This is a genomic window from Mycobacterium sp. SMC-21, assembly GCF_045310825.1.
In the GTDB taxonomy this organism is placed as follows: domain Bacteria; phylum Actinomycetota; class Actinomycetes; order Mycobacteriales; family Mycobacteriaceae; genus Mycobacterium.
Genome location: NZ_JBJIAO010000003.1, coordinates 282,294 through 339,964, shown reverse-complemented (window position 1 = coordinate 339,964; position 57,671 = coordinate 282,294). Strand labels below are relative to the sequence as shown.

Genomic DNA, 57,671 nt, shown 5'->3' with positions numbered 1-57,671 from the left:
CGACCGTGCCGACGAGCCACCGCTGGATCCCCAAAGCCATGAACGTGCGGTACCTGGCCAAGGCCACGACCTCTCTGCGGGCGCACGCGCGGGTCGACGTCCCCGACTTCGAGACGCTGACGAGAGGCACCGATGTCGTCGTATCGGTCTCGGTGGTCGACGCCCGGGGCGAAGAGGTCGTGCACGCCGACATCACGACGTGGGTGACGCCCGCCTAATCGAGATAGGTGCCGTGACCCTCGCGCACCAGGTCACCGTCGAAGATCAGCACCTCGTTGACCAACTGACCGCGGTGGTTGCGGTAATTGATGACGAGCGCCTGCGTCCCGATATAACTGGCCACGATCTCGAAGTGCAGCTCCGGCACCGCAGCCAGCGCGGTGGTCCAGTACCGCCGCAGCGCGTCCTTGCCCCGCACCACTCCCCCGGATTCGGGCACCACGCGCGCCGCGACGGGTGAGGTGAAGACGACGTCGTCGTGAAAATGCGCCAGGACGGCCTCGACGTCGTGGGCGTTCCAGGCCGCACACCACTCACGGGCGAATCGGTCCGCATCGGGAAGCGTCATGCCGCCCTATCGAAGTGGACGCACACCTCGGCGGGCAAGGCATTTTCCGTGCGTCGAGCGTGCGACCCGCCGAGACGCCACGCCGCTGACGGCACCAGAATCCCCCACGTTCGACGTAGTAGTCAGTGCTGCAGAGTCGCCCAGAACGCGCACTGGTGTACCTGGTCGTAGTCCGTGACCAATCGACTGCCATCGGGGCGCAGCGACATGCGGCTGTCATGCTCTTCGCCGGCCAGCTGCGGCCATTCCGGCGCGCCGTCGGCACTCGGCCGGCCATCACGGACGAACGAGCTCCAGTAGTCGATCATCTGATCCGACAGGGCGACCTGCGGCGGCGTCGGCGGCGGCGCGCCACCCATGTTGAAGATGTAGCGCAGGTCCAGAGAGTGGCTGGCACCGACAGGGAAAGGCAAGTGGCGCAACGGATCCGGCGTCGGTGGCGCCGGGTCGGCGAACTCGTAGCCATAGACCGGCGCATCGCCCACCAGCGCGTCGCCGATGCGGTCGGCCACGCACGCGAACGCGGCGTCGGTGACTGCCGTCGAATAAGCGACCGCGGCGCTGCCCCCGTAGCGGTCCAGCGGGTAGTGCGTCGCCACCGCGCCGGCGTCGGCGCCGAACGTCGACTCCAGGAGGCGCGGGTAGGCGTCGGCATGGAACCGCTTGCCCGCGCGGAGATACTGCAGCGCGACGAAGAGGGTGAATTCGTCGCGGGTGGTACCGATCATCACCGGCACCCGGGCCGCAGCGCCGTCGCTGATGGCCCGCATCGGGTCGACCGGCAGCAGCGTTGTCCCGGAGACGGGCCCGCTGAGCATGTTCTCGCCGATTCCGTAGTACCACACCGGTTTTCGCAGTTTGTCGACCGGCAGACGGCGCAGACAATCGGCGGCGTCCGCCACATCCCCGCACCCCGCCGCCTGCGCATAGGTCAGGCTCGCCCGCGTGGCCTCCGGTAGTGCGCCCTGCGCCTGGCACGGCCCACTCGCGATGATGGCGCCGCGGAAGAGACCGGCCGAGTCGGGGGCGACGAGATGGTCGCACACCGACATCCCGCCGGCGGATTCACCGGCGATGGTCACCTTGTCGGGATCGCCGCCGAACGCGGCGATGTTGTCGCGCACCCAGCGCAGCGCCGCCTGCTGATCGGCCAGCCCGTAGTTGCCGACGTCGGGACCGCTACCCAGTGCGGGGTGGGCCAGGAAACCCAGCGCACCGAGGCGGTAGTTGACGGTCACCACCACGACGTCGCCGCGTGTGGTCAGCCGAGTCGAGTTGTAGATGCTGCTGGAGCCGTTGATGAATCCGCCGCCGTGCAGCCACACCAGCACGGGTCGACGTTCACCGGAGGCCCGCACCGGCGGCGTCCAGACATTGAGCGTCAGGCAATCCTCGCTGGTGTTACGGCCCATCTCGAGGTCGCCCTTGGGATCCTGGATGCAGCGCGCGCCCGGCTTGCTGCCGTCGAGCGCGCCGTCCCACGCGAGCGCGGGCGCCGGCGGCCGGAAGCGCAATGGTCCCAATGGTGGTGCGGCATAAGGAATTCCACCGAAGAACCGTAGGTCCGGATTGACCGTCCCGCGGACGGTCCCCGATGCGGTGTGCACCAGCGCCGGATCGGCGGTCACCGCGTCGGGCGCGACGACCGTCGCACCTTCACTGTGCGAGTCCAGGCCACAGCCGGCCACCAGCAGCACCGCGGCAGCCACTGCCGCAGCGCGCTGCAGCAGTCTGGGCGAATGGGCGGACGACACGACCACCCAGCGTACTGAACGCCCACCGAATGCAGCTCAGAAATATTTCGCGCGACCCCCTCCCCAACGGACATCGAACGACCTACACTCCACTTGACAGCTGTCAAGTTTGCGTCTGCGTGAGGAGTTCAATGACTGCACCCACCACCGACGAGGCCGCGAAGGTCCTCGCCGACCCCTCCGCCTACGCCGACGACGATCGGTTGCATACCGCCCTGACCCGCCTCCGCGCCACCAATCCCGTTGCCTGGGTAGACAATCCGCCGTACCGGCCGTTCTGGGCGATCACCAAGCACGCCGACATCATGGCCATCGAGCGCGACAACAACCTCTTCATCAGCGAGCCCCGCCCGCTGCTCATGAAGGCCGACGCCGAAGATCTGCTGAAGGCACAGGCCGAGGCGGGGATCGGGCTGCGCACGCTCATCCACATGGACGACCCGCACCACCGGAAGATCCGCGCCATCGGCGCCGACTGGTTCCGCCCCAAGGCCATGCGCGACCTGAAGGTCCGGGTGGACGAGCTCGCGAAGCGGTACGTCGACCGGATGCGCGACATCGGCCCCGAGTGCGACTTCGTCGAGGAGATCGCGATCCAGTTCCCGCTCTACGTGATCATGTCGCTGCTCGGCCTCCCCGAGGAGGACTACGACCGCATGCACACCCTCACGCAGGAGATGTTCGGCGGCGACGACGAGGAGTACTCACGCGGCCAGACACCGGAAGAGCTGTTCGCCGTGCTGCTCGACTTCTTCCAGTACTTTGCCGCGCTGACCGCATCCCGGCGGGCCAACCCGACCGATGACCTGGCGTCGGCGATCGCGAACGGCCGCATCGACGGCGAACCGCTCAGCGACATGGACACCGCGTCCTACTACGTGATCGTGGCCAGCGCCGGTCACGACACCACCAAGGACGCCATCTCGGGTGGGCTGCACGCGCTGATCCAGAATCCCGGCGAGCTGGCCCGCCTGAAGGCGAATCCCGAGCTGATGTCCACGGCCGTCGAGGAGATGATCCGGTGGAGCACGCCGGTGAAGGAATTCATGCGCACCGCGACCGCCGACACCGTCGTGCGCGGGGTGCCGATCGCCGCAGGCGAATCCGTCTATCTCGCTTACGTTTCCGGTAACCGCGACGAAGAGGTGTTCACCGATCCGTTCCGGTTCGACGTCGGGCGCGAGCCGAACAAGCACCTGGCGTTCGGCTACGGCGTGCACTTCTGTCTGGGTGCCGCACTGGCGCGCATGGAGATGAACAGCCTGTTCTCCGAACTGCTGCCCCGGCTGGACTCGATCGAATTGGCCGGTACCCCGGAGCTTTCCGCGACGACGTTCGTCGGCGGCTTCAAGCACCTGCCGATCCGGTACTCGCTGCGCTGATGCGATGAGTCGCGAGGAAGCCGTCGACGGCGGCGACGGCGATCTCGCGATAGTCGAAGTCGGGCAGGGTGCTGAGCTTGCCGAGCACGATCGGGCCGAGTAACAACGCCGCGGCGCGGACCCGGTCGACGTCGCCCAACTCGGCGACGGCCTCGGGACTGGACAGCACTGCCTCGAACGGGGCGGCGTACTGCTCGGCCACGCGTTCCCGCAAGTTACGGACCTCGATGCTCTCGGTCCCCGCCGTGCCCCACGGCAGGTGTTCGAGGTTGCCACCGAGCGTCAGCCACGACATGGCCGCCAGGCTGACCGGCGCCTCGGCGATCAGTTCCGCCTGCGCGTGCACGAGCGCGATCAACCGCTCGCGCAGGTTCCCGTCGGCGAGCGGCACGGGAGCCGGCGGGATGAGCGCGTGAAATGCCGCTGCCAGCAAGTCATTTCCGCTGGCATAGTGCCGATAGAGGGTCGCCCTGGCCACGTTGGACGCCCGGACCACCGCATCGATGGTGACGGCGCTGGGACCGCCGGCGCGCAGGAGGGCGGTCGCCGCCTCGAGGAGCCGCGCCCGTGACCGGGCCGGCCGGGGGTCGCCGTATTCGCTGGACAACGCAGTTCACCTTCCGGACGACAAACAAGACTGTTAGTCTTGTTTGAAGATCATCAGTCTTGAAACTACCGGAAGGTGGCCGCATGGCCGACAAGGCGAGCGTGGTGAGCCCCCGGGCCGGTACCACGCCGCCGACGGCCGCCGCGCCCATCGCGCGGAACCGCACCTGGACACTGCTGGTGGCGTGTTCCGGTGTGCTGGTGGTGATTTCGTCGATGGTCGCGCTCAACACCGCGCTCGGTGACATCGCCATGGCAACGTCGGCGAACCAGACCCAGCTGACCTGGATCATCGACAGTTACACACTGACACTGGCCTGCCTGCTGCTGCCCGCCGGCGCCCTCGGCGACCGCTACGGCCGGCGCGGTGCCCTGCTGTTCGGTCTGGCCATCTTCGCGGCGGCCTCGATCGTCCCGGCGGTCAGCACCGATCCCTTGCACATCATCGGCGCCCGCGCGGTCGCCGGAGTGGGCGCCGCCTTCATCATGCCGGCGACGCTGTCCCTGATCACCGCGTCGTACCCGGCCGACCAGCGCACCAAGGCGGTGGGCATCTGGGTCGGGATGGCCGGCTGTGGCGGCGTGTTCGGCATGCTGGGATCCGGTGTGCTGCTGCACTTCTGGCCCTGGCAGTCGATCTTCTGGGCCTTCGCCGGCGCCGGACTGGTCCTGATGGTCATGAGCACGACCATCACGACGTCGCGCGATGCGGAGGCCCGCACCTTGGACGTCGCCGGCGCGATCGTCATCGCCGCCGCGGTCGCCGCGCTGGTGTACGGCATCCTCGCGGCACCCGATCGGGGCTGGACACATCCGGTGGTGCTGGGTGGTATCGCCGGCGGCCTGATCCTGGCCGGGGCGTTCACGATCATCGAGCTCCGGGCCCGGTACCCGCTGCTGGATGTCCGGCTGTTTCTCGATCGCCAGTTCGGCACCGGAGCCGCGGCCATCACGGTGCTGTTCCTGGTGATGTTCGGTTTCTTCTACCTGGCGATGCAATTCATGCAACTGGTCATGGGCTACAGCCCGCTGGGAACCGCACTGGCACTGTCCCCGCTGGCGGTGCCGATGCTCATCCTGTCCCCGCTGTCGTCGTGGTACCTGCCGAAGCTGGGATTGCGCCTCGTGGTGCTCATCGGCCTGGGGCTGCTGTCCGCCGGCCTGCTGTCACTATGTCTGGTGCGCATCGACTCGTCGTACTGGGCCCTGGCGTGGCCGCTGCTGGTGGTGAGCACCGGAGTCGGAATATTCACCGCGCCAACGACTTCAGCGATCATGACATCGGTACCGGACGGCAAACAGGGGGTGGCGTCGGCGGTCAACGACACCACCCGGGAGGTGGGTGCCGCCCTCGGCATCGCGCTGACCGGCTCCCTCCTGGCAGCCGGATACACCAAACAGATCGGGCCCGCCGTGGCCGGTTTTCCGGCTCCGGTACAAGACGCCGCACGCGGCTCGCTGGCCGGTGCGGTGGCCGCGGCGCCCCATCTGGGCCCGGTCGGTGGTCAGCTCCTGGCCGTGGCCCGCGTGGCGTTCCTGCACGGCATGCAGACAACACTCGTGGTGCTGGCGTCGATCACCGCGGTCGCGGGCGTACTGATCGCATTCTGGGCGCCCGGCCGCGACCGCACACCGCCCAACAACTAGTCACCACAGGCATTTTCATGCGACGTCTCCGCCGCGCGGCGGTCACGCCGCGATGAACCCGGCGGCCCGGTGCGCCAGCATGACGATGGTCGCGTGCGGGCCCCGGCCGGTGATGCCCGGCAGCGCGGCGCCGTCGGCCACCCACAACCCGTCGACGCCGCGCACCCGGCACTGCGGATCGAGGACGGCACGCTCGTCGCCGTCGGCCCCCATCGGCGCCGTGGCCGCCAGATGCTGCGCCGTGGACCAGGCGGGCTCGCCACCGGCGACGGCGTCACCGAACAGGTCGCGGCACAGTTCGTGACCGGCGTGCAGCGCGGCGGCATCGGCCGGGTCGGCGTCATAGCGATGTTCGATGATGGGACGGACGTCGGGATCGTCCGACACCAGCAGGACCCGGCCCAGCGCGCGCGGCCGCATCAGGGAGATGCCGAGGTGCACCGGGTCCGCACCGGCGGCGACCCCGCCGGTCATGGCCGCGAAACCCCACGTGTACGGCCGGATCTCCAATTCCTCAGTGGTGAGCAGCAATTCGAGCGGCGGGCGCCCGGGCTCGGCGGGCCAGGTGGTCGGCACCACCCATTCCGGATGATCGGCGCACGCGGCCCCCACCGGCAGGTCCGCCACCACCGGCACGCCGACGCCCCGCAACTGCGCGGCCGGGCCGATCCCGGACAGCAGCAACAGATGGGCAGATTCAATTGCCCCGGCGCACAACACGATCCGGTCGGCATACCGGTCCGCCACCCCCTCGGGACCGAGACACCTGACCCCCACCGCACGGTCACCGTCGAACAACACCCGCAGACCGCGGGTACCGGCGAGCACCGTCAGGTTGTCCCGGCCCCGCGCGGCCGTCAGGTAGACCTCGCCCGGACCGTGCCGGTGGCCGGTGTCATCGATGTTGAGTGGCACCGCACCCAGGCCGGGCCGGACCCCGGCCGCGGCGTTGAGATCGTCGATCCAGGGGTACCGGCCGCCCGCCGCATCACGGAAAGCCTGTGAGGACGCTGCGAATTCGCTGAGACGGCGCACCGGGACCGGGCCGGCCGCGCCGTGCTCGGCACCGTCGCCGAAGTCGTGGTCCGTCTCGATGGCGCGATAGTGCGGCAGGACGTCGGGCCACGACCAGCCCGGCACCGCCCAGGCCGCGAAGTCCGCCGGCCAAGCCCGGCAGAAGTAGCCGCCGTTGATCGCCCCGGACCCGCCCAGCACCCGCCCGCGCACGATGTCCGCGGACCGCACCGGATTCTGCGTCAGCGTCGTGCGGTGCTGTCGCGCCACCGTGCTGTCGACGCCGATGGGCAGCACCCAGCCCGGTTCCGGGCGGATCGTGCCGCCGGTCTCCAGCAGCGTCACCCGGCAGCCGGGGTCGGCCGAAAGACGCTCGGCCAGAACGCAGCCGGCGCTGCCGGCCCCGACGATCAGGACGTCATCGCGACGTGGGCTCAAGTCCGGATCTGCGGCTTGAGCGCACCCAGATGCCGCTCGCGCACCACGCCGCCCCACAGCCCGAGACCGTAGGCGATGTCGTCGAGGCGCTTCAGCAGCAGGTAGGCCAGCAGGCCCACGCGCTGGGTGTTGTCGTCGACCGTGTGGTGGCGGCGGGCCCAGTCGACGACGCCGTCCACGATCGCGGCGATCAGCACCACTTGACGCCAGCGCCGGAAACAGACCGCCAGCACGAGAGCCACCGGCCAGTAGTGCCGGCACAGCGCCGCGGCGAGTTGCAGGGCCGCGGCCCACAGTCCCTGCGCGGCGACGGCGGCGACCTCACGCGGCTCGGTGTCGACCGACCGCAGCGAGTTGGCGATGCGCCGGCCGGTGATCGCGGCGGCGATGGTCGACGCCAGGTAGCCCACGCCCGACCCCATGGCCAGCAGCACCCAGACCACCAGCGTCCAGCCGGAAATGACCAGCGGCGCCGTCTTGCCCGGGTGCCGCACCGACAGCGGTGCGGCCGAGGAGCCGTAAAAGGCCTTGCGGGTGAACCACTCTCGCAGTGCGGTGCGGTGATCGTGGCCGACGAGCGCGATCGGTTCGTACCGCAGCCGGGCCCCGGCCTCGATGAACCGCCAGCACAGGTCCACGTCCTCGCCGGACTGCAGCGACTCGTCGAAACCGCCCACCTGGTCCAGCGCCGCCCGCCGGCAGATGATGGCCGCGCTCGGCACGTAGGCCACCATGCCGTACGGCACCACCGGGGCTTCCCGCATGCCGAGGTCGAGCGACGACCGCACCGCCTCGTAGCGCGCGATCAGATTGTCGGGCTCGTGCAGGCCGACGATGCGCGGCGCGACCAACGCGACGGCCGGGTCGCAAAAGTGCCCCAGCAGCGCTTCCAGCCACCCGCGACGGGGCACCACGTCCGAGTCCAGGAACGCGACGAAGTCGGTCTCGCAGGCGGCCAGCCCGGTGTTGCGGGCCGCGGCCGGGCCCCGGCTGACGTCGTGCCGGAGCACCCGGACGTCGCAGTGGCCGGCCAGGTCGCAGAAGTCCGCGGCCTGCAGTGGCACCACCGAGCCGTCGTCGACGACGACGACGCGCATGCCGCGCAGGGACCGCACCAGCCGGGCGACACCAACGGCGTTGTCACGTACCGGAATCACGACGGTCACGTCGAGGTGCGACGGCCCGGTCGCCGGCCGTGGGTGCGCCACCGTGGCGTCGAGCAGCGTGCGGGCCAGCTGCGCGCTCTGGGCGTCGTGCACCTCCAGGCGGCCACGGTCGAGCATCGTCTGCGCCGCCGGAGCCAGCTTCAGCAGTCGCGTCGGTGAGCCACCGAGCAGCGCGGCGCCCTCACCCAGCACCTTGACTCGGCGATCCACTTGGACGGCAAAGCCGTCAGGCAGCCGCGGCCCAGTCACTGTCCCACCCCCGTCACGCGAGCATCCCCCCAGAGCTCGGCTGCCATGCGCTGATCCGGCGCACGGAGCCGTCGACCATTTCTGCAAAGATACGGGACCCTTCGACGGCGGTGGCAGTCGTCGGATCGCCCAGCACCCCGACCGGGCTGACCGCCGCCACCCCGCCGCGACGCAATGCCGGCAGCAGCTCCGGCAACGGTGCGGTGTTGCCGACGACACTTTCGTCGACCCAGACGTCGGCCGGTGAAAGGTGCAGCAGTACAGACGTTTCGGTATGGCCCGCGTGGGCGTCCGCGCCGGCGGCCGCACACGGGCACCAGGCCACGTCGCGCCCCTCGGCCCGCAGCAGCGTGGTCGCCGCCGTCAGCGCCGCGACGTTGCCACCGTGGCCGTTGACGAACACGATCCGGCCGGCCCAGTTGCAGGCCGACCGCCCGAACTCGACCAGCAAATGTTCCAGCGCCGCCAGGCCGATCGAGATGGTGCCGGGAAAGCTCTCGTGCTCACCGCTTGCCCCGTAGCTGATGGCCGGCGCGACCAACCACGCCGACTGAGCGACGCCGTCAGCCTGGTCAGATTCCGCAGCCTCACACAACCGCGCGGCCACGGACCGCGACACCGCCTCAGCGATCCGGGTATCGGTATCCAGCGGCAGGTGCGGCCCATGCTGCTCGGTGGAACCAATCGGGACGATCAACGAAGGCCGCAGGGATTCCAACTGCCTCGACGTCGAGTTCCCGAGCTCGATGGGAAAAGGCACCCGCCGATGGTAAGCCGAATTTGCCCGCTGTGCGCCAATTGTTGCCGTATACGCAACAATTCGTAGCGAATGGTCAAATCACCGCGGTTGTCAAGACCCCGGCGACCATCACGTCAGCCACGTCAGCACCGCGCGTATCAGCGGACCCGTCGAATCCCGCCGGACCGCCCGGCGGCTCAGCCGCCCAGCCGCCGGGTGAAGCCTTCCGGCACCAGGATGTCGTCCGGCCCGAGGTCGTGAATCGACCCCTTGCCCAGACCACGCAGTGCCGAGTCGATACCGCCGTGCATGATGTCCAGCACGTTCTCGACGCCGGCCTGCCCCTCGGCCGCCAGCCCCCACAGGTAGGCCCGGCCGAGCATGACCGCCCGGGCACCCAGCGCCAGCGCCTTGACCACGTCGCTGCCGCGACGGATACCGCCGTCCAGCAAAACCTCGACCTGGTCGCCCACGGCCTCGGCGATGGCGGGCAGCGCCCGGATCGACGCGGGGGTGCTGTCGAGGTTGTTGCCACCATGGTTGGACACCGAGATGGCCGAAACACCGGCATCCACAGCACGTTTGGCGTCGTCGATGCGCATGACGCCCTTGAGCATGAACGGGCCGCCCCACAGCTCGCGCAGCCAGGCGATGTCCTCCCAGGTCGGCGCCGGTGTACCCATCCATTCGCCGTAGGCGTGGAAGAACGGCGGCGCGGGCTGACCGTTGATGGCCTGGTTCGGCACGCACAACTCCGGCGGACGCAGGGTCTTGCCCCAGGTCCACATGTAGCGCGGCTTGGTGATGACCTCAGGGCTCATCTTGATGATGGTCTTGATGTCCATCTTTTCCGGGATCTTGGGGCTGCCCCAGTCCCGGCCGTGGCTGAAGCTCCAGTCGGTGGTGACGATCAGCCCCTTCGCGCCGGCCGCGCGGGCCCGCTCCGCCCGGGCCGCGATGTCGTCGCGGCTGCCGAGCCAGTAGATCTGGAAGAACGTCTTGGGGTTGGCCGCGATGACCTCTTCCATCGGCTTGCTCGCGAATGACGACAGCCCCATGGCGGTGCCGCGGGCCGCGGCGGCGCGCGCGACGGCGACCTCACCGTCGGGGTGGATCGCCTGCACACCGGTCGGAGAAATAATCACGGGCAGTGAAATCTCTTGACCCATAACCGTTGTGGACATCTCACGCTTGTCCAGCGCGCCGATGACGTGCGGCGCGAAACCGAGCTCACCGAACGCCGCGACGTTGTCGGCGACCGTCAGGCCCTTCTCGCTCGCCGAGATCAGCGACGAATAGGCCGACTTGGGGAGCCGCTTCTTCGCGCGCTCCTGCGCGATCGCGACGGTTTCGAACCAGGTATCACGGGCCATGATCTAAACAGGACTTTCGTTACAGAATTTCTGGGGAGCCTTGGCCGGCATGGCCAACAGCTTGAGCGGGATCGGCCCCTTGCGGCCGCCGCTGCGGGAGTGGTCGAGATGCGACTTGGGCTTGTCGCGATCGAGCGCCAGGGCGGGCTCGCCGTAGCCCTGCACGCACTCGGGGTCCGGGCCGTCCATGGGCAGACCGGTGAAGAACTTGGCTGCCATGCAGCCGCCGCGGCAGCTGTCGTAGTGGTTGCAGCTGCTGCAGGCGCCGGCCGACTGCGGTTCCCGAAGCTCGCGGAACAGCGGGGCGTTCTGCCAGACGTCCTGGAACCCGTTGTCGCTGAGGATGTTTCCGGCCAGGAAGCGCTCATGGATGGCGAACGGGCAGGCGTACACGTCGCCGACGGGGTCGATGAGGCACACGACGCGACCGGCGCCGCAGAGGTTCAGACCGGCCAGCGCGCCCGGCTCACCGAGACCCGACAGGTGGAAGAACGAGTCACCCGTGAGCACCCGCTCGCCCTTGGCGACCAGCCAGTTGTACAGCTGCACCTGCTGCTCGGCGGTGGGGTGCAGGTCGTCCCACACGTCGGCGCCGCGACCCGAGGGGCGCAGTCGGGTGATGCGCAGGGTGGCGCCGTAGTTGTCGGCCAGGGCCTTGAAATCGTCGAGCTGGTCGACGTTGTGCCGGGTGACGACGACCGAGATCTTGGCGTCCTTGAAACCGGCGTTCTTCAAGTTCTCCAGGGCCCGGATGGCCATGGCGAACGAGCCCGGGCCGCGCACCGCGTCGTTGATCTCCGCGGTGGCGCCGTCGAGCGAAATCTGAACGTCCACATAGTCACTCGCGGCCAGCTTGGCCGCGACCGCCTCGTCGATGCGCACCCCGTTGGTGGAGAACTTGACGCCGACGTGGTGCTCGGTGGCGTAGTCGACGAGCTCCCAGAAGTCAGACCGCACGGTCGGCTCGCCGCCGCCGATGTTCACGTAGAACACCTGCATGCGCTCGAGCTCGTCGATGATGTCCTTGCACTGCTGGGTGCTCAGCTCGCGCGGGTCGCGCTTGCCCGACGACGACAGGCAGTGCACGCAGGACAGGTTGCAGGCGTAGGTCAGTTCCCAGGTGAGGCAGATGGGCGCGTCGAGGCCGTGCTCGAACTGCTCGATCAGCCGGGGCACGGGTGCCGTTGCGGTCATGAAACGGTAGATCCTTCGGGGCTGTTCTGGTCGGCCGGGATCAGCATCTTGGACTGGACCAGCACGCCGAACGCGTGCAGATACGGCCCCTGCTGGTCATCGTCGATACCGGCGGCGCGGCAGGCGCTGCGGACGTCCGGATGGTCGGCGAGCGAGTTGACGATCTCGACGATGATGCGATTCTTCAGGAACGAAAGTTTGCGCGTACCAAAGTGATACAAGAGGGCGCCGAACGGTTCCGGGCGGACGGCGACCTGGTGGTGCAGCCGCCAGCCACGGTCCGGATCGAAGGCCGCCTCGGGCCCGGTCCGGGCCGCGGCTGGTGCAGACACGGTCAGTAGACCCCGCACATACCGTCGATCGAGACCTCTTCGACCAGAGTCTCGGTGACCAGTTCGGTATCGGAATTCGCCTGCTGATTCGAGTCCATGGATCGCCCCTTTCGCTACCGTGGCAGTTGTCGGGACTCGACAACTGTGATCCAAGTCGCAAGAATATGGCATCGAGTGCCGAAAAGGAAGGGCGGGTCTGATGAAGACCGAGACGGAGCGTCCCGCGCGCGATGCCGGGACCGCCCAGCACGGCCGGGTGGGCCGTCGCCGCTCCACCACGCGCGACCACATCACCCACGTGGCCCTCGAGCTGTTCGCGACCCGCGGCTTCGACGACGTCAGCGTCGACGACGTCGCCCATGCCGCCGGAATCTCCCGGCGCACCCTGTTCCGCTACTTCTCGTCGAAGAATGCCATCCCCTGGGCCGACTTCGACGCGAGTCTGACCGATCTGCGGGACCTGTTGAACGCCGTCCCCCACGACGTGCCGCTGGACGCCGCCCTGCGCTCGGCATTGTTGGAATTCAACAGCTTTGACGAATCCGAGACACCCCGGCACCGGCGCCGCATGCAGGTCATCCTGCAGACCGACGCGCTGCAGGCCTACTCGATGACGATGTACGCAGGCTGGCGCGGCGTGATAGCGGCGTTCGTCGCGCGCCGGCTGGACACCAAGCCGACGGCTCTGGTGCCGCAGACAGTGGCGTGGACGGTTCTCGGGGTGGCGCTGACGGCCTACGAACAGTGGCTCGCCGACGAGACCGTCTCGCTGCCCGACGCCCTGGGCGAAGCCTTCGACATCGTCCGCGAGGGCATCGGCGCCGTGTGATTTGTGCACGGTTTTCCGCGGTCAGCGCGGAAAACCGTGCACAAATCCCAAGAAGTTGCGGTTGGGGCGTCGGAAAATGCGCGGCCGGCGCGACGATAAGGGTGTGAGGGGCGAATCAGACGGTGATGCTCCGCAGACGCTGCTGGCGCTGTACGACTCGGCACTGCCCGTCGTCTACGGCTACTTCGTGCGGCGCTGCGGTGATCGGGGCACCGCGGAAGACCTGACGTCGGAGACGTTTCTGGCGGCGATGGACGCTGCCCGCCGGGATTCGCCACCGGCGATCTCGGTGCCCTGGTTGATCGGCGTGGCCCGGCACAAACTGGCCGACCACTACCGCCGCAGGCACGACCGCTTCACCGTCCCCGTACCCGAAACACCCGAGCCGGCAGAGCCTTTCGACGACTGGGACACCGAGCTGGACCGCATCGTCGCCGAGGCCGCGCTGGCCCGGTTACCCGAACAGCACCGCATGGTGCTGACGTTGCGATATCTGGATGACCGCCCCGTGCCCGAATGCGCCGAGTTGATCGGACGCACCGTGCACGCCACCGAGGCCCTGCTGGTGCGGGCCAAGCGGGCATTCAGGAGCGAATACCAGGACACCGAATACCGGGACGGAGGTGCGTCATGACCATGCACAACAGTCACGACCCGCTGACGGTCCTGGCCGGCGGTGAACACCCCGTGCAGCCGGACCCGGCCTTCGCGGCCCGACTGCGCGCGCGCCTGGAAGCCGCCGTCACCCTGCCGAAAGGAGTTGTCATGAGTGGCACCGACACTGCCATCGCCGAACTGAACACCCCCGCCACCCCCGCGGTCGAGGTGCCCCGGCCCGCGGCCCTGCCCTATCTCGCCGTGGCCGACGCGCGGACCGCCATCGACTGGTACGTCGACGCGCTGGGCGCGGTCGTCGTCGGGGAACCGATCGTCATGGACGACGGGCGCATCGGGCACGCCGAGCTGACGCTGGCCGGTGGCGTGCTGTACCTGGCCGACGAGTTCCCCGAAATCGGTCTGAAAGCACCGGCACCCCAGTCGGTTTCAGTGAGCCTGATGCTGAGTGTGCCGGACACCGACGCCGCACTCGCGCAAGCCCGGCAACATGGCGCGCAGGTGCAGCGGGAACCGTACGACGCCCACGGTTCGCGGACCGCGGTGGTGATCGACCCGTTCGGCCACCGCTGGATGCTCACCGGCCCGGTCCCCGGCGCCCTGACGCCCATCCAGCACGGCGACATCGGTTACATCTCGGTGCAGACGCCGGACGCCGAACGGGCGGCCGCCTTCTATGGCCACGTGCTCGGCTGGACGTACGACCCGGGCACGCACAAGGTGACAGGCAACCGGCTGCACACCGGCATCTTCGAGACCGCCGGCCCGCAGACGGTGTTCTGCTGCTACGCGGTGCGCGACCTCGACGCCGCCCGGCAGGCGATCCTGGACGCGGGCGGCCGGGTGGGCACGCCCGAGGAGCACGAGTGGGGCCCGACGCTCGACGCCACGGATGCGCTCGGCACCGACTTCGCGGTGTTCCAGCCGGCGCCGGGAATCGCCCGGCCCGAGCTGAACGGCGCAGGGCCAGGCGAACTTTCGTATATGACGTACTACGTCACCGACTCGGCCGCGTTCAAGGATTTCTACGGCGCGGTGCTGGGCTGGACGTTCGAGCCGGGTCGCATCGAGGACGGCTGGGCAGTGCAGGGGTGCCACCCGATGTCCGGCGCGGCCGGCGGCGCCGCACAGTCCGTCGCCGTCCCGATGTGGACCGTGACCGACATCGACGCCGCGGTGGCGCGAGTCCGCGAGGCCGGGGGCACCGTCATCGACGAACCGTCCCGGCAGCCGTACGGCATGTCGGCGGAGTGCACCGACGACCAGGGCGCCCGGTTCTACCTCGGCGCTTTCTGAGGGATTTGTGCACGATTTTCCGCGCCCCGCGCGGAAAATCGTGCACAAATCCCTAGAGGACGTCGGCGATCGGGACGGCGGCCGCGACCTTGGCGCGGTTCTTCATCACCTTGCCCGGCATGCCGCCGCCGACGACGCCGCTGACGGCGCCGTCGCGCTCGTAGAACGCCAGGAACTTGCGGCCGTCGTCCTCGACGATGTGCACGGTGTCACCGGCCTTGGGCTCGCCCAGGCACTGGATTTTGACGTCGTACTGGTCGCTCCAGAAGTAGGGCACCACCACGGCGGCGGTGGCGTCCTGGCCCAGCATCGCCGGCACGATCACCCGCGCCTGCTCGGCCACATTGCTCCAATGTTCCACGCGCACTTGGTGTCCCGCGGCGTCACGCCAGGAGGCGACATCACCGATGGCCCACACGTTCGGGGCACTGGTGCGGCCGGCGGCGTCGCACACGACGCCGTTGTCGACGGCGATGCCGCTACCTTCGAGCCAGTCGGTCGACGGGCGCGACCCGATACCGACGACGACGACGTCGGCGTCGAGTTCGGTGCCGTCCGCCAGTTGCACCTTCTCGACGTGGCCGGTGCCCGTCACCCCGGTGACCCCGACGCCGCACCGCACGTCGACACCCTCGGCGCGGTGCAGCCGGGCCACCAGTTCACCGATCTCGGTACCGAGCACCGACGCCAGCGGCGTGGGCTGCGGCTCGACGATCGTGACCTCGACACCCATCTTGCGCAGGCTCGCCGCCACCTCGCAGCCGATGAAGCCGGCGCCGATCACCACGGCGCGCTTGGCCGAACCGGCGTGCTCACGCAGCGCCAGCGACTCGTCGTAGGTGCGCAGCACCCGGATGCCGTCGAGAGCGGGCAGCGACGGGATGGTGCGGGGCACCAGGCCGGTGGCGATGACCAGCTCGTCGTACGCGACGACCTCGCCGTTGGCGCGCGTCACCGTCTGGGCCTCGGTGTCCAGCTTGACCGCGCCCGAGCCGAGCAGCAGCGTGATGTCGTTGTCGGCGTAGAACTCGGCGGGCTTGAGCGTCGTGTCGTCGACCTCGGCGCGCAGCACGTCCTTGGACAGTGGCGGCCGGTCGTACGGCAGATGGACCTCGTCGCTGATCAGCGTGATCGGCCCGGCGTACTCCGCTTTGCGCAGTTGCTCCGCCGTGCGTGCAGCGGCCAGACCGCCACCGACGATGACGATGCCTCCGTTTGTAGTCACGTCGGCTTTCTTACACGATGCGGCCGGTGCGAGGTAGGCCACCCTGTGCTTACCTGCTCAGCATTACGGCAGGGGTTCAGGCGTGGCCCCGGCCACCGACCCGGCGCTCGACGATGTTCGACAGCACCACGATGCTCTCGCTGCGTTCGATCGCCGCACTGCCCCGGATGCGCTCCAGCACCGCCTCCAGATGCCGCATGTCCCGGGTCATGAGATGCAGGATCGCGTCGGACGTGCCGGTCACCGTGGCGGCCGAGACCACCTCGGGGATGCCCTCCCAGGCCTCCCGCAGCTGCGCCGGCGTGATGGTGCCGTGGCAGTACACCTGAACGTATGCCTCTGTCCCCCAACCGATCACGTTCCGGTCGACGACCGTCGTGAAGCCCCGGATGACGCCGGTGGCCAGCAGCCGGTCGACGCGGCGTTTGACGGCGGGCGCCGACAGGCCCACCCGTTCGCCGATCTCGGCGAACGTGGCGCGCGCGTTGTCCGCCAACTCGGCCAGGATGCGCTCGTCGGTCTCGTCGACGCTTTCCACCGGCCGCACACCTCCCTCACGCAATAGATTGTCGAATCGCGAGTGATCAAACAATAGATCTGTTACATATGCGCAACAAGCATCGATTGCTTGCGCGCAATAGTGCTCCTACCATCGAATTATGACGATTACTGATGTCGTCAAGATGGCGACACCGAATTCAGGCTGGCGACCGGACCGGGTGGCCCGCCCCCGGCACTATGTGATGACCCGGCCCACGCATTTCGCCGTCGAATATGCGATCAACCCGTGGATGGACACCTCCACCCCCGTCGATACGGCGCTCGCGGTGCGGCAGTGGGAGCATCTGGTCCGGACGTACCGCAGCCTCGGGCACACCGTCGAACTGGTCGAACCGATTCCCGGACTGCCCGACATGGTCTACGCCGCGAACGGCGGGCTGGTGCTCGACGACGGGTTCGAGAAGGTGGCCATCATCGCCCGCTTCACCTACCCGCAGCGGACCGGAGAATCGGTGGCCTACGCCGGATGGCTGATGGACCACGGCTACTGCCCGCTGTACACCGAGCACACCAATGAGGGCCAGGGCGACCTGCTGATCATCGGGTCAAAGATCCTGGCCGGCTACGGATTCCGCACCGACCGACAGTCGCACGACGAGGTCGCCAAGCTGTCCGGGCTGCCGTTGGTCAGCCTGCAGTTGGTCAACCCCCGCTTCTACCACCTCGATACCGCGCTGGCCGTGCTGGACGACGAGACCATCGCGTTCTATCCCCCCGCCTTCGGTGCCACGTCGGTCGCATTGCTGCGCAAGATGTTTCCCGGCGCCATCGAGGTGTCCGATGCCGACGCCCACGTGCTCGGCCTGAACGCGGTGTCCGACGGGCTGAACGTCGTGCACCCGGCCGCGGCCACCGGGTTCGCCGCGCAGCTCGCCGACGCCGGTTTCCGGCCGGTCGGTGTCGACCTGTCCGAGTTGCTCAAGGGCGGCGGATCGGTGAAGTGCTGCACCTTGGAGGTGTACCCGGCGTCATGCTGAAAGCCGTTGCGGGGACACCGGAAAGCACGGCCGAGCTGATCGCCCTCGACGACCGCTACGCCGCGCACAACTACGCCCCGCTGCCGGTCGTCGCGGCGTCTGCCGACGGCGTGTGGATCACCGACCCGGAAGGGCGCAGCTACCTGGACTGTCTCGCGGCGTATTCGGCGGTGAACTTCGGCCACCGCAATCCCGAGATCCTGGCGACCGCACATGCCCAGCTGGACACCGTGACGCTCGTCAGCCGCGCCTTCCACTCCGACCGCCTGGGCCCGTTCTGCGCCGCTCTCGCCCAACTGTGCGGCAAGGAGCTGGTGCTGCCCATGAACAGCGGCGCCGAGGCGGTGGAGAGCGCGATCAAGGTCGCGCGCAAGTGGAGTCGAGACGTCAAGGGCAGCACCGACCCGAACATCGTCGTGGCACAGGGCAACTTCCACGGCCGCACGACGACGATCATCAGCTTCTCCGACGACGACACGGCGCGATGCGGTTTCGGCCCGTACACACCGGGCTTCCGGTTGGTGCCGTTCGGGGACGCCGACGCGCTCGCGGCGGCCGTCGACGACAACACTGCCGCGGTGCTGATCGAGCCGATCCAGGGCGAGGCCGGAATCATCGTGCCGCCCGACGACTATCTGCCCCGGGTCCGCGCGCTGTGCACCGAGCGCCACGTACTGATGATCGCCGACGAAATCCAGTCCGGTCTGGCCCGCACCGGCCGCACCTTCGCGTGCGACCACTGGGGCGTCGTGCCCGACGTCTACGTGCTGGGCAAGGCGCTCGGCGGCGGCGTCGTGCCGCTGTCCGCGGTGGTGGCCGACCGGGACGTGCTCGGCGTGCTGCACCCCGGCGAGCACGGATCGACGTTCGGCGGCAATCCGCTGGCCGCGGCCATCGGCACCACGGTGGTCGGCATGCTGCAGCGTGGCGAATTCCAAGCCCGGGCAACCGAACTCGGCCGGCACCTGCACGCTCGCCTGACGGCGATGATCGGGCACGGCGTGACGGCCGTGCGCGGACTGGGCCTGTGGGCGGGCGTCGACCTCGATCCGGCCGTGGGCACCGGCCGGGAGGTCAGCCTGCGGCTGGCCGAGCGCGGTGTGCTGACCAAGGACACCCACGGCCCGACTCTGCGGTTCGCCCCGCCCCTGGTCATCACCCGCGCCGAAATCGATTGGGCGATGGACCTATTCGCCGAGGTGCTGGCCGGGCCGACGGACGTGCGGTGGTAGACCGATAGGATGCGTTTCAATCCGCCACCCGACTGGCCGCCGTTTCCACCCGACTGGCAGCCAGGCCCGGACTGGCAGCCCGATCCTTCCTGGCCGCCACCACCGCCGGGTTGGCCGATGTGGGTGGACGACCAATACCGTTACGCCCCAACAGAACCGGCGCAGCGGTCCGGAAAACGGAAATGGTGGATCATCGGGGGTGCGGTGCTCGCCGTCGTCGCCCTGGTGGCCGGCGGCACCGTCGTCGCCACCAAACTCTCGCGCGACAACGCGGCGGCACCGAGCGCGACGCCGACGCCGTTCAACGGCCTGACCATCGTGCCGACGCACCCACCGGAGCCGACGGACTTCGACACCTGGACCCGCGTCGGCGACGTCGAGGCCACGTTCACCAACGACGGCCGGGCGGTACGCCTCGAGTCGAACGCCAACCCGACGGCCGCCTGGGCGGGTCTGCTCCAGCCCGGCGACCCGGCGTGCTCACTGCGGTTCACCGGGCGCGTCCGCACCGCGTCGGGCGGTTACACCCTCGGGCTCACCACGGAGGCCGGTCCCGCCGAAACCGATTCCGGCTCGATCCCCACACCGCCCGGCAACGACTGGCACGCGATCGATGTGACGATCACGAAGGCCGGCGAGGTCGCGGTGGATCTCGACGGCAAGTCCGCGCTGCGCCGCACGACAACGCCCGGCTGCGGCCGTCCCGCGATCAGAATCTCGGCGGGCGCAACGGAATTCGCGGACGTGCTGGTCGGTCAGGTGTCCGCGTAGGTCAGTACTTCATGACGCCGCGGTCGACGGCGATCTGGGAACCGGAGATGGTCCCCGAGCCCGGGCCGGCCAGCCAGGTCACCACGTCGGTGACCTCTTCCGGCGTCATGAACTCCTGCAGACCGGCCTTGCCGTCGTGAGAGACGGGCTTGTACGGCATCGGCGCGAAGCTGTGCAGGTAGGTCGGGTACTTGGCGAAGATCGCACCCATGGCCTCGGGCTCGATCATCGGCGTCATGATCGAGTACGGATGGATCGAGTTGACCCGGATGCCGAACTCGCCCACCTCGAGGGCCAGGGCGTTGGTCAGACCCACGAGGCCGAACTTCGAGGCCGCGTAGTGGCCGTTGCCCGGCGTCGCCTTGAGGCCCGCCGAGGAGCTGACGATGATGATCGACCCGCCGTTGCCCGCCTCGATCATCGCCGGGACGACGGCCCGGATGGTGCGCCACGTGCCCGAGAGGTTGACGTTGACGACGCTGTCCCACTGGTCTTCGTCCATCTCGAACAGCCGTCCCCAGCTCAGGACACCGGCGTTGGCGACCAGAATGTCGAGGCGGCCGAACTGCTCGACGGCGTCGGCGACGACCTGCTGCTGCGCGGCCAGGTCACGGATGTCGACCTCACGGGCGAGGACCTTGCGGCCTTCGGCCTCGACCAGGCGTGCGGTCTCGGCCAGATCCTCCGACGTCGGCATCGGGTAGGTGATGGTGTCCGAGACGGAACCACAGATGTCGATGGCGACGATGTCGGCACCCTCGCGCGCCATCCGGACGGCGTGCGCCCGGCCCTGTCCGCGGGCAGCCCCGGTAATGAACGCCACCTTGCCTTCGAGTGCTCCGCCTGCCGTCATTGCCAGTCCCTTCATCGCTTCTCGCCGGAATCAACCGCCACGCTAGCAGCCAAACTAGAACGCGTTCTAGTGGCTCCCGAAAGGCGGTCGTGTCGACTACAACTCGGCGATGATCTGGGCGCGCTTCGCGGTGTACTCGGCCTCGCTGATGGTGCCCATGGCGCGCAGCGTCTCGATCTCCTGCAGCCGCTGCGCTGTCGACGGCGCCGGTGGCGGCGGCACGACAGGCGGCGCCGCGGCGGCCGGCGCCGCCGCCGGCTCGCGCTCAGCGGCAGTGGCCCGCCGGACCACGTCCATCACCTGTTGCCGCACCGCTGGATTCGAGCGCAGGTCGGCGATTCCGCTGAGGGCCACCCCGTTCGACTTGAGGATCTGCAGGATGTCCATGATCGGACCCGACCGTCCCGTCAGGTCATAGGTGCGCCCGTCCTGCTCCGAGGTCAAGCGGACCGGCATCATGCCGGACACCAATGCGCTTCGCTCCCAGTCGATATGGAACTTGTTGGTCGCCGGGTTGACCATCACGACCAGCTTGCGGGCGGTGATCATCGGCAGCCGGCTCACCGAGGCCAGCACCTTGTCCTGCGCATCGAACGGAGCCAGCTGCGGCCCGGTGATGTGCAGATTGAGTTTCACCAGTGGCTGGTCGTTGACCCGGGTGCCGGTCTCCCCGATCCCGGTGACCTCGGCCAGCCCCAGTATCCCGCTGGCCTCGAGTTCCTCGAGCTCCGCCGACCGCATCTGGCCGAAGCCCGCCAACCCCAGCGCGACGAGTACGTCGATCGCCGTGACCAGCAGGCCCGCCCAGAACATCCACTTCAGCAATTCGTCCTGGCCGGTGTAGAAGTACACCGCCAGGAAGATGGGGCCCACCAGCCCGCCGCACAGCAGGACCATGACCTGAGCCTTGAGGTAACGCACCAGCATGTCAGCCACGCTCCTTGATCAGCCGAACCGATGCGAGAGACTTTAGTGCGGCTCAGTCGCCGAGGACGTCCAACAGGACGAACGAGAAATTGTCGGCGGCGCCATTGGCCCGGGCCGTCCCGATGATGATGGCCGAACCGTCGCCCCGGTCGTTGCACGCGGTGGCCGCCTGCAGATCGTGATGCTCCATCTGCCCGTGCACACCGTCAGAGCACATCAGGTAGCTGCCGGGCTGCAGCGGCGTCGCGGTCAGGTGCGCCGCGATGGGCACGCCCTGCCCGAGCGACTGCGTGATGATGTTGGTGGGCCGGCCCGACGCGTCGAGGACGGCGTCATCGACCGAAACCTGCGTCAGCGTCTCGCCCGCAACCGAATACACCCGGCTGTCCCCGACATTGAAGACGATCACCTCGTCGGCCGTCAGGCAGACACCGGCGATGGTGGTACCCATGCCGGCGAGTTCGGTGTCGCGGCCCATGTCGTACAGCCAGTCGCTGACATACGACAGCGACGACGTGATGTCGTCGCCACCGGTCCAGCCCGGCGACATGGTCGCGATCATGCTCAGCGCCGTCCGGCTCGCGACGTCGCCGCCGACGTGCCCGCCCATGCCGTCGCACACCGCGCAGACGAACGGGGCGCCCGGCTGCATCCGCATCTCCACCAGGACACCGTTGTGCGTCTGGCTGACCCAGCCGCCGACCATCACGGCATCTTCGTTGCGCTTGCGCCGCAATCCGGTGTCGGTGAATGCCCGTACGTTCACCCGCACGACAGGCCACCCCTCATCGTGTTCCCCTCCATCGCGAACGATCCTGCCATCCTGCCGGTAAAAGCACTGCGCCGACACCTCTTTCTCACGGCAAAACAAAGCGCCGCCCACCCTTTCGGGTGAGCGGCGCTCCGCTTGGAAAAACTAGATCACTTGATGATCTTGGTGACGCGACCCGCGCCGACGGTACGACCGCCCTCACGGATGGCGAAACGCAGACCCTCGTCCATGGCGACCGGCTGGATCAGCACGACGGAGATGTCGGTGTTGTCACCGGGCATGACCATCTCGGTGCCCTCGGGGAGGGTAACCACGCCCGTCACGTCCGTGGTACGGAAGTAGAACTGCGGGCGGTAGTTGTTGAAGAACGGCGTGTGGCGGCCACCCTCGTCCTTGGACAGGATGTAGACGCTGCCCTCGAACTCGGTGTGCGGGGTGGTGGTGCCGGGCTTCACGACGACCTGGCCACGCTCGACCTCTTCGCGCTTGATACCACGAACCAGCAGACCGACGTTGTCGCCGGCCTGGCCCTGGTCGAGCAGCTTGCGGAACATCTCGACACCGGTGACAGTGGTCTTGGTCGTGGTCGGGCGGATGCCGACGATCTCGACCTCTTCGTTGACGTTGATCACGCCACGCTCGACACGGCCGGTCACCACGGTGCCACGACCGGTGATGGTGAAGACGTCCTCAACGGGCATCAGGAACGGCTTGTCGGTCTCGCGAACCGGGTCCGGGATGGACTCGTCGACGGCCTCCATGAGCTCCTCGACGGACTTGACCCAGGTCGGGTCGCCCTCGAGCGCCTTCAGCGCCGAGACGCGGACCACGGGGGCCTCCTCGTCGAAGTCCTGAGCCGACAGCAGCTCGCGGACCTCCATCTCGACGAGCTCCAGGAGCTCCTCGTCCTCAACCATGTCGGACTTGTTCAGCGCGACGAGGATGTAGGGCACGCCGACCTGGCGGGCGAGCAGCACGTGCTCACGGGTCTGCGGCATCGGGCCGTCGGTGGCGGCGACCACGAGGATTGCGCCGTCCATCTGGGCGGCACCGGTGATCATGTTCTTGATGTAGTCAGCGTGACCGGGGGCGTCCACGTGGGCGTAGTGGCGCTTGTCGGTCTGGTACTCAACATGCGAGATGTTGATGGTGATACCGCGCTGACGCTCCTCGGGCGCGTTGTCGATCTGGTCGAATGCGCGCGATTCGTTCAAATCGGGGTACTTGTCGTGCAGAACCTTGGTGATTGCTGCAGTCAGCGTGGTCTTGCCGTGGTCAACGTGACCGATGGTCCCGATGTTGACGTGCGGCTTCGTCCGCTCGAACTTCGCCTTCGCCACTTCTGTGTCCTCCTGGACTTGTTGGTGCTTTGGTTAAGCAGTGTTGATGTGTTCAGTTGTGTGGTCTGCCGCAGCAAACGGGTCAGAGACTACTGGCCCGTCGCCTTGGCGATGATCTCCTTCGACACGTTCGCCGGAACTTCGGCGTACGAGTCGAACACCATGGAGTAGTTCGCCCGGCCCTGGGTCTTCGACCGGAGGTCGCCGACGTAGCCGAACATTTCGGACAGCGGAACCTGTGCCTTGACGACACGAGCACCACTGCGCTCCTCCATGGCCTGGATCTGGCCACGGCGGGAGTTCAGGTCGCCGATCACGTCGCCCATGTAGTCCTCGGGCGTGGTGACCTCGACGGCCATGATCGGTTCCAGGATGACCGGCTGCGCGGCAGACGCAGCCTTCTTCAGTGCCTGCGAACCGGCGACCTTGAAGGCCATTTCCGACGAGTCGACGTCGTGGTAGGCGCCGTCGAGCAGCGTCACCTTGAGGTTGACCAGCGGGTAGCCGGCCAAGATGCCGTACTGCATCGCGTCCTGCGCACCGGCATCCACCGACGGGATGTACTCACGCGGGATACGGCCACCGGTGACCTTGTTCTCGAATTCGTAGGTCGCACCGTCTTCGCCGACGAAGGGCTCGACGTTGATGATGACCTTCGCGAACTGGCCCGATCCACCGGTCTGCTTCTTGTGGGTGAACTCCACGTTCTGCACGGCCTTGCGGATGGTCTCGCGGTAGGCGACCTGCGGCTTACCGACGTTGGCCTCGACCTTGAACTCGCGACGCATGCGGTCCACCAGGATGTCCAGGTGGAGCTCGCCCATACCGCCGATGACGGTCTGGCCGGTCTCCTGGTCCAGGTGCACCTTGAAGGTCGGGTCCTCTTCGGCGAGCTTCTGGATCGCCGTGCCCAGCTTCTCCTGGTCGCTCTTGGTCTTGGGCTCGATGGCCACCTCGATAACCGGGTCCGGGAACGTCATGGACTCCAGCACGATCTGGTTGGCCGGGTCGCACAGGGTGTCACCGGTGGTGGTGTCCTTGAGGCCGATGACCGCGTAGATGTGACCAGCGGCAGCCGACTCGACCGGGTTCTCCTTGTTGGAGTGCATCTGGAACAGCTTGCCCAGACGCTCCTTCTTGCCCTTGGTCGAGTTGATGACCTGAGCACCGGAGTCGACCTTGCCCGAGTAGACGCGGACGTAGGTCAGCTTGCCGAAGAACGGGTGCGTGGCGACCTTGAACGCCAGGCCCGAGAACGGCTCGTCGGCCGACGGCTTGCGCGAGATGATCTCGTCTTCCTTGCCCGGGACGTGGCCTTCGGCGGCCGGGACGTCCAGCGGGGTCGGGAGGTAGTCGATGACCGCGTCGAGCATGGGCTGCACACCCTTGTTCTTGAACGCGGAACCACACAGCACCGGGTACGCGGCGCTGGTGACGGTGAGCTTGCGCAGACCGCCCTTGATCTCCTCGATGGTCAGCTCTTCGCCGCCCAGGTACTTCTCCAGCAGCGCCTCGTCGGTCTCGGCGACCGCCTCGATCATGGCGGTGCGGTACTCCTCGGCCTTCTCCTGCAGGTCGGCCGGGATGTCGACGACGTCGTACTTCTCGCCGAGCTTGGTCTCGCCGCGCCAGACCTTGGCCTTCATCTCGACCAGGTCGACGACGCCCTCGAAGTCACCTTCGGAGCCGATCGGCAGCTGGATCGGGATGACGTTGGCGCCCAGGCGGTCCTTCATGGTCTGGACCGAGAAGTAGAAGTCGGCGCCCAGCTTGTCCATCTTGTTGACGAAGCAGATGCGCGGCACGTCGTACTTGTCGGCCTGGCGCCACACCTGCTCGGACTGCGGCTCCACGCCTTCCTTGCCGTCGAAGACGGCAACGGCACCGTCGAGCACGCGCAGCGAACGCTCCACCTCGACGGTGAAGTCGACGTGGCCCGGGGTGTCGATGATGTTGATCTGGTTGTCGTTCCAGAAACAGGTGGTGGCAGCGGAGGTGATGGTGATACCACGCTCCTGCTCCTGCTCCATCCAGTCCATGGTGGCCGCGCCGTCATGGACCTCACCGATCTTGTACGAGATACCGGTGTAGAAGAGGATGCGCTCGGTCGTCGTCGTCTTGCCGGCGTCGATGTGCGCCATGATGCCGATGTTGCGGACCTTGTTCAGGTCGGTCAGCACGTCCTGTGCCACGGCTAGATTCCCACTCTTTCAGTTGCTTTAAGTAAATCCGCGTCGCCCGGTAGGGCGGTCAGTTGTGAATCAGATGCGCCGGCCGCCGACATTGGCGGCCGGCGATTGAGTCACCAGCGGTAGTGCGCGAAGGCCCGGTTCGCCTCGGCCATCTTGTGGGTGTCCTCGCGTCGCTTGACGGCGGCACCCAGACCGTTGCTGGCGTCCAGGATTTCGTTGGCCAGGCGCTCGACCATGGTCTTCTCGCGGCGAGCCTTCGAGAAGCTGACCAGCCAGCGCAGCGCCAGGGTGGTCGAACGGTCCGGGCGAACCTCGACCGGCACCTGGTAGGTCGCGCCACCGACACGGCGGCTGCGGACCTCGAGGGACGGCTTGACGTTGTCCATGGCGCGCTTCAGCGTCACGACGGGGTCGGTGCCGGTCTTCTCACGAGCCTGCTCAAGGGCGCCGTAGACGATGCGCTCGGCCAGCGACTTCTTGCCGTCCAGCAGCACCTTGTTGACGAGCTGGGTGACCAGCTGCGAACCGTAGACCGGGTCGTTGACCAGCGGCCGCTTCGGCGCGGGGCCCTTGCGTGGCATTAGCTCTTCTCCTTCTTGGCGCCGTAACGGCTGCGTGCCTGCTTGCGGTTCTTGACACCCTGGGTGTCCAGCGAGCCGCGGATGATCTTGTAGCGCACACCGGGGAGGTCCTTCACACGACCGCCACGCACGAGCACCATCGAGTGCTCCTGCAGGTTGTGGCCTTCACCCGGGATGTAGGCCGTGACCTCAACCTGGCTCGTCAGCTTCACACGGGCGACCTTGCGCAGCGCCGAGTTCGGCTTCTTGGGGGTGGTGGTGTACACGCGGGTGCACACACCACGACGCTGCGGGCTGCCCTTGAGCGCCGCGGTCTTGACCTTGGCGGTCTTGTCGTGGCGACCCTTGCGGCCCAGCTGGTTGATGGTTGGCATCTATCGGCTTTCTGTGTTGCGTTCGTACTGCGGTTTAAGTCTCTGTACTGCGGTTTTCGTCCGATCGCATACCCCGCGTCCGGGCGTGTCGCACGAGGCTAGGCACAGACCTTTCGGTGCACCACGGACATGCGAATTGGCCCGGCGTGCAGGCATGCCTACAAACACAATGGATGCAAGCGCCCAGTCGGCCAGGCACGAACCACCACGATACCAGTACGGACCGCCACGATCCAAACCCGCACGGGGCACTCAAACCGCAGGTCAGAACGGTGCAGCCGGGATCGTGATCAACACCTTACCGTTGGCGCGATCCCCATCGGGTCATCAGAACCACTCCGAGGATGACCGCGAAGATCACCACCACCCCGCCGCCGAGAACCGCGATTCGTTGCACCGACCAGAACGACGGCGCGATCCGACCCGTCTGCACCGACTGCACCGATATCGGCAGCTGCAGCGGCCCGCCGGCCACCACGGCGGCGAACGACTTCGCCGAATCGGCGGTGAACTGCCCGTGGATCTGGGTGCGTCCCGTCGTGATGGGTTCCAGCAGCGCCGGCGCACTGACGACCTGGGTGTCGACCGTGAAAGCGGTCCGGGCGCCGGTGTTGGCCGCGGTGAACGTCGACCAGACGTCGGCGGCCTTGTCGTCGAAGGTGACGAAGACGACGAAGTCGCCGCGCTGCCCGCCCTGGCGCGCCGAGGCGTCCTTGATCTGGTCACCGCCGATGATCAACTTGTCCAGCAGATACACCTGCTTGCCGTCGTCGGAGCAGGTGACGAGCGGCAGCTTGGGGTCGTCATGGTCGGCGAGCGCGTCCGGCTGCCCGCAGCGCGTGGCCTGGAACTGCAGCGACAACACCTGAATCTGCGGCTGGGTGCTCTGCCGCAGCGCCTTCTCATCGGCGATGCGCTGGCTGTCGGCCGCCTTCGGGGCCGACGGGGTCTGGGACGCCGGCTCGGCCTGCGCCGGAATCGTGTGGATGACGGGCCGTATATAGAGGCGGCCGACGGCGGTGATGCCGCGCAGCTGCGCCTCGGTGACGTCGGTGGCGCTGACCTTGAGCGTGTTCCCGTCCAGCCCGACGGTCACGTCGTGGCCACCGAGGTGGTTGATCCGGGATTCGACGACCTTGCGGGTCTGCGCGAGGGCATCCGGCGCCGTTCCGGGCGGCGCCTGAATCGCGACCGACGCGTGGACCACCGGACGGGGCGGGCCGGCGCGCCAGATGTCCCGGGTCACGAACACCGTCGCGCCATAACTGAGGATCAGCACTGCCAGCACCAGGGCGACCAGCCAGCGGGGCACGCCGGACGGCGCGGGCACGGGCGGCGGCCACCCGGGCGGCATCGCCGGTGGCATCCCCGGCGGCATGAAGCCCGGCGGTGGTGGCTGGGGCGGGTGCGGCGGCTGCCAGCCGCTGTGGTCGTCAGACATCACGCGCTCCCCTGATCAAGCCGAGTCGCGCTCGTTCATCCCTCGGGCCAGCCGTACCACCATGTCGGTGAACACCGCGTCGGTGTCGACACCGTCCATCACGCCCGTCATCTCCAGCAACACGAAACCGTGCAGGGCCGACCAGAACTCCAGCGCCGCGTAGAAGGCGTTCTCACCGTCGAGTCCGTACGACGCCAGAACCGCGATCACCGGCCCGGCCGCCGCGTGCGTCGCGGCGGTGTACTCGGGGTCGTCGCCACCCAGCGGCATCCGGGTGAAGGCCGAGTACCGACCCGGATGGTGATGGGCGTAGCTGCGGTAGGCACTGGCCATGGCCATCACGGCGTCGTCCCGGCTGCGGCCCTCGCCGACCGTGTTGAGCATGCCGATGATGTCGTCGATGACGCGCATCCGGACGGTGCGGCGCAGGTCATCGAGGCTCTGCACGTGGTTGTACAGCGACGGGCCCTTGGTGCCGAGCTGGTTGGCCAGTGCGTTGATGGTCAGCGCATCCCAGCCCTCGCGGTCGAGGAAGGTCAGTGCCGCGCTGACGATCGAGTCCCGGCTGAGCTTGGTGGCCCGCGCCGCCGCCCGCGGCCGCACCGGCGCAGCCGGTCGGGCATCCCCAACCGCTTGCGACTCTGGCCGAGGTGCCATCTGCCCGATCCTCCGGTGTTCTATCGTGATTCCACGGACCGCGGCGCGGTCGGTTAACTAATGACTCTAACCTCTGGACGCTGCAGATACGTTGCCATTTGGGCGAATCTTGTAACCGCGTCTCATGGCAAGTCCCACAGAACGGACGAACCCACTCCGCAGCACCTGCCTCGCAACGTAGGCTCCCAGATACCGCAACACCGTGCACATCGCCGGACCAGAACGAAGGGAACCATCGTGAGTCGCACAGCATGGGGAACCGCATTGCTTGCCGGACTGCTGACGGTCCCGTTCGCGGTCGGCGCACCCAACGCCGCCGCGGTCAACGATGACACCCACATCGTCGGCACGGGCATCACCCAGACCCTCGACTGCCACAACGGCACCCTGTTCGTCAACGGTAGCGGCAACACCATCACCGCGTTCGGTACCTGCTGGGCCGTCACCGTCCAGGGCTCGTCCAACACCGTCATCGCCGACACGATCGTCAACGACGTCACCGCCTACGGCTTCAATCAGACGGTCATATTCCACAATGGGGATCCGGCACTCATCGACGTCGGTCACCAACTGGGATTGGGCAACCGGCTCAACAAGATCCCCTGACCGGGTTCCGCTCCGGGTGCCGGTAACGCCGACAGGGAGGGACACCGCATGAACCCCAACCGAATCGCGATGGCGGCGGGCGTCGTCACCGCAGCCGCTCTGCTGCTGACCGGCTGCGGATCGCAGGACAGCAATTCCGGTAGCAGCAGTTCGAGCGCCGCCGGCACGGCAGGCACCTCCGGCGTGCCGACGACAGCGCAGGTCGAGGTGGGCAACACCATCAACTACAGCGCCGTCGGCACCACGCGGGAAATCGACTGCGGCAGCGGCAAATCGCTGACCGTGGGCGGCGCCAACAACACGCTGACCGTCAAGGGCACCTGCGCGAAGGCCAACATCGGCGGCACCGACAATAAGGTGACGTTCGACAAGGTCGACCAGGAGCTCGACGTCGTCGGCATGCACGCCACCGTCACCTACAAGGACGGCTCGCCGAAGGTCAGCAACACGGGCTCCGGCAACACCGTCACCAAGGGCTGAACCTCACGCCGGAGCGCCGTGCCGGCCCGCTCCCCCGGCGAACCGCTGCGCGCCCGCGAGCGACTCCGCGGCCACCTGCGAGAGGCTGGCGAACTCGAATTCCATTGCGGATTGCTCGGATTCGCCCCACTGCCGCAGCGCGGACATCCGGTCGGCGCGCAGACACAACTGTGGCAACGCCGCCAGCTGGTGCGCGAGCTCTTCGGCCTTCGCCCGGGCCTGCCCGGGCGGCACGACGCGGTTCGCCAGGCCGATCTGCAGCGCCTCGGCGGCATCGACGGCACGGCCGGTGAGGATCAGGTCCATGGCCCGGCTGTGCCCGATCAGCCGCGGCAACCGGACCGTGCCACCGTCGATGAGCGGGACACCCCAGCGCCGGCAGAACACGCCGAAGGTCGCGTCCTCCTCGACGACGCGCAGGTCGCACCACACCGCGAGCTCCAGCCCGCCGGCGACGGCGTAGCCGCTGACCGCGGCGATGACCGGCTTGGACAGCATCATCCGGCTCGGGCCCATCGGCCCCGGCCCCGTCCGGTGCGTCTGGTTCATCTCCGGGGTGCCGAACGCCTTGAGATCCGCTCCGGCACAGAAGGTTCCGTGGTCGCCCCACAACACCGCCACGGCGGCGGAGTCGTCGCGGTCGAACTCGTCGAACGCCTGGTACAGCGCTGCTGCCGTCGGCCCGTTGACGGCGTTGCGGGCGGCGGGCCGGTCGATGATGACCGTCGTCACCGGCCCGTTCTTCTCGACGCGCACAGGTTCGGTCATGATGCCTCCATCGGTTCGTCGCGCCGCGCCACCAGCTCGGCGGCGAAGTCTGCATAGGCCTGCCGCAACTGCTCGCCGGGCCAGTCGCCCGGGAGCAGTTCGGCAGGTAGCACGGGGTCGGCCAACAGGTGCCGGACGATCGCGGCCGCCGCCACGAACCGGCCGGGAACGTCGGCGACCGCGGCGATCTCGTCGAGCAGTCGACGGGCGGTCGCGGCCCAGGCGGGCAGATCCCACAGGACAGCGGCCAGACCCGCCGGATCGTCGTCCCGGCTGGTCAGCACCCGGGCGTTGGCCGTGATCTCCTCCGGCAGCTCGCCGGCCAGATTTGCCGGCCGCAGCCACAGGCCCTCACGCAGCTCTCCGAACCTGTTCTGCAGCAGGTCGTTTCGCAATTCGGCCCGCGTCCGGGCATCGGCGCCGACCGTGGTGATGACGACTGTCGTCCAGTCACCGTGCCACGGCCGGGTGTTCGGGTCGATGGCGGCATCCTGCCGGCGTTGCCGCGCCAGCAGGCGGTCGGCGAGCCGGTAGCCGTCGGCCGAACGCACCAGATCACCGGCGCTGACCATGCGTGTCAACGCCACCCGCAGCGTCTGCTCCTTGATGTCGAAATCCGAAGTGAGCCGGAGCAACTCGGCCGCGGATGCCCACGCCGGGTGGGCACCCAGCAGCACGCTGAGCACCACCGACCGGGCGGTCATCCGCTTCAGCTCAGCCATGGCCGTCAGACCCCGGAGGCCACCCGGCCCGCGTCACCGAACGGATCGTCACGGTGCCGCACCGCCTGCCGGAATCCGTGCTCGACGGCGTCGGCGACGAACGCGTGCCCCTCGGGTGTGTGCCGGGCGATGCCGTCGAACACCGTGCTGACCATGCGGCTGGTCGCGATCCCCTGCTGTAGCAGCGAGGTGTTGCACGCGAGCTTCGCCATGATCAGCTGGTTGACGGGCATGGCCGCGATGCGGGCGACGAGCCGCTCGGTGCGTTCATCCAAGTCCTCGGGCTCCGGGGCCTCGACCGCCAGACCCCAGTCGGCGGCCTGCGCCCCGGTGATGCAGTCCCCGGTGAACAGCAGGCGTTTCGCGCGCTGGTCGCCCAGGCGGTGCGCCCAGAGGCCGGCGGCGGGCACACCCCACACCCGCATGGGCGGGTAGCCGATCTTGGCGTCGGAGGCGGCGATCACCTGGTCGGCGTGCAGCGCGATGTCGGTGCCGCCGGCCACGCAGTAGCCGTGGATTTTCACGACGGTCGGTTTGTCGCAGTGCATCAGGCTGGAGAAGCCACGGACGAACCGGCTCATCATCTGGTAATCGATCATCGGATCCCAGGGCTGATTCGGCAGGTGGTTGACGGCCTGCGTCTTGCCGTCGAGCACCGTGCCCTGGTGCTCCGCGCCGCCGGCGGCTCCGGTGCCGTCGGCGTACGCGCTCAGATCGAAACCGGCACAGAACCCTTCACCGCGACCGGACACCAGGATCACGTGCACGCTCGGATCGAGGTCGGCCCGTTCGACGCAGGCCGCCAGCTCCAGCGGGGTGTCCGCGACGATCGAGTTGCCCTTCTCCGGACGGTTGAACGTGATCCGCGCGACGCGATCGGTGACCTCGTAGGTCATGGTCTTCAGGTTGTCGAAATCCACCAGCTCAGCCTTCCCGCGAGCAGTCGCAAAACTGTCCCAAACGGGGATATTGGGACAGTTTTGCGTTCCCCCACAAGTGGGAGGTACCCCCAGCTCGGTAGTTGAAAATCAGCCCTTGACGAGGGCGCGTTCGATGATGGGCGCGAGGTCGAGGCCCGTCGGCAGGGTGCCGAACGCGCCGCCCCACTGGCGGTCGAGGCGGCTGACGAGGAACGCCTCGGCCACCGCGGGGTGCCCGTGGCGCACCAGCAGCGCGCCCTGCAGCGCCAGCGAGATGTCCTCGGCCACTTTGCGTCCGCGGTATTCGAGGGTCGCCGGATCGGTGAGCTGCGCCTTGAGCGCGTTGACGTGGGCGTCCAGGCGCGGGTCCTGCGCCTGCGCCAACTCGTCGAACAGCACCTCGATGCACTCGGGCTTGGTCGCCATGGCGCGCAGCGTGTCGAGCGCGCTGACGTTGCCCGAGCCTTCCCAGATGCCCATCAGCGGGGCCTCGCGGTAGAGCCGCGGCATACCCGATTCCTCGGCGTAGCCGTTGCCGCCGAAGCACTCCATGGCCTCCGCGGCGTGCGGCGTCGCCCGCTTGCACACCCAGTACTTGGCCGCGGCCAGACCGATGCGGCGGAACAGGCTTTCGCGTTCGTCACCGCGGACGGCGCGGTCGGTGGCGCCGGCCATGCGCATCGCCAGCATGGTGGCGGCCTCGGCTTCGACGGCCATGTCGGCCAGCACGTTGCGCATCAGCGGCTGGTCGATCAGGTAGGCGCCGAACGCCTTGCGGTGCTGGGCGTGGTGCACGGCCTGGGTCAGGCCGGTGCGCATGCTGGTGGCGCTGCCGAGCGTGCAGTCCAGGCGGGTCAGGTTGACCATCTCGATGATGGTCGGCACGCCGCGGCCCTCCTCGCCGACGAGCCAGACGGTCGCGCCGTCGTACTCGATCTCGCTGGAGGCGTTGGCGTGGTTGCCGAGCTTGTCCTTGAGCCGCTGGATGAACATGCGGTTGCGGGTGCCGTCGGGCAGGACGCGGGGCAGGAAGAAGCACGACAGTCCGCCCGGTGCCTGCGCGAGGACGAGGAACATGTCGCCCATCGGCGCCGAGGTGAACCACTTGTGCCCGCGCAGCGAGTAGCTGCCGTCACCGTTGGGCGTGGCCTGCGTGGTGCCGGCGCGGACGTCGGAGCCGCCCTGCTTCTCGGTCATCGACATGCCGGCGGTAATACCGGCTTTGGTGGCAGGCACTTTCAGCTCGGGGTCGTAGACCCGGCTGGTCAGCAGCGGTTCGTAGACCTTGGCCAGTTCGGGGTTGAACCGCAGTGCCGGGACGACGGCGTACGTCATCGAGATCGGGCAGACGTGGCCTGGCTCGGGGGTCCAGGCCGACATCTTCGCCGCACGGACAACGTGGGCGCCGGGACGGTCGTCGGCCCACGGTGCGCCGTGCAGGCCGTGTGTCACCGCGGCGTTCATGAGGTGGTGGTAGGCGGGGTCGTATTCGACCTCGTCGACGCGGTGCCCGTACCTGTCGTGCGTGTGCAGGATCGGGACGTTGCGGTCCGCGAGCTCCCCCCAGCGCTGCGCGACCCGGCTGCCGCCGAGCGCACCGACCTCGTGGACCTCGTCGACACCCCACTCCCCGCCTTCGCGGATGAGGGCCTCGGCGAGCGCCGGGAAGGTGGCGGGGTTGTAGTTCTCCAGCGGCGGGACCTGATTGGTCACGACATGGGTATCGGCCATGTCCCCACTATTACACTTTTACGACAGTCGCACAAGAACTGTATATATGAATGGCAGACGCGGTCCGGCGATCAAGTGGAAAATCTCAATACACTCGCGGCGGAGCTGAACGATGAATGTCAGCAGACACGCAACTCCCAGGAGTCCCACCATGCCTCTGGCCCGACAGGATTGCGCTGCGCTGGTCGTCGGCGGCCCGACCACCGTGCTCGATCTCGGCGGCCTGCGCATCGTCAGCGACCCGACCTTCGACGCCCCCGGCCCGCAGGGGTACTTGACGAAAACCCGCGGCCCGGCCGTCACCGAGGAGCAGATCGGCGCCGTCGACGTCGTCCTCGTCAGCCACGACAACCACGTTGACAACTTCGACGAGCGCGGCCGCGCCTTCGCCGAGAACGCACCGGTCCTGCTCACCACGATCGGCGCAGCCAGGCGACTGGGCACGCCGGCTGTCGGGTTGCGACCGTGGAGCACCTACACCCTCACCCGGCCCGACACCGGCGAGCTCAACGTCACCGCCGTCCCTGCCGTCCACGGTCCCGAAGACGGCGACCGCGACCCCGACGGGTACGTCAACTGCGAAGTCATCGGGTTCGTGCTTTCCGGTAGCACACTGCCCACGGTCTACATCAGCGGCGACAACGCCTCTCTCCGTACTGTCGGCGAGATCGCCCGTCGCGTCGGCACCATCGACGCAGCCATCCTGCACGCCGGTGCCGCTCGAGTGCCCGGCAAATTCCGGCATCGGGCGGTCAGTCTCGACAGCATCCGAACGGCGGCCGCCGCCGCGGTCCTGGGCGCCCCGGTCAACATCCCGGTCCACTACGACGGTTGGGCACACTTCACCGAGGGCCGCGACGACATCGCCCGCGCCTTCGACGACGCCGGCATCACCTCGGCCCTGCGCGTCGCCGACCACGGCACCTGGCTGTCGTTGCGGCCATGAGCGGTGCCGACCCGCGTCGGGGAGCTGCGATTCGCTAGTGGCGCGTCACGACCTCGGTCGCGCGGTCGCCGCGGTGCACGAAGTAACCCAGCGTCACGATGACGAACCAGATGGCACCCACCAGGATCGCGGTCCGTCCGTCGTCGGTGAAGAACAGCAGCACGACGACGAGCGCCAGGAACCCGAGCGCCAGGAACGTCGTGTACGGCGCGCCCGGCAGGCGGTAGTCCGACGCCGGCAACACGCCGGCGGCCACCCGCTGGCGATAGATGAAGTGCGACACCAGGATCGAGCCCCACACGAAGATGATGCCGATGGTCGACACCGAGGTGATGTAGGCGAACGCCTTGTCCGGCGACAGGTAGTTCACCAGGACACCGACGCCCATGGTCAGGGCCGAGAAGCAGATGGCGAGCATCGGCACGTGCCGGCTGCTCAGCGCCTGCAGACCGGCGGGCGCGTCACCGCGCTGCGCGAGGCTGCGCACCATGCGGCCCGTCGAATAGATGCCCGAGTTGCACGACGACAGCGCCGCGGTGAGCAGGATGAAGTTCACGATGCCCGCGGCGGCCGGGATGTTGAGGTACTGGAAAACCGCGACGAACGGGCTGTGGCCGGCGTGGTAGTTCCGCCAGCCCTGCACCGACAGGATCACGATCAACGCGCCGACGTAGAACAGGCCGATGCGGAAGGGCAGCGTGTTGATGGCCTTGCGCAGCGTCACCTTCGGGTTCTCGGCCTCGCCCGCGGTGACACCCACGAGCTCGACACCGACGTAGGCGAACACCACGATCTGCAGGCTCAGCAACGCCGAGCTGAAGCCCGTCGGGAAGAAGCCGCCGTCGTTCCAGAGGTTGGTCACGCTCGGTCCGGTGGCCGGGCCGAAACCGGCGATCGGCAGCAGCACACCGATGCCGATGATGATCATGCCGATGATCGCGGTCACCTTGATCATCGAGAACCAGAACTCGGCCTCACCGAAAATCTTCACCGAGATCAGGTTGGCCGCGAACAGCACCAGCAGCACGACCAGCGCCGTCACCCACTGCGGGATGTCGTGCCCCCACGGCCAGTACTGCACATACTTGCCGGCCACCGTGATCTCGGCCATGCACGTCGTGGCCCACACCGCCCAGTACGTCCAGCCGTTCGCGAAACCGGCGAACCGGCCCATGAACTCCTCGGCGTATTCCGAGATGCTGCCCGACACCGGGCGGTACACCAGCAGCTCACCGAGCGCCCGCATGATGACGAACACGGCCAGGCCGGCCGCCAGGTACGCCAGGATCAGCGCGGGACCGGCCTTCTCGATGGCGCCGCCGGCGCCGTAGAAGAGGCCGGTGCCGATGGCCCCGCCGATCGCGATCATCTGCACGGTTCTGGCGGACAGACCGCGCTCGTAACCGGCGTCGGGTGTCTCTGTTACCTCAGTGTTGGCGTCTTGCACCCGACGGGTTTATCACAATTGTCGGTGCCGACTAAACGTTCTCGCGCAGGAACGCGATGTCGTCCTTCCGGCCGTCCTCGGACGTCTCGCAGATGACGGGAGCGTCGGCGGCGCGCACCACCGCTGCCAGCAACTGCGGGTCGATCTGGCCCGAACCGAAATTCGCGTGCCGGTCGGCGCCGGAACCGGCGGCGTCCCGGGAGTCGTTGCAGTGCACCAGATCGATCCGGCCGGTGATGGACTTGATGCGCTCGACCGCGTCGACCAGCGCCTCCCCCGCCGCCCAGGCATGGCAGGTGTCCAGGCAGAAACCGATGCCCTTGTCGCCGATGCGGTCCCACAGCCGGGCGATGGTGTCGAAGTGCCGCGCCATGGCGTGATCGCCGCCGGCGGTGTTCTCCAGGTACACGGGCATGTCGGTCTTGAGGGCGTCGAGCGCCTTCACCCACCGCTCGAAGCCGGCCTCCATGTCGTTGTCGTCGGCATGACCGCCGTGCACGATCACGGCCGTCGCGCCGATCTCGGACGCGGCATCGCACGTGTCCTGCAGGATCTTGCGCGACGGGATGCGCACCTTGTTGTTGGCCGACGCGACGTTGATCAGGTACGGCGCGTGGACGTACAGCGGCACCGTCGACGCCCGCAGGATCTCGGCGTCCTCGCGGGGCGCGGGCTTCTTCCAGCTCTGCGGGTTGCCCAGGAAGAACTGCACCACATCGGCGCCGTCGGCAGCGGCCGCGGCCAGAGGATCGGTGTTGTCGACGTGCGAACCAATCAGCATGTGGCCCAGCCTAGTTGCGCGGCGCGCATGAACCCATGCCGCGGGCCACGTCGACGCGTTGACCGGCGAGGGGCCTCGGGTCGGCGTTCAGAATCGCTCGGTCGGAGGTCAGGACACCCGGAAATGAAAAAGGCCCCCGCGCAGAGCGGGGGCCTTTTCCTCGACTGATTAGCGGTAGTCGCTGTAGCCGTAGTCATCCAGCGGCACGGCAGCACCAGTGGCCTGACCGAAGTCCGGGCTGTAGTACTGATCCTCGTAGGACGGGATCGTGTACGCCGCAGCGCGGGCTTCCTCGGTCGGCTGGACCTGGATGTTGCGGTACCGGTTGATGCCCGTACCAGCCGGGATCAACTTACCGATGATCACGTTCTCCTTCAGACCCTGCAGCTTGTCGCTACGGCAGTTGATCGCCGCATCGGTCAGCACGCGAGTGGTCTCCTGGAACGACGCCGCCGACAGCCACGAGTCCGTGGCCAGCGATGCCTTCGTGATACCCATCAGCACCGGACGTCCGGCCGCGGGCTCGCCACCCTCGGCCACGACGCGACGGTTCTCGGTCTCGAACTCGCTGCGCTCGGTCAGCGAACCGGGCAGGAACTCCGTCGAGCCCGAGTCGATGATCGTCACGCGACGCAGCATCTGGCGAACGATGACCTCGATGTGCTTGTCGTGGATCGACACACCCTGTGCGCGGTAGACCTCCTGGACCTCCTTGACGAGGTGAATCTGCACCTCGCGGGGGCCCTGGACGCGGAGCACCTCGTGGGGGTTCGCCGAACCCTCCATGAGCTGCTGGCCGACCTCGACGTGGTCACCATCGGCCAACAGGCGCTCGGTGCCGTCGTCGTGCTTGAAGACGCGCAGGCGACGGTTACGACGCGGCAGCTTGTCGTAGACGACTTCCTCGCCACCATCGTCGGGAACGATGGTGATCTTGTAGAACTTGTCGTCCTCTTCCAGCTGCACCCGGCCGGCCACGTCGGCGATCGGAGCGACGTTGCGGGGCACGCGGGCCTCGAACAGCTCCTGGACGCGCGGCAGACCACCGACGATGTCGGCGCCACCGGTGACGCCACCCTGGTGGAAGGTACGCATCGTCAGCTGGGTACCGGGCTCACCGATGGACTGGGCGGCGACGATACCGACGGCCTCGCCGATGTCGACCAGCTTGCCGGTGGCCATCGAGCGGCCGTAGCACTTGGCGCAGACGCCGGTGCCGGTGGCACAGGTCAGCACCGAACGCACCTTGACCGTCGAGATACCCGCGGCGAGCAGGGCCTCGATCGCCGGGTCACCGAGATCGTGGCCGCGCTCGACGACGACGTTGCCGTTCGCGTCGACCGCATCGGTGGCCAGGGTCCGCGCGTAGGCGGACGTCTCGACGTGGGCGTCGCGCACCAGCGAACCGTCGGCCTGAACCTCGGCCAGCGTGACGATGACGCCGCGCTCGGTCTCACAGTCGGTCTCGCGGACGATGACGTCCTGCGACACGTCGACCAGACGACGGGTCAGGTAACCCGAGTCGGCGGTACGCAGCGCGGTGTCGGCCAGACCCTTACGAGCACCGTGGGTGTTGATGAAGTACTCCAACACCGTCAGGCCCTCGCGGAAGGACGACTTGATGGGCCGCGGGATGAACTCACCCTTCGGGTTCGTCACCAGACCCTTCATGCCGGCCAGGGTGCGGGTCTGCGTGAGGTTACCCGTGGCGCCCGACTTCACGATCGTGATGATCGGGTTGTCCGCCGGGTAGTAGTCCTCCAGCGCCTTACCGACCTCTTCGGTGGCCTGCTGCCAGATCTTGACCAGCGACTCGTTGCGCTCGTCGTGGTTCAGACCACCGCGCTGGTACTTCTTCTCGATCGCGTCGGCCTGGCTCTCGTAGCGCTCCAGGATCTCCTGCTTCTGCGGCGGCACCAGAACGTCGGCCATCGAGACCGTCACGCCCGAGCGGGTCGCCCAGTGGAAACCGGCGTCCTTCAGCTTGTCGACGGTCTGCGCCACGACGATCATCGGGTAGCGCTCGGCGAGATCGTTGATGATCGCCGCCTGGACCTTCTTGTGCATCTGCTTGTCGACGAACGGGTAGCCCTTGGGCAGCAGCTCGTTGAAGAGCACGCGGCCCAGGGTGGTCTCCGCGGTCCACGCGTCGCCCGGCTTCCAGCCGTTCTCGAACAGCTGCGCCTCGATCTCGGCCGGCGGACGCAGGTGCGTCAGACGGACCTTGATCTTCGCGCGCACCGACAGCGCGCCACGGTCCATGGCCATGATGGCCTCGGCCGGGCTGCTGTAGACGCCCTGCTCCGCGCTGTCCTTGGTGGCCGCGACGAACTCGCCGAGGTCACCGTCGATCTGCGTGGTCAGGAAGAACAGACCGGTCACCATGTCCAGACGCGGCATGGCGAGCGGGCGGCCCGACGCCGGCGACAGGATGTTGTTCGACGACAGCATCAGGATGCGCGCCTCGGCCTGCGCCTCCGCCGACAGCGGGAGGTGCACGGCCATCTGGTCACCGTCGAAGTCGGCGTTGAACGCCTCACACACCAGCGGGTGCAGCTGGATGGCCTTGCCTTCCACCAGCTGCGGCTCGAAGGCCTGGATACCCAGGCGGTGCAGCGTAGGTGCACGGTTCAGCAACACCGGGTGCTCGGCGATGACCTCTTCGAGGACATCCCACACCTGGGGACGCTGACGCTCGACCATGCGCTTGGCGCTCTTGATGTTCTGCGCGTGGTTCAGGTCGACCAGACGCTTCATCACGAACGGCTTGAACAGCTCGAGGGCCATCAGCTTCGGCAGACCACACTGGTGCAGCTTGAGCTGCGGGCCGACGACGATGACCGAACGGCCCGAGTAGTCGACGCGCTTACCCAGCAGGTTCTGACGGAAGCGGCCCTGCTTGCCCTTGAGCAGATCGGACAGCGACTTGAGCGGACGGTTGCCCGGACCCGTGACGGGCCGGCCACGACGGCCGTTGTCGAACAGCGCGTCCACAGACTCCTGCAGCATGCGCTTCTCGTTGTTGACGATGATCTCGGGCGCACCGAGGTCGATCAGTCGCTTCAACCGGTTGTTGCGGTTGATGACGCGGCGGTACAGGTCGTTCAGGTCGGAGGTCGCGAAGCGGCCACCGTCCAGCTGAACCATCGGGCGCAGCTCCGGCGGGATCACCGGAACGGCGTCGAGCACCATGCCCATGGGCGAGTTGCCGGACTGCTGGAACGCGGCGACGACCTTCAGACGCTTGAGGGCGCGCAGCTTCTTCTGGCCCTTGCCGTTCTTGATGGTGTCGCGCAGCGACTCGGCCTCGGCGTCGATGTCGAAGGTCTCGATGAGCTTCTTGATCGACTCGGCACCCATGGCGCCGGTGAAGTACTCGCCGTAGCGGTCCTGCAGCTCGCGGTACAGCACCTCGTCGACGATGAGCTGCTTCGGGGCCAGCTTGGTGAAGGTGGTCCAGATTTCGTCGAGCCGGTCCAGCTCACGCTGGGCCCGGTCGCGGAGCTGACGCATCTCGCGCTCGCCACCGTCGCGCACCTTGCGGCGGACGTCGGACTTGGCGCCTTCCTTCTCCAGCTCGGCCAGGTCCTGCTCGAGCTTCTGCGCGCGCTCGGCCAGGTCCAGATCGCGCTGGTCCTCGACAGCCTTCTTCTCGACGACCATCTCGGCCTCGAGCGTCGACAGCTCGTTGTGCCGCATCTCGGTGTCGACCGAGGTGATGACGTAGGCCGCGAAGTAGATGATCTTTTCCAGATCCTTCGGGGCCAGGTCCAGCAGGTAGCCCAAGCGCGACGGAACGCCCTTGAAGTACCAGATGTGCGTGACCGGCGCGGCCAGCTCGATGTGGCCCATGCGCTCACGACGCACCTTGGCGCGAGTCACCTCGACGCCACAGCGCTCGCAGACGATGCCCTTGAAGCGGACGCGCTTGTACTTACCGCAGTAGCACTCCCAGTCGCGAGTCGGTCCGAAGATCTTCTCGCAGAACAGGCCGTCCTTTTCGGGCTTGAGCGTGCGGTAGTTGATGGTCTCCGGCTTCTTGACCTCGCCGTACGACCAATTACGGATGTCTTCCGCGGTGGCCAGGCCGATGCGGAGTTCATCGAAGAAGTTGACGTCTAGCACGTAACTCCCTTTCCCCTTGCGGGTGTATGAATCAGAAAAAGCTGACTACGGGCGGACGGTTTAGGCGAGGTCTTCAACAGACGCGGACTCGTTCCGCGACAGGTTGATACCGAGGTTCGCGGCGGTGCGCTCGAGGTCCTCGTCGTCGCTGTCGCGCATCTCGATCGCGGCACCGTCCGAAGACAGCACCTCGACGTTGAGGCACAGCGACTGGAGTTCCTTGAGCAGAACCTTGAACGACTCCGGGATACCCGGCTCGGGGATGTTCTCGCCCTTGACGATCGCCTCGTAGACCTTCACGCGACCGACGGTGTCGTCGGACTTGATGGTCAGCAGCTCCTGCAGCGTGTACGCCGCACCGTAGGCCTGCATGGCCCAGCACTCCATCTCACCGAACCGCTGGCCACCGAACTGCGCCTTACCACCGAGCGGCTGCTGGGTGATCATCGAGTACGGACCGGTCGAACGCGCGTGAATCTTGTCGTCCACCAGGTGGTGCAGCTTCAGGATGTACATGTAGCCGACCGTGACCGGGTACGGGAACGGCTCACCCGAACGACCGTCGAACAGCTGAGACTTGCCGTCGGCGTCGACCATGACGTCGCCGTCGCGGTTCGGCAGTGTCGCCCCGAGCAGGCCCTGCAGCTCGTTCTCACGGGCACCGTCGAACACCGGGGTGGCGACGATGCTGTCGCGCGGGGCACTCCGCATGCCTTCAGGCAGGTTCGCTGCCCACTCCGGCTCGCCCTCGATGTTCCAGCCGGCCTTGGCGACCCACCCGAGGTGGGTTTCCAGAATCTGGCCGATGTTCATACGACGCGGCACACCGTGGGTGTTCAGGATGATGTCCACCGGGGTGCCATCGGGCATGAACGGCATGTCCTCCTGCGGGAGGATCTTGCCGATGACGCCCTTGTTGCCGTGGCGGCCGGCGAGCTTGTCACCGTCGGAGATCTTGCGCTTCTGGGCCACGTAGACACGGACCAGCTCGTTGACACCGGCGGGCAGATCGTCGTCGTCCTCGCGCGAGAACACGCGGACGCCGATGACCTTGCCGGACTCACCGTGCGGCACCTTCAGCGAGGTGTCGCGGACCTCACGGGCCTTCTCACCGAAGATGGCACGCAGCAGGCGCTCTTCCGGGGTCAGCTCGGTCTCACCCTTCGGGGTGACCTTGCCGACCAGGATGTCGCCGTCGCGGACCTCGGCGCCGATGCGGACGATGCCGCGCTCGTCGAGGTCAGCCAGCACCTCGTCGGAGACGTTCGGGATGTCCCGGGTGATCTCCTCGGCGCCCAGCTTGGTGTCGCGGGCATCGATCTCGTGCTCCTCGATGTGGATCGAGGTGAGCACGTCCTGCTCCACGAGCCGCTGGCTCAGGATGATGGCGTCCTCGTAGTTGTGGCCTTCCCACGGCATGACTGCCACGAGCAGGTTCTTACCGAGGGCCATTTCACCGTTCTCGGTGCAGGGACCGTCGGCGATGACCTGGCCGGCCTCGACGCGCTGACCCGAGTCCACGATCGGGCGCTGGTTGGCGCACGTGCCGTGGTTCGAGCGGTTGAACTTGCGCATCCGGTAGGTGTGCCGCGAGCCGTCGTCGGCCATGACGGTGACGTAGTCGGCGGAGACCTCTTCGATGACACCCGACTTGTCGGCGACGACGACGTCACCGGCGTCGATGGCGGCACGCAGCTCCATGCCGGTACCGACCAGCGGCGCCTCGCTGCGCACCAGCGGAACCGCCTGACGCTGCATGTTCGCACCCATGAGGGCACGGTTGGCGTCGTCGTGCTCGAGGAACGGGATCATCGCGGTCGCGACCGACACCATCTGGCGCGGCGAGACGTCCATGTAGTCGACGTCGTTCGCCGAGACGAACTCGACCTCGCCGCCCTTACGACGGACGAGGATCTTCTCCTCGGTGAAGTGGCCGTTCGCGTCCAGCGGCGAGTTGGCCTGCGCCACGACGTGGCGGTCCTCCTCGTCGGCGGTCAGGTAGTCGATCTGATCGGTGACGATGCCGTCGACGACCTTGCGGTACGGGGTCTCGATGAAGCCGAACGGGTTGACCCGCGCGTACACCGACAGCGAGCCGATCAGACCGATGTTCGGGCCTTCAGGGGTCTCGATCGGGCACATGCGACCGTAGTGCGACGAGTGGACGTCGCGGACCTCGAGGCCGGCGCGCTCACGGGACAGACCACCGGGGCCCAGCGCCGACAGACGGCGCTTGTGGGTCAGACCCGACAGCGGGTTGTTCTGGTCCATGAACTGCGACAGCTGCGACGTACCGAAGAACTCCTTGATCGCCGCCACGACGGGACGGATGTTGATCAGGGTCTGCGGGGTGATCGCCTCGACGTCCTGCGTGGTCATGCGCTCGCGGACGACGCGCTCCATACGCGACAGGCCGACCCGGATCTGGTTCTGGATCAGCTCGCCCACGGTGCGCAGACGACGGTTGCCGAAGTGGTCGATGTCGTCGACCTCGACGGGGACCTCGACGCCGCCGGGAGCGGTCATCTTGGTGTCACCGTCGTGCAGGCGCACCAGGTACTCGATGGTGGCGACGATGTCCTCTTCGGTCAGCGTCGTCGCGGTCACCTGAGCCGGGTTGCCGTCGTGCAGGCCCAGCTTCTTGTTGACCTTGTACCGGCCCACCCGGGCCAGGTCGTAACGCTTCTCCTTGAAGAACAGGTTCTCCAGCAGGGTCTGCGCCGACTCCTTGGTCGGGGGCTCGCCCGGGCGCAGCTTCCGGTAGATGTCCAGCAGCGCCTCGTCGGGACCGGCGGTCGGGTCCTTCTCGAGGGTGCCCATCATGATCTCGGAGAAGCCGAAGCGCTCGCGGATCTGCTCGTTGGTCCAGCCGAGCGCCTTCAGCAGCACGGTGACCGGCTGACGACGCTTGCGGTCGATGCGGACACCGACGGTGTCGCGCTTGTCGACGTCGAACTCCAGCCAGGCGCCACGGCCCGGGATGACCTTGACGCTGTGCAGGGTCTTCTCGGTGGCCTTGTCGATGGACTCGTCGAAGTACACACCGGGCGAACGGACGAGCTGCGAGACGACGACGCGCTCGGTGCCGTTGATGATGAAGGTGCCCTTTTCGGTCATCATCGGGAAGTCACCCATGAAGACCGTCTGGCTCTTGATCTCGCCGGTGGTGTTGTTGATGAACTCAGCCGTGACGAACAGCGGGGCCGCGTACGTCTGGTCCTTTTCCTTGCACTCGTCGACCGGAGCCTTGACCTCGTCGAAGCGCGGGTCGGAGAAGCTCAGCGACAGGGTGCCGGCGAAGTCCTCGATCGGCGACAGCTCGGCGAGGACCTCTTCGAGGCCACCGACCGGGTTGATGTCGCCGCGATCGACTGCCTTCGAGCGCCAGCGGTCCGAGCCGATCAGCCACTCGAAGGAATCCGTCTGCACGTCGAGCAGCCCCGGAACCTCAAGTGGTTCGCGCAGCTTGGCGAACGAGACTCGGTTCGGCGCTCCTGGGACGGAGTTGTTGGAATCTACTGACTTGCTCTCGCGAGAGACTGCCAAGATGCGTCCTTCCAGCACCTGATGCGACCATTCCGGTGCCGGTCGAAACCGGTCCGAATTGCCGCTATATCTGTGTCGGTCCGGCTGGCGTTCTCACAGTCCGGGCCTTACAGGACACAGGGCACGCGTCTAGATCACTGAGCAAGACTCAGGCTAGAAGGTGTCAGGTGCGGGTGAGGTGGGCAGGATGCAGCCAGCGCAACGTCCAACATTAGCGTAGGACGGCGCATTCCTCAACCACGGCATGTTTGGAGAGAGTTCTAACGGATAACGCTGGCTGGCGTCTGAACCCATCAACACAACTCTCGAATACATGCTGCCCAACAGATTGGCCCGTTTGCGGGCGTCAGTCAAGACTTGCCACGGTGTTTGGTGTGGAGTTTTGCCGGCAGCTGGCGAACCGGGGCGCTCTCATCGTGACGCAGCGGGCGCCGAGGCGCCACCCGCACGCCGTTCCCGACGGACGCGCCGTGACCAAGATCACCGGCCGTCCGCCCTCTCGCAACGCCTCAGCCGTGCCCGCAGCGCCCGCCCGCCGACACAAATCGCGCCCGGGCTGGTTCAGCCCGGGCGCGATTTTCGGCGTTCTGCGGATCAGGCCCGCGGAATCTGAGCGGTCACCGGGTCGTCGTTGGCGCCACTCTTGTTGAGGTCCTCGAGGATGGCGGCCTGCGCGGCGGGCGGCAGGGTGTGCAGGATCGAGCGCACCCGGGCCTGACGACGGGCGACGGCCTGGCGGACCGGCATACCCGGGGTGACGGCGATCTGCGGCGGCACGCCCTCGATCTCCTCGACACCACCGTCGGAGTGACCGGCATCGATCGCGGCCTGCTCGGCAGCGGCGGTGGCGGCGTCCTTCTCCTCGGACATACCGATCGGGCCGATACGACGACCGTTGAGGAACTGCTTGACCGCGGGCTCCTCACTGGTCAGCAGCACCTCGCGGGGGCCGAACATGACCAGGTGCTTGCGGTAGAGCATGCCGATGTTGTCCGGCACCGTACGCACGATGTTGATGTTGTGGGTAACGATCAGGACCGTGGCGTCGATCTGGGCGTTGATGTCGATCAGCAGCTGCGACAGGTAGGCGGTACGGACCGGGTCCAGACCGGAGTCCGGCTCGTCGACCAGGATGATCTTGGGGTCGAGCACCAGGGCGCGGGCCAGGCCGGCACGCTTGCGCATACCACCGGAGATTTCGCCCGGGAACTTGTGACCGTCGTTGGGCATACCCACGACGTCCAGCTTCTCCATGACGATCTTGCGGATCTCGGACTCGGACTTCTTGGTGTGCTCGCGCAGCGGGAAGGCCGTGTTGTCGTAGATGTTCATCGAGCCGAACAGCGCGCCGTCCTGGAACAGCACACCGAACAGGGTGCGGATCTCGTAGAGCTCCTTGGCCGAGCACTCGATGATGTTGGTGCCGTCGATGACGATCGAGCCGCGCTCGGGGCGCAGCAGGCCGATCAGGGACTTCAGGAACACCGACTTACCGGTACCGGACGGGCCCAGCATGACGCTGACCTCACCGGCGGGAATGGTCAAGGTGACGTCTTCCCAAATCTTCGACGACCCAAAGGACTTGCTCAGTCCCGTTACGTCGATTTGAACGCCCACGTGAGATCCCTTCCGCCAGCGCTCGCGCGCCATTTGCTGCCCTGCCTGTGGCTTGAGTCACTGTAGCGCATCGATCGCGGCCTGTTGCACCTTGTTCCAACTATCGGACGGCCCGCCACAAAGTCACCCTGATGGGCGCGGAGCCAACTACTGCATCGTCCCCCGGATGGTCCGAAATGCCCCGATTTATATCCCCTGAAAAGCGAAATCCCCCGGAGTCCGCGAGGGACTCCGGGGGAAAACGTCAGTTCTGGCGAACTTACTTGACGGACACCGAAGCGCCGGCGGCCTCGAGCTTGGCCTTGGCGTCCTCGGCGGCCTCCTTCGAGACCTTCTCCAGCAGCGGCTTGGGGGCGCCGTCGACCAGGTCCTTGGCTTCCTTCAGGCCCAGGCCGGAAACGATCTCGCGGACGACCTTGATGACGCCGATCTTCTTGTCGCCGGCACCCTCGAGGATGACGTCGAACTCGGACTGCTCTTCGCCGGCCTCAGCGGCAGCGCCACCGGCGGCGGGGGCGGCGGCAACGGCGACCGGAGCGGCGGCGGTGACGTCGAAGGTCTCCTCGAACTGCTTCACGAACTCCGAGAGCTCCAGCAGGGTCATTTCCTTGAACGCGTCGAGCAGTTCTTCGGTGGACAGCTTGGCCATGTGAATGGTCCTTCCTTGTTTCTGTGTTTTGTTGGTCTAGTGCGCGGTTGGACAGCCGGCACTGAGGCTTCTAGGAAGCCTTCTTGTCCTGCAGAGCGGCCGCCAGGCGGGCGATCTGAGACGCGGGCGCGGCGAACAGCGCGGCGGTCTGAGACTGCTTTGCCTTCATGGCGCCGGCCAGCTTGGACAGCAGCACTTCGCGCGACTCGAGGTCGGCGATCTTCTCGACCTGGGCCACGGACAGCGCAGCGCCGTCCATGTAGCCGCCCTTGATGACGAGCTGCTTGTGATCCTTCGCGAACTTCTTGATTGCCTTCGCGGCATCGACCGGCTCGCCGGTGATGAACGCGATGGCGGTCGGACCTGCGAACAGGTCGTCGAGGCCCTCGACTCCGGCCTCCGAAGCGGCGCGCTTGACCAGGGTGTTCTTGGCGACCGTGTAGGTCGTCGCGGCACCGAGGGAACGACGCAGCTCGGCGAGATCGGCAACCGTCAGACCGCGGTACTCGGTCACGACAGTGGCCGTCGAGGCCTTGAACTGTTCGGCAATGTCAGCGACCGCAGTGGCTTTGTCAGCCTTGGCCATACATGCCTCCTTGTGGTGTATTCATCGGCCCACTGGAGACTGCCGGGGATTCGGCCCGGAAACGCAGAGCGCCCCGACACAGAAAGGTCGGGGCGCGCAGAATCAAAACTCTGAAAACCTCGTCCTCCTGCGTGGGCCGCCAGGCGTTGCCTGGACCTTCAACCAATTACTTGGTGACCGACGGTCTTCGGTGGAACTGCACAAGAGTAGCCGATCGCCTGCCGATCAGCCAAAACGGCGGTGCCGCGGGCTCAACGGTCTAGGGCTGCCCGCGGCGTACCGCATCCGGTGCCGGCAGCCGCCACTGCCGGCCCTGCTCGAGGTCGAAGCTCATGGGTTCGTAGCGCAGCATGCCCGAGCCCGGGTACGGGGTGTACTCGCCGAACCACACGTCGCCGTCCACGGCGTAGAGGTCGACGCGGATGAAATCCCAGTCGGCGCCGAGGACGCTCGCGATCTCCAGCATCTTGTCCAGTTCGACGGGTCGTTCCTCGGGGGCGACCGGGTGAATACGCCACCGCACGGGCAGCTGACGCCAGTCGGCGTCCAGAAAGGTGGTGGTCTGCTTCTCCGCGAACCGGCCCCGGTTCACCTGGATCAGCTCGACGCGGCCGTCGAAGACGAAGAACTTGTAGTCGACGGGCGCTTCGCCGTCCGGAGTCGGGATGCGTTCCTCGAGCAGCAACAGGGGGCGCGCTTTGCTGTAGCCCCACTCGCCGAGCTCCATGGGCGTTTCCTGGAACCAGCTCCTGGTCTGGTCCCGCAGGCGGGCCAGATCCAGCTGCGGGTCGGGGCCGAACAGCGCCTGGCCACTGCTGGCATTGGGCTTGAGCACCCAGGGCGGCAGCGACGCCAGGTCCGGTGCGTCGCGCAGATCGGTACCGGACCAGTACGTGGCGGGAATCCGGAGATCGGCGCCGGGATACGCCGCGCGCGCCATCTCCTTCATCCACATCTTGTCGCAGGCCCTGACGATCCGGTCCCGCCGATCGTGGAAGATGCGCCAGTTCACCTTCTCGTTGAAGGTCTCGGGCTCGTCGAAGTTGCCCCGCTTGCGGATCATCAAGAGATAGAGGACGTGCCGCAGGAACCGGACCGGGATCAGCGCGAGCATCCGGCGCCGGACGGACATGAGCCATGCCGGCGTCGCGATGTATGTGAGCAGCGGCGGCACGGGTTCAGGCCTCGCTGGTGAGGTAACCGCCGCGGCGGAAGAACTCCGGTCCCCCGCGCGGACGAGCCGCTCGAGATCCTCGGCCGGCCAGCTCCAGTCGATGAGGCTGTCGCGCTCGGAGCGCTTGTGGAAGTAGGTCCGCTCGGCCTTGTCCTGCGGCCGCCACTGTGCGGTGCCGGCTTCCAGCGCGGTCAGCGCCTCGTCCAGCGCGCCGGGGATCAGGTCGATGCCACGCATCACCAGTTCGGTGCCGGTGTCGTCGGGCCCGATGGACAGCGAGCGCTGGACCAGGATGTCGCCGGCGTCGAGCTCGGCGTTCATGCGGTGAATGGTCAGGCCGATGTGCGATTCACCGCTGATCAGCGACCAGATGACCGGGGAGAAACCGGTGCCCTTCGGCAGCAGGGAGTCGTGCAGGTTCAGGGTGCCGTACGGCGGCAGGTCGTAGAGCTCGTCCGTCATCCGCGTGTACCAGCTGTTGACGACGATGACGTCGGGTTCGGAGCGCTTGACCAGGTCGATGGTCTCGTGGTCGGCGCGCATGGTCAGGTGGACCGGGATGTCGTGTGCCTGGGCGAGTTCCTCGACGGAGTCCGAGAAGATCGCCTTGTACGACTCCGTGCTGGTCGGGTGCGTGACGACCATCGGCACGTCGTGTCCCAGATCGATCAGCGCCTGCAGCGTCTTGACCCCCCACGTCTGGAAACCGAAGAAGACGACGCGCATGCCAAGACCTCACTAAGTCAGATTCTGCTGGCGTGTGAAGAGTTGTTCACCCACCGTTAAACAAGATCAACTTAGCTAAGTCTTGCCTAAGTTTGTTGCCTACCCCTCCCAGGTAGTTCACAGTCTCGTCAGCGCGGAACCGTGACCAGGACAAACGCGGCCAGCAACAGCGCCACCCGCACCCAGTGCAGCCGGTCCCAGCGGTGAGCGAGTTCCCGGCTTGTCGGCGCCTCGCCAGGGCCGGTACCCGCCCACGCCGCGACACGGTTGTTGATCGGCACCAGCGTGGTGAGCGTCAGGGCCATCACCACGCCCATCACCGCGACGGCGGCGATGGGGAGTGGCGCCGGCACGAGCACGGCATCGCCGACCAGCAGCACCGCCGCGGCGATGTACCAGAACGGCATCACCGTCCCGAGGAGCCTGCTGCCCGTCGCGCGCGCCTGGCGGTACGCGTCGTCGGGCAGCCGTTCCAGGATCGGATTGGTGAACGCGGCGACGCCGAACTCCACGCCGACGAGCGTGCCGACGACGATCACGGTGAGAACTTGCGCGATGTGCTCCATGACATCGAGCCTGTTCACTACACTGACAAAAAACAAGGTACTGACAAATTAGTCAGTAGAGGCGACGACGGGAGTGCATCGTGGCGGTGTCGAAGAAGGAAGTCGGTGAGTGCCCGATCGACGCCGCCCTGTCGGTGGTCGACGGCCGCTGGAAGGGCACCATTCTGTGGCGGCTCACGGACGGGCCGATGCGCACCGCAGAGCTCCGCCGCAGCATTCCCGGCATCACCGAGCGCATGCTCATCCGGCACCTGCACGAGCTCGTAGCCGACGGCATCATCGACCGGCACGACGCCGGCACGGTGCCGCCGTGCGTGCACTACTCGATCTCGCAGTACGGCAAGACGCTGGGCCCGGTGTTGTGGGCGCTGTGCGACTGGGGCCGAAAGCACATGGAGCGCAACGCTTCTCAGGCCCGCCACAACGCCGCGGCGCCGACGAGCCCGGCATCGCCGCCGAGTTCGGCGGGCACCACCCGCAGGCCGCGCAGGAAGCTCAATCCGGCGTAGCGCGGCAGCGCCGCCCGCAACGGGCCGAACAGCACCTCCCCCGCATTCGCCACGCCGCCGCCGATCACCACCAGGTCCAGGTCGCAGACGGCGGCCGCCGACGCGATGGCGACGGCGATCGCCTCGGCACCACGCGAGAATGCCTGCACCGCAATCGGATTCCCGCGCCCGGCGGCCTCGGCGAGTGCCTTCGCATCAGCGTCCGGCGGGGCGTCCCAGCCGTGCTCGTGCGCCCACCGCGCCAGGTGCGGACCCGAGGCCACCGCCTCCACGCAGCCCTGACCGCCGCAGGCGCAGCGCGGTCCGTCGGGGTCGACGACGACGTGGCCGATGTGACCGGCATTTCCGGTGCGGCCGAGGTACGGCGCACCGCCCTGCACCAGTCCGCCGCCGATACCGGTGGACACCACCATGCCGAGCAGGAACTGCGCCCCCTGCCCGGCCCCGCGCCAGTGCTCGCCCATGGCCAGGCAGACGACGTCGCCGGCCAGCCGCACCGGCAGGCCGGTGCGCTCGGCGAGCCGCTGAATCAACGGAAACTGGCGCCAGGCAACGACATTGAGCGGGCTGACCGTGCCCGCGACCACATCGATGGGGCCGGCGCAGCCGACGCCCACGGCGCGCACCGGCCGCCCGGCAGCGGCGGCGAGAGCGTTCCCGATCAACACGTCGACCGTCGCCCACACCTGCTCGCTGTCGGCGTGCGGGGTGGGGAGCTGCTCGCGGTGCACGAGCGCGCCGTCGGGGTCGACGAGGGCCGCGGCGATCTTCGTGCCACCGATGTCGAGGGCGAGGGTCAGGTCGGACATCGTGCGCTTTCAGTGCCGGTGGACGTGGTCGGGCTGACGCGGGTCGCCGGGATGTTCGTAGCCGGGCGCCAGATGCACCGACTCGGCTCGGCGGGCGTCGAGCCAGTGCCGGAAGGCCCGCCGGCGCGCCGAACCCAGCAGGTGCGCGGTGATCTGTGACCGCACCTCGTCCAGCGCGGGGGCGACGGTCGGCGCGGTGGACCAGCCACCGGGACCGGGTACCGGCGGCGCGAACCGCAGCGGGTTGCGCGCGTGATAGCTCTCGACCTCCGCGTCGGGGATCCGCACCGCGGCGGTCACCCGAACGAACAGCGCCCGTGCCAGCGGCTGTTCGAGCGCGGCCGCGGCGATACTGCCGAGCTCCATGCGGGCTGCCGCGTCGGGCAGCAGGTCGGTTTCGGTGGGCGCGTCCCTGTCGCTGACCCCGAGTTCGCCGGCCGCCACGCGCACCACCTCGTCGGTGACGAGCAGCTGAGCCAGCCAGCGCCGCAGCTGCCGGCCCTCACTGGTCCCGGGCGCCGGCAGCGACGAGGCTAATATGCTTGCCCGCAAACGTGTTTCGCGTTCGTCGAGTGCGGTTACGGGTATCTCCCGTCCAGCGACGGTGGCGATGCGGTTCATCGGACCCGCACCGATACCGCCGGTGTGTAGAGCACCCGGCCGGCCGCGGCGATCCGGATCAGCGCCCACCACTGTCCGGGCTCGACCCACGACGGTGGCGCGACGTCGAAGTCGAATGCGACGGTGCCGCCGGCCGGCACATCGGCGCCGAGTACGGCCGGCCCCAACCATTCCCAGGTGCCCCACGGACTGATGAGGTGTGCCTCCAAGCTCAGCGGCGCACCCGCGGCCGAGCCGACGACGACGCTCAGATCGCCGTGTTGCCCGGCGACGACGTCGACCGGTTGGGGTTCCTCGACCAGCCGCAGCAGCGGGGCGTCGCCGGGTTCGCCGACGGTGACGACACAGACGTCCTCGACCATCTGACGCCAGGCGGCCGGAACCTGATGATGCTTGTCGCCGCCGGTCACCGCCAGCTCGACCCGCACCGGATACCGGCCGGCGGGGGCGTCGGCCGGAAGGTCCAGCTGCACTTCGGTTTCCAGATAGCCGCCGGGCGGCAGCACGAAGGGCAGTTCGTCCGGGGTGGCCGACCAGCCGTCGGGGCACAGCACGCGGACCCGGCCGTGGAGCGTGGCGTCGGTGCAGTCGCTGGCGGCGGTGACGCGCAACGACACGGGGACGCCCGGTGCGCCGGCGGCTTCGGTGGGGTGCACATGAGCGACCGCGGGCAGTCCGCCCAACGGTGCGGGGCCGCGGTTGTGCAGCCAGTACCGGGCGTAAACCGGTTGGGCGACTTCGGCATCCGGCGCCAGGGTGGCGTGGTCGCCGTTGAGCACGTGCGGCAGGTCGAGCCGGGCCCGCACGGTGGCGATCTCGAAACCGTGCAGCCGCAGGTCTTTTCTGCCGGCGATCGGCTGTTCGAGCAGGTCGAGTCGTTCGACGTCCTCGAGGTGCCGTAGGCCAGAGGTGACGTCGACCTCGGTCGGCCGTCCCGAGGTCTGGACCAGGCGCAGGGTGATGCCCGCGCTCGGGTCGACGGGCGCGCTGCTGCCCGCCGCGATCGGGTTGCCGGTGGCCTTCAGCGCGGCCAGCGTCACCTCGGATGCGGGTTCGACGCCCAACAGTGAACCGGTACAAGGCAATCCGCCGGCCACCGCGGGATGGTCGGTGCGCACCGCGAGCAGCGGCTGGGAGTATTCGGCGCTGCGGCCCGGGATGCCCGCGGCGCGCCAGTCGCCGTCGCCGGCCGCGATGGCGTAGTCGAAGGTGTGGGTCCAGTGCTGGAGCTGGAAGTTCGACCCGTCGGGTGCGGTGCGGCGCGGCGGGTCGATCCAGGTGCCCGAGGGCCAGCCGGTGCACGACCGCAGCAACGAGGTGTGCAGGACGCCGTCCGGTTCGACGGCGAAACCCGGTACGCCGCGGTTCAGCAGCGCCACACTGCGGGCCTCGAAGGGCCCGATGCCGGCCGCGGCTTCCTGCTCGACGGTGATCTCGGTGGTCGCGAGGGCGGCGATCAGCTCGTCGATGGCGCCGGGTCCGGCGACGATCAGCACCGGCAGCGCCCGTACCCCTGTCAGGTCGGCGCCGGGAATCCACCGCTGCACCAGGTCAGCGTCGGCGGGCACCCAGAGCCGCGCGTTCCCGGCCGTCAGGCGGTGCCGCAGTTCGGCGCCGTAGCGGGGCTCGGCTGCCGCCAATACCGCTGCGGTGAAAGCGTTCTCGTCGGGGCCGCCGAGCGCGATGCGGGCGTCGGGCAGGTTGGAGTCGACGGCGAGGTCGCCGTAGCGCGGCTTGCCGGCGCTGCTGCAGGTGGCCGTCACCCCCGCGCGCACCAGCGCCACCATCAGGTCGCGGGTGGGCGACTGTGGGTCGGCGGCGTCCGGCGCGACGACCTCGGCGACCGACACCGCCCGCACGCTCTCGCCGTGCGCGTCGCGGACCCGGACCCGCACCGCCGAGGACAGCCCGAACCACCCGTAGGCGGGGTTGTCCAAGGTGTAGGGGTGCTCGGCGGTGTCGACCGCGTCGTGCGAATCCCGTTGGTGCAGCAGCCCGAAGCCGCGGCCGATCACCGCGTCGCCGACCTCGCTGACCGGCATCGCACCCGGCACCGGACAGGGCCAGCGCAGGCGCAACAGCTTGTCGGCGCCGGTGAACTCATCGACCACGGTGCGGCAGTCCACGCGGTCCACGCCGTGCCACAGCGTGATGGTCTGGGTGTACCGCAGCACGTCACCGATGCGCCCGGTGACCACCAACCGCTCCCCCAGCGCGCTGCGGTAGGCCTGCACCGACTCGGCGGCGTGCTCGGCGGAGCCCACCACCGGCCCCTTGGGCAACAGGTGCCAGGGCCCTTCGTGTTCGGTCGGATGCGCGGAATGCTCGTCGTAGACGGCGATCTCGTTGCCGACCCGGCCCGCGCCGATCAGCTCGACGCCCGCGCGCACCAGCGACGACACCGCGCCGCCGCGGTCGGGGTCGACCGTGCAGCGGTAGCGATCGTTGCCGATGCTGGTGCCGGACATCGGTTCCCAGGACGCGGGCGCCCACGCGGACTGCGTCGCGGCGTCGCCGAGCGTGTATCCCCGCCACCCGAGCGACGGCACGTCGTGGGCCGGCCACGTGACGGTGTGGCCGTCATCTTCGATCAGGACCGGGAGCGGCGTGCCGTCCACGTCGAGTACCGGCCCGTCCAGCGGTTCGTCGAGGTGGACGGTGACGATGTCGGTTCGGCTGTGCGCCAAGGGGTTCCACACCACGATGTCGCCGTCGACGGCCCGCGACAGCAGCGCCAACGCGTTGTCGCGGGCGGTCCGGCCGAGTTCCCAGGCGTCGCGCCAGCCGGTGAGCAGGTCGAGGTACACCTGGTCGGATTCGGAGCCGGTGATGGCGTCGTGGTGTGCGCCGTAGGCCAGTTGTACCCAGGCCTTGGCCAGGGCGGCTTGCGGATACGTAGCGCCGGTCAGCAGTCCGGCGAACACCGCGAACCGTTCGGCTTCCAGCACGACGTTCTCGGCGGCCCGGTTGGCCTGCTTGGTGTCGATGTACGACACGTCCTTACCGGTGTAGATCGGGTTCATGTCCCTGGTCTGCGGCGACGGCTGGGTGCCACCGGCCTCGAGTTCGGCCCGCACGGCGGCGAAGAACTCCCGCGGCAGCGCACACACGAAGCGGGGCCACGTGTAGCGGGCCGCCCAGTCGCGGTGAATCTCGGTCACCCACTTGTTCGGCGGGGTGTAGTCGGTGCCCACCGGCAGGAGCACATTGCGGGTCAGCGCAACCTTTTTCAGCTTGGCGAACGTGGCGTAGGTGGCGTCTTCGGCTTCTTGCAGCGATGCCGACGAGTCCATCCACCAGCCGGCCGCGTAATGCGCGGGCATGTAGTGGGTCAGCAGCCCGCGGCCCGACGGTGCGATCCAGTCGAATTCGCTGGCGAACTGCATGCGCTCGGGGTCGCCGTCGCGGTGCATCGGGCCCCACTGGTGATGCGGGCCGCGCGCCCATGAACTGGAGGTCAGGCCGGCGTCGGCGGCCATGCCCGGGAACTGCGGGTCGTGGCCGAACACGTCGAGCTGCCAGGCCGTCGCCGGGGCGGCGCCCATCACGTCACGCTGGAAACCGATGCCGTGCACGAAGTTCCGGATCGCAGTCTCGGGACTGGTCAGGTTGGTGTTCGGCTCGTTGTAGGTGCCGCCCATGATCTCGACGCGGCCCTCGGCGAGCAGCGCCCGCAGCTGGGCACGCTGCTCCGGATGGGTGTCCCAGTAGGGCTTGAGGTAGTCGACCTCGGCGAGTACGAACTTGTATTCGGGTTCGCGCCTTGCCATTTCGAGGTGCGCCGTGACCAGCTCGAAGCCGTTGGTCTGCCGGCACCGGCCGGGCGGGTCCTCGGTCCAGACGCTGGTGTAGGCGGCCTGGGTGTTCCACCACACCGGGTCGTAGTGGAAGTGGCTGATCATGTGCATGGTCCAGCCGGGCTCGGCGACGACGAACTCGAACGGCGTCTGCTCGCCGCCGATCTCGAGGCGCGCGGCCCGCACCTGGCCCGGCCGGCCGTCCTGGACGACCACCGGAATCTCCACGGTGCCGGCGCCGGGCTGCGCCACCGCCTGGCCACTGAGCCCGTCGCCGCCGACCCGGACCTCGGCGGCGTCGGCGCAGTCGGTGTAGTCCAGCCGGACGATCTGCCGCGGTTCGTCGGCCGGGCCGACGAACAACTCGGTGGAAACTACCGCCGTCACCTGCAGGAGTCGTCCCGTCGACACCCCTGCACCATACGGCGCAGCGTCGCTACTCGGGAGGCATTGCGGCACGCAACCGGTCGGCGACCACCGCGGCCGCGGCGATCACCTCCGGCGGTTCGAGGACCTCGAACCGGTATCCCGGCATCGCCAGGTACAACACGATGCGCTCGGGGTCGTCGCCGCCGGCCGTCACGATGCAGCGGTCCGGGCCGTCCGCTTCGATCTGCGCCGACGCCGCGGAAAACATCTGCGCCAGTTGACTTTCCGATGCCTCATAGCGAACCCGTGCGACGTACCGGTACGGCGACGCCGTGATGGCCTGGCGCACGAACTCGGCGGGATCAGGCGCCGGGCGCGGCGCGAACGTCGTGCCCGCGTCTTTGACTTCGACCATCCGGTCCAGGCGCAGCGTCCGCCAGTCCTGCTTGTCGCGGTCGTAGGCCAGCAGGTACCAGCGGCGCCCGGTGGTGACGAGTTGATAGGGCTCCAACCGCCGCTCGGTGCTGTTGCCGCGGATGTCGGTGTAGCCGAGCCTGACGTGTTCGTGGTCGCGGCAGGCGCGGGCCAGCGTCATCAGGTCGTCGGGGGACACCGCTTCGACCGCACCGCCACCGGTCAGTGTCACCGTCGCGTCGTGCACGGCGGAGACCTGGGACCGGAGCCGCGCCGGCATCACCTGGTCGAGTTTGGACAGTGCCCGCAGCGCCGACTCACCGACGCCCGCGACGCTGCCCCCGGCCGCGAGCCGCAGACAGACCGCCATCGCGACGGCCTCCTCGGGGTCGAGCAGCAGTGGCGGTAACGCGGCACCGGCGCCCAATTGATAGCCGCCGCCGCGGCCCTTGCTGGCGTGCACCGGATAGCCGAGGTCACGCAGCCGTTCGATGTCGCGGCGCACACTGCGGCCGGTGACGCCGAGCCGGTCGGCCAGCTCCTGCCCCGTCCACACCCGGCGCGCCTGCAGCAGCCCCAGCAGCTGCAGCACGCGGCTCGTCGTTTCGGACATGACAACACTCTGCCGCATTCATAGGACAGGAACAGTCCTAATTG

At 67.9% G+C, this 57,671-nt stretch carries 50 protein-coding genes and 2 pseudogenes (1 of these 52 only partly in view); 13 read left to right on the top strand and 39 right to left on the bottom strand.

Annotated elements, in window-relative coordinates; all coding sequences use genetic code 11:
- Positions 1-218 carry the 3' end of a hotdog fold domain-containing protein gene (locus ACJH6H_RS05395; RefSeq protein WP_406774383.1) on the top strand. 256 nt of this gene lie to the left of the window's left edge, so the window shows 218 of its 474 coding nt (coding positions 257-474); its start codon lies beyond the left edge, outside the window; the stop codon is at positions 216-218.
- Here ACJH6H_RS05395 and ACJH6H_RS05390 read toward each other — a convergent pair.
- Positions 215-568 (bottom strand): nuclear transport factor 2 family protein, encoded by a 354-nt coding sequence (locus ACJH6H_RS05390; RefSeq protein WP_212806916.1) that lies wholly within the window; start codon positions 566-568, stop codon positions 215-217. The two genes, ACJH6H_RS05395 and ACJH6H_RS05390, sit on opposite strands and share 4 nt — an antisense overlap.
- Before the next feature lie 122 nt (positions 569-690).
- Entirely contained in the window at positions 691-2,328 is a 1,638-nt protein-coding gene (locus ACJH6H_RS05385; protein ID WP_212806917.1) for a carboxylesterase/lipase family protein, read from the bottom strand.
- Between the two features lie 125 nt (positions 2,329-2,453).
- On the opposite strand from ACJH6H_RS05385, the gene ACJH6H_RS05380 reads away from it, so the two are divergent.
- A complete protein-coding gene (locus ACJH6H_RS05380; protein ID WP_212806918.1) occupies positions 2,454-3,704 on the top strand; it encodes a cytochrome P450 in 1,251 nt (416 codons plus the stop codon).
- Here the strand turns inward: ACJH6H_RS05380 and ACJH6H_RS05375 are convergent.
- The gene (locus ACJH6H_RS05375; RefSeq protein WP_212806919.1) at positions 3,670-4,311 is read right to left on the bottom strand and encodes a TetR/AcrR family transcriptional regulator; all 642 of its coding nucleotides are present in this window, start codon (positions 4,309-4,311) and stop codon (positions 3,670-3,672) included. The two genes, ACJH6H_RS05380 and ACJH6H_RS05375, sit on opposite strands and share 35 nt — an antisense overlap.
- 83 nt (positions 4,312-4,394) lie before the next feature.
- Here ACJH6H_RS05375 and ACJH6H_RS05370 point away from each other — a divergent pair, with 83 nt between their 5' ends.
- The gene (locus ACJH6H_RS05370) at positions 4,395-5,957 is read left to right on the top strand and encodes an MFS transporter (RefSeq protein WP_212806920.1); all 1,563 of its coding nucleotides are present in this window, start codon (positions 4,395-4,397) and stop codon (positions 5,955-5,957) included.
- 42 nt (positions 5,958-5,999) lie between these two features.
- Here the strand turns inward: ACJH6H_RS05370 and mftG are convergent, their stop codons facing one another.
- The 7 genes from mftG to mftA form a co-directional block, all read right to left on the bottom strand.
- Positions 6,000-7,409 (bottom strand): mycofactocin system GMC family oxidoreductase MftG, encoded by a 1,410-nt coding sequence (mftG, locus tag ACJH6H_RS05365; RefSeq protein WP_406774382.1) that lies wholly within the window; start codon positions 7,407-7,409, stop codon positions 6,000-6,002.
- On the bottom strand, positions 7,406-8,824 hold the full coding sequence (mftF, locus tag ACJH6H_RS05360; protein ID WP_226519501.1) for a mycofactocin biosynthesis glycosyltransferase MftF: 1,419 nt from the start codon (positions 8,822-8,824) through the stop codon (positions 7,406-7,408). Before mftF ends, mftG begins: the two co-directional genes overlap by 4 nt.
- Before the next feature lie 13 nt (positions 8,825-8,837).
- On the bottom strand, positions 8,838-9,623 hold the full coding sequence (gene mftE / locus ACJH6H_RS05355; protein WP_406774405.1) for a mycofactocin biosynthesis peptidyl-dipeptidase MftE: 786 nt from the start codon (positions 9,621-9,623) through the stop codon (positions 8,838-8,840).
- A gap of 137 nt (positions 9,624-9,760) precedes the next feature.
- Complete coding sequence (gene mftD, locus ACJH6H_RS05350) at positions 9,761-10,936, bottom strand: pre-mycofactocin synthase MftD (RefSeq protein ID WP_226519502.1); 1,176 nt, start codon at positions 10,934-10,936, stop codon at positions 9,761-9,763.
- A 3-nt stretch (positions 10,937-10,939) separates the two neighbouring features.
- Positions 10,940-12,130, bottom strand: a complete 1,191-nt coding sequence (gene mftC / locus ACJH6H_RS05345; RefSeq protein WP_406774381.1) for a mycofactocin radical SAM maturase — start codon at positions 12,128-12,130, stop codon at positions 10,940-10,942.
- The gene (gene mftB, locus ACJH6H_RS05340) at positions 12,127-12,462 is read right to left on the bottom strand and encodes a mycofactocin biosynthesis chaperone MftB (RefSeq protein ID WP_138250469.1); all 336 of its coding nucleotides are present in this window, start codon (positions 12,460-12,462) and stop codon (positions 12,127-12,129) included. The genes mftC and mftB overlap by 4 nt, the downstream gene beginning before the upstream one ends.
- 2 nt (positions 12,463-12,464) lie before the next feature.
- Entirely contained in the window at positions 12,465-12,560 is a 96-nt protein-coding gene (mftA, locus tag ACJH6H_RS05335; protein WP_020101386.1) for a mycofactocin precursor MftA, read from the bottom strand.
- A gap of 101 nt (positions 12,561-12,661) precedes the next feature.
- On the opposite strand from mftA, the gene mftR reads away from it, so the two are divergent.
- From mftR to ACJH6H_RS05320, 3 genes are all read left to right on the top strand, one after another.
- The gene (gene mftR, locus ACJH6H_RS05330) at positions 12,662-13,291 is read left to right on the top strand and encodes a mycofactocin system transcriptional regulator (protein ID WP_138250470.1); all 630 of its coding nucleotides are present in this window, start codon (positions 12,662-12,664) and stop codon (positions 13,289-13,291) included.
- A gap of 76 nt (positions 13,292-13,367) precedes the next feature.
- A complete protein-coding gene (locus ACJH6H_RS05325; RefSeq protein WP_138250599.1) occupies positions 13,368-13,925 on the top strand; it encodes an RNA polymerase sigma factor in 558 nt (185 codons plus the stop codon).
- A gap of 2 nt (positions 13,926-13,927) precedes the next feature.
- Complete coding sequence (locus ACJH6H_RS05320) at positions 13,928-15,202, top strand: VOC family protein (protein ID WP_406774404.1); 1,275 nt, start codon at positions 13,928-13,930, stop codon at positions 15,200-15,202.
- A gap of 52 nt (positions 15,203-15,254) precedes the next feature.
- Here ACJH6H_RS05320 and ACJH6H_RS05315 read toward each other — a convergent pair whose 3' ends face one another.
- A complete protein-coding gene (locus tag ACJH6H_RS05315) occupies positions 15,255-16,427 on the bottom strand; it encodes an NAD(P)/FAD-dependent oxidoreductase (RefSeq protein ID WP_212806923.1) in 1,173 nt (390 codons plus the stop codon).
- A gap of 76 nt (positions 16,428-16,503) precedes the next feature.
- Positions 16,504-16,965 (bottom strand): Lrp/AsnC family transcriptional regulator, encoded by a 462-nt coding sequence (locus tag ACJH6H_RS05310; protein ID WP_212806924.1) that lies wholly within the window; start codon positions 16,963-16,965, stop codon positions 16,504-16,506.
- A 121-nt stretch (positions 16,966-17,086) separates the two neighbouring features.
- Between ACJH6H_RS05310 and ddaH the strand changes: the two genes are divergently transcribed.
- The 3 genes from ddaH to ACJH6H_RS05295 are packed head-to-tail and all read left to right on the top strand — an operon-like array spanning position 17,087 to position 19,968.
- The gene (gene ddaH, locus ACJH6H_RS05305) at positions 17,087-17,965 is read left to right on the top strand and encodes a dimethylargininase (RefSeq protein WP_212806925.1); all 879 of its coding nucleotides are present in this window, start codon (positions 17,087-17,089) and stop codon (positions 17,963-17,965) included.
- The gene (rocD, locus tag ACJH6H_RS05300; protein ID WP_212806926.1) at positions 17,959-19,197 is read left to right on the top strand and encodes an ornithine--oxo-acid transaminase; all 1,239 of its coding nucleotides are present in this window, start codon (positions 17,959-17,961) and stop codon (positions 19,195-19,197) included. The genes ddaH and rocD overlap by 7 nt, the downstream gene beginning before the upstream one ends.
- Positions 19,198-19,206: 9 nt before the next feature.
- On the top strand, positions 19,207-19,968 hold the full coding sequence (locus tag ACJH6H_RS05295; protein ID WP_406774380.1) for a hypothetical protein: 762 nt from the start codon (positions 19,207-19,209) through the stop codon (positions 19,966-19,968).
- A gap of 1 nt (position 19,969) precedes the next feature.
- Here ACJH6H_RS05295 and ACJH6H_RS05290 read toward each other — a convergent pair whose 3' ends face one another.
- From ACJH6H_RS05290 to ACJH6H_RS05250, 9 genes are all read right to left on the bottom strand, one after another.
- Positions 19,970-20,821 carry a mycofactocin-coupled SDR family oxidoreductase gene (locus tag ACJH6H_RS05290; RefSeq protein WP_212806928.1) on the bottom strand — a complete coding sequence of 284 codons (852 nt, stop codon included), beginning with the start codon at positions 20,819-20,821 and terminating at the stop codon, positions 19,970-19,972.
- A gap of 96 nt (positions 20,822-20,917) precedes the next feature.
- Positions 20,918-21,748, bottom strand: a complete 831-nt coding sequence (locus ACJH6H_RS05285) for an SHOCT domain-containing protein (RefSeq protein ID WP_212806929.1) — start codon at positions 21,746-21,748, stop codon at positions 20,918-20,920.
- 52 nt (positions 21,749-21,800) lie between these two features.
- The gene (locus ACJH6H_RS05280; protein ID WP_212806930.1) at positions 21,801-22,520 is read right to left on the bottom strand and encodes a PP2C family serine/threonine-protein phosphatase; all 720 of its coding nucleotides are present in this window, start codon (positions 22,518-22,520) and stop codon (positions 21,801-21,803) included.
- 149 nt (positions 22,521-22,669) lie between these two features.
- The gene (gene tuf / locus ACJH6H_RS05275) at positions 22,670-23,860 is read right to left on the bottom strand and encodes an elongation factor Tu (RefSeq protein WP_061001884.1); all 1,191 of its coding nucleotides are present in this window, start codon (positions 23,858-23,860) and stop codon (positions 22,670-22,672) included.
- Positions 23,861-23,949: 89 nt separating this feature from the next.
- Complete coding sequence (gene fusA, locus ACJH6H_RS05270) at positions 23,950-26,052, bottom strand: elongation factor G (protein WP_212806931.1); 2,103 nt, start codon at positions 26,050-26,052, stop codon at positions 23,950-23,952.
- Between the two features lie 110 nt (positions 26,053-26,162).
- Positions 26,163-26,633, bottom strand: coding sequence for a 30S ribosomal protein S7 (gene rpsG, locus ACJH6H_RS05265; protein ID WP_020101372.1), 471 nt, complete (start codon positions 26,631-26,633; stop codon positions 26,163-26,165).
- Positions 26,633-27,007 (bottom strand): 30S ribosomal protein S12, encoded by a 375-nt coding sequence (gene rpsL / locus ACJH6H_RS05260; protein ID WP_406774379.1) that lies wholly within the window; start codon positions 27,005-27,007, stop codon positions 26,633-26,635. The genes rpsG and rpsL overlap by 1 nt, the downstream gene beginning before the upstream one ends.
- 298 nt (positions 27,008-27,305) lie before the next feature.
- Positions 27,306-28,448 (bottom strand): SecDF P1 head subdomain-containing protein, encoded by a 1,143-nt coding sequence (locus ACJH6H_RS05255; protein WP_212806932.1) that lies wholly within the window; start codon positions 28,446-28,448, stop codon positions 27,306-27,308.
- A 15-nt stretch (positions 28,449-28,463) separates the two neighbouring features.
- Positions 28,464-29,105, bottom strand: a complete 642-nt coding sequence (locus ACJH6H_RS05250) for a TetR/AcrR family transcriptional regulator (protein WP_244872775.1) — start codon at positions 29,103-29,105, stop codon at positions 28,464-28,466.
- Positions 29,106-29,342: 237 nt separating this feature from the next.
- Between ACJH6H_RS05250 and ACJH6H_RS05245 the strand changes: the two genes are divergently transcribed.
- Both ACJH6H_RS05245 and ACJH6H_RS05240 read left to right on the top strand, forming a co-directional pair.
- Positions 29,343-29,711: a DUF3060 domain-containing protein gene (locus ACJH6H_RS05245; RefSeq protein WP_244872774.1), complete on the top strand. Its 369-nt coding sequence runs from the start codon at positions 29,343-29,345 to the stop codon at positions 29,709-29,711.
- A 48-nt stretch (positions 29,712-29,759) separates the two neighbouring features.
- Positions 29,760-30,191 (top strand): DUF3060 domain-containing protein, encoded by a 432-nt coding sequence (locus tag ACJH6H_RS05240; protein WP_212806933.1) that lies wholly within the window; start codon positions 29,760-29,762, stop codon positions 30,189-30,191.
- A 3-nt stretch (positions 30,192-30,194) separates the two neighbouring features.
- Here the strand turns inward: ACJH6H_RS05240 and ACJH6H_RS05235 are convergent, their stop codons facing one another.
- The 4 genes from ACJH6H_RS05235 to ACJH6H_RS05220 all read right to left on the bottom strand — a co-directional run bounded on the left by ACJH6H_RS05235 (position 30,195) and on the right by ACJH6H_RS05220 (position 34,332).
- Positions 30,195-30,959, bottom strand: a complete 765-nt coding sequence (locus ACJH6H_RS05235; RefSeq protein WP_212806934.1) for a crotonase/enoyl-CoA hydratase family protein — start codon at positions 30,957-30,959, stop codon at positions 30,195-30,197.
- Positions 30,956-31,672 (bottom strand): PaaX family transcriptional regulator C-terminal domain-containing protein, encoded by a 717-nt coding sequence (locus ACJH6H_RS05230; RefSeq protein ID WP_212814621.1) that lies wholly within the window; start codon positions 31,670-31,672, stop codon positions 30,956-30,958. Before ACJH6H_RS05230 ends, ACJH6H_RS05235 begins: the two co-directional genes overlap by 4 nt.
- A gap of 14 nt (positions 31,673-31,686) precedes the next feature.
- Positions 31,687-32,604 (bottom strand): crotonase/enoyl-CoA hydratase family protein, encoded by a 918-nt coding sequence (locus tag ACJH6H_RS05225; RefSeq protein WP_256445394.1) that lies wholly within the window; start codon positions 32,602-32,604, stop codon positions 31,687-31,689.
- Positions 32,605-32,709: 105 nt separating this feature from the next.
- The gene (locus tag ACJH6H_RS05220) at positions 32,710-34,332 is read right to left on the bottom strand and encodes an acyl-CoA dehydrogenase family protein (RefSeq protein WP_212806936.1); all 1,623 of its coding nucleotides are present in this window, start codon (positions 34,330-34,332) and stop codon (positions 32,710-32,712) included.
- Between the two features lie 151 nt (positions 34,333-34,483).
- Between ACJH6H_RS05220 and ACJH6H_RS05215 the strand changes: the two genes are divergently transcribed.
- Complete coding sequence (locus ACJH6H_RS05215; RefSeq protein WP_212806937.1) at positions 34,484-35,278, top strand: MBL fold metallo-hydrolase; 795 nt, start codon at positions 34,484-34,486, stop codon at positions 35,276-35,278.
- 34 nt (positions 35,279-35,312) lie between these two features.
- On the opposite strand, the gene ACJH6H_RS05210 is transcribed toward ACJH6H_RS05215, so the two are convergent.
- The 10 genes and pseudogenes from ACJH6H_RS05210 to ACJH6H_RS05165 all read right to left on the bottom strand — a co-directional run bounded on the left by ACJH6H_RS05210 (position 35,313) and on the right by ACJH6H_RS05165 (position 50,495).
- Positions 35,313-36,725 (bottom strand): amino acid permease, encoded by a 1,413-nt coding sequence (locus ACJH6H_RS05210; protein ID WP_212806938.1) that lies wholly within the window; start codon positions 36,723-36,725, stop codon positions 35,313-35,315.
- Between the two features lie 31 nt (positions 36,726-36,756).
- Complete coding sequence (locus ACJH6H_RS05205; protein WP_212806939.1) at positions 36,757-37,506, bottom strand: deoxyribonuclease IV; 750 nt, start codon at positions 37,504-37,506, stop codon at positions 36,757-36,759.
- 168 nt (positions 37,507-37,674) lie between these two features.
- Positions 37,675-41,631, bottom strand: a complete 3,957-nt coding sequence (locus ACJH6H_RS05200) for a DNA-directed RNA polymerase subunit beta' (protein WP_061003239.1) — start codon at positions 41,629-41,631, stop codon at positions 37,675-37,677.
- A gap of 60 nt (positions 41,632-41,691) precedes the next feature.
- Positions 41,692-45,177 (bottom strand): DNA-directed RNA polymerase subunit beta, encoded by a 3,486-nt coding sequence (locus ACJH6H_RS05195; protein ID WP_406774378.1) that lies wholly within the window; start codon positions 45,175-45,177, stop codon positions 41,692-41,694.
- 594 nt (positions 45,178-45,771) lie between these two features.
- Positions 45,772-46,794, bottom strand: coding sequence for an ABC transporter ATP-binding protein (locus ACJH6H_RS05190; protein ID WP_212806940.1), 1,023 nt, complete (start codon positions 46,792-46,794; stop codon positions 45,772-45,774).
- A gap of 259 nt (positions 46,795-47,053) precedes the next feature.
- Positions 47,054-47,443, bottom strand: coding sequence for a 50S ribosomal protein L7/L12 (gene rplL, locus ACJH6H_RS05185; protein ID WP_212806941.1), 390 nt, complete (start codon positions 47,441-47,443; stop codon positions 47,054-47,056).
- A gap of 70 nt (positions 47,444-47,513) precedes the next feature.
- Positions 47,514-48,029, bottom strand: a complete 516-nt coding sequence (rplJ, locus tag ACJH6H_RS05180; protein WP_212806942.1) for a 50S ribosomal protein L10 — start codon at positions 48,027-48,029, stop codon at positions 47,514-47,516.
- Between the two features lie 259 nt (positions 48,030-48,288).
- A pseudogene (locus ACJH6H_RS05175) lies at positions 48,289-49,035 on the bottom strand (ATP-grasp fold amidoligase family protein); the annotation flags it as partial.
- A gap of 222 nt (positions 49,036-49,257) precedes the next feature.
- Positions 49,258-49,929: pseudogene (locus ACJH6H_RS05170) on the bottom strand (methionyl-tRNA formyltransferase); the annotation flags it as partial.
- 128 nt (positions 49,930-50,057) lie between these two features.
- The gene (locus ACJH6H_RS05165; RefSeq protein ID WP_212813581.1) at positions 50,058-50,495 is read right to left on the bottom strand and encodes a DUF1772 domain-containing protein; all 438 of its coding nucleotides are present in this window, start codon (positions 50,493-50,495) and stop codon (positions 50,058-50,060) included.
- Between the two features lie 80 nt (positions 50,496-50,575).
- On the opposite strand from ACJH6H_RS05165, the gene ACJH6H_RS05160 reads away from it, so the two are divergent.
- Positions 50,576-51,004, top strand: a complete 429-nt coding sequence (locus tag ACJH6H_RS05160; protein ID WP_212806943.1) for a helix-turn-helix domain-containing protein — start codon at positions 50,576-50,578, stop codon at positions 51,002-51,004.
- On the opposite strand, the gene ACJH6H_RS05155 is transcribed toward ACJH6H_RS05160, so the two are convergent.
- From ACJH6H_RS05155 to ACJH6H_RS05140, 4 genes are read right to left on the bottom strand one after another with little or no spacing between them, the layout of a single operon-like run.
- Positions 50,905-51,813, bottom strand: coding sequence for an ROK family protein (locus ACJH6H_RS05155; RefSeq protein WP_212806944.1), 909 nt, complete (start codon positions 51,811-51,813; stop codon positions 50,905-50,907). The two genes, ACJH6H_RS05160 and ACJH6H_RS05155, sit on opposite strands and share 100 nt — an antisense overlap.
- Before the next feature lie 9 nt (positions 51,814-51,822).
- A complete protein-coding gene (locus ACJH6H_RS05150; RefSeq protein WP_212806945.1) occupies positions 51,823-52,434 on the bottom strand; it encodes a malonyl CoA-ACP transacylase in 612 nt (203 codons plus the stop codon).
- Entirely contained in the window at positions 52,431-56,624 is a 4,194-nt protein-coding gene (locus tag ACJH6H_RS05145; protein WP_212814617.1) for an NEW3 domain-containing protein, read from the bottom strand. Before ACJH6H_RS05145 ends, ACJH6H_RS05150 begins: the two co-directional genes overlap by 4 nt.
- A gap of 43 nt (positions 56,625-56,667) precedes the next feature.
- A complete protein-coding gene (locus ACJH6H_RS05140) occupies positions 56,668-57,627 on the bottom strand; it encodes a helix-turn-helix transcriptional regulator (RefSeq protein ID WP_406774377.1) in 960 nt (319 codons plus the stop codon).
- Positions 57,628-57,671: the final 44 nt, after the last annotated feature.

Coding starts and splice junctions, on each gene's coding strand:
- rplL (WP_212806941.1), bottom strand. CDS start 47,443: ATGGCCAAGCTGTCCACCGAAGAACTGCTCGACGCGTTCAAGGAAATG.
- ACJH6H_RS05155 (WP_212806944.1), bottom strand. CDS start 51,813: ATGTCCGACCTGACCCTCGCCCTCGACATCGGTGGCACGAAGATCGCC.
- ACJH6H_RS05295 (WP_406774380.1), top strand. CDS start 19,207: ATGCGTTTCAATCCGCCACCCGACTGGCCGCCGTTTCCACCCGACTGG.
- ACJH6H_RS05215 (WP_212806937.1), top strand. CDS start 34,484: ATGCCTCTGGCCCGACAGGATTGCGCTGCGCTGGTCGTCGGCGGCCCG.
- ACJH6H_RS05150 (WP_212806945.1), bottom strand. CDS start 52,434: ATGAACCGCATCGCCACCGTCGCTGGACGGGAGATACCCGTAACCGCA.
- ACJH6H_RS05325 (WP_138250599.1), top strand. CDS start 13,368: ATGCGCGGCCGGCGCGACGATAAGGGTGTGAGGGGCGAATCAGACGGT.
- ACJH6H_RS05290 (WP_212806928.1), bottom strand. CDS start 20,821: ATGACGGCAGGCGGAGCACTCGAAGGCAAGGTGGCGTTCATTACCGGG.
- ACJH6H_RS05220 (WP_212806936.1), bottom strand. CDS start 34,332: ATGGCCGATACCCATGTCGTGACCAATCAGGTCCCGCCGCTGGAGAAC.
- rpsL (WP_406774379.1), bottom strand. CDS start 27,007: ATGCCAACCATCAACCAGCTGGGCCGCAAGGGTCGCCACGACAAGACC.
- ACJH6H_RS05165 (WP_212813581.1), bottom strand. CDS start 50,495: ATGGAGCACATCGCGCAAGTTCTCACCGTGATCGTCGTCGGCACGCTC.
- ACJH6H_RS05235 (WP_212806934.1), bottom strand. CDS start 30,959: ATGACCGAACCTGTGCGCGTCGAGAAGAACGGGCCGGTGACGACGGTC.
- ACJH6H_RS05240 (WP_212806933.1), top strand. CDS start 29,760: ATGAACCCCAACCGAATCGCGATGGCGGCGGGCGTCGTCACCGCAGCC.
- ACJH6H_RS05205 (WP_212806939.1), bottom strand. CDS start 37,506: ATGCTGATTGGTTCGCACGTCGACAACACCGATCCTCTGGCCGCGGCC.
- rplJ (WP_212806942.1), bottom strand. CDS start 48,029: ATGGCCAAGGCTGACAAAGCCACTGCGGTCGCTGACATTGCCGAACAG.
- rocD (WP_212806926.1), top strand. CDS start 17,959: ATGCTGAAAGCCGTTGCGGGGACACCGGAAAGCACGGCCGAGCTGATC.
- ACJH6H_RS05285 (WP_212806929.1), bottom strand. CDS start 21,748: ATGCTGGTGCGTTACCTCAAGGCTCAGGTCATGGTCCTGCTGTGCGGC.
- ACJH6H_RS05320 (WP_406774404.1), top strand. CDS start 13,928: ATGCACAACAGTCACGACCCGCTGACGGTCCTGGCCGGCGGTGAACAC.
- ACJH6H_RS05390 (WP_212806916.1), bottom strand. CDS start 568: ATGACGCTTCCCGATGCGGACCGATTCGCCCGTGAGTGGTGTGCGGCC.
- mftR (WP_138250470.1), top strand. CDS start 12,662: ATGAAGACCGAGACGGAGCGTCCCGCGCGCGATGCCGGGACCGCCCAG.
- ACJH6H_RS05140 (WP_406774377.1), bottom strand. CDS start 57,627: ATGTCCGAAACGACGAGCCGCGTGCTGCAGCTGCTGGGGCTGCTGCAG.
- mftD (WP_226519502.1), bottom strand. CDS start 10,936: ATGGCCCGTGATACCTGGTTCGAAACCGTCGCGATCGCGCAGGAGCGC.
- ACJH6H_RS05370 (WP_212806920.1), top strand. CDS start 4,395: ATGGCCGACAAGGCGAGCGTGGTGAGCCCCCGGGCCGGTACCACGCCG.
- ddaH (WP_212806925.1), top strand. CDS start 17,087: ATGACGATTACTGATGTCGTCAAGATGGCGACACCGAATTCAGGCTGG.
- ACJH6H_RS05380 (WP_212806918.1), top strand. CDS start 2,454: ATGACTGCACCCACCACCGACGAGGCCGCGAAGGTCCTCGCCGACCCC.
- mftC (WP_406774381.1), bottom strand. CDS start 12,130: ATGACCGCAACGGCACCCGTGCCCCGGCTGATCGAGCAGTTCGAGCAC.
- rpsG (WP_020101372.1), bottom strand. CDS start 26,633: ATGCCACGCAAGGGCCCCGCGCCGAAGCGGCCGCTGGTCAACGACCCG.
- ACJH6H_RS05250 (WP_244872775.1), bottom strand. CDS start 29,105: ATGGCACCTCGGCCAGAGTCGCAAGCGGTTGGGGATGCCCGACCGGCT.
- mftA (WP_020101386.1), bottom strand. CDS start 12,560: ATGGACTCGAATCAGCAGGCGAATTCCGATACCGAACTGGTCACCGAG.
- ACJH6H_RS05255 (WP_212806932.1), bottom strand. CDS start 28,448: ATGTCTGACGACCACAGCGGCTGGCAGCCGCCGCACCCGCCCCAGCCA.